Genomic DNA, 57671 nt, shown 5'->3' with positions numbered 1-57671 from the left:
AAATCTAAAGATTAAATTGAGACAAACAAATTATATATCATTTTTTATAAAAGATTTGATAATTTGGTAAAAAGAATGCAATAAAATTGAAAAGATTTACGGATTTCTTCAATTATTTGAGACTCAATAATAAATATCAGAAAAGAAAAAAATGAGACCTATATATAATGTCTACTAAAAAAGCTTCTTAAACAAGCTTAAGAACCATGAAGCGCTAGGAAATATCTCTATATTCAATATCTTTTTATCAAAAAAATAATAGTATATTTGCAGCTTCGATGAAATATTTTCATTGATATACATAATAATCATTTAAATAATATTGGCATGTACTTAACTAAAGAAGTAAAAGAAGGTCTTTTTGAAAAGCACGGTAAGGGTAAAAGCGATACTGGAACATCAGAAGGGCAAATTGCATTGTTCACATTTAGAATTAACCATTTAACTGAGCACTTAAAAAGAAATCGTAAAGATTTTAATACAGAGCGTTCATTAGTAATGATGGTAGGTAAACGTAGAAGTTTATTAGATTATCTAAAGAAAACTGAAATCAACAGATATCGTGCGATTATCAAGGAATTAGGAATTAGAAAATAATTCTTACTAAAAGAGGCTCTATAAACGTGCCTCTTTTTTTTATTTAAAAAACTATCGAAGCTTGCTTCAAAATAATAAATTGATTTGTGCGAAAGCAAGAATCTAAAGTTTAAAAGTCTGATTTTAACAGCATCAGCAAACAATATAAAAGGTCAGGGTTACCAACAATAATTCTGTATTTCCATTGTAACAACAGACAACAACACAACAACAACAAACAAATTAAAAATTTAGAATTAAAATTTATGATTCCAAAAGTATTTAGAGAGGTTATAGACCTTGGAGATGGAAGAACCATCTCACTTGAAACCGGTAAATTAGCGAAACAAGCGCACGGTTCAGTTGTTGTTCAAATGGGAAAAGCTATGTTATTATGTACTGTAGTATCTAGCTACAAGGCAGGAACAGTAGATTTTTTACCATTAACAGTAGATTATAGAGAAAAATTTGCTGCTGCAGGTAGATATCCTGGTGGTTTCTTTAAAAGAGAAGCAAGACCAAGTGATGGTGAAGTATTAACTATGCGTTTAGTGGATAGAGTTTTACGTCCATTATTTCCAAAAGATTACCATTCTGAAGTACAGGTAATGATTCAATTAATGTCTCATGATGAAGATGTTATGCCAGACGCATTAGCAGGTTTAGCAGCGTCAGCAGCAATTCAATTATCAGATTTCCCATTCGAATGTCCTATTTCTGAAGCACGTGTTGGAAGAATAAACGGAGAATTTGTAATAAACCCAAATAGAGCACAATTAGCAGAGTCTGACATCGATATGATGATTGGAGCTTCTGCAGATTCTGTAATGATGGTTGAAGGTGAAATGGATGAGATTTCTGAAGAAGAAATGGCAGATGCAATTAAGTTTGCTCATGAAGCTATTAAAATTCAGTGTGCTGCTCAAGTACGTTTAGCTGAAGCTTTTGGTAAGAAAGAAACAAGAGAATACCAAGGAGAAAGAGAAGATGAAGAATTAGCTGTAAAAATAAATGATTTTTGTTACGACAAATTTTATGCAATTGCTAAAAAAGGAACTTCTAAAGTAGAACGTACAAATGCATTTGCAGATGTAAAAGAAGAATTAAAAGCTACTTTTACAGAAGAAGAATTAGCAGACTACGATGAGTTAATTGGAAAATATTTTAATAAATCTCAAAAAGCTGCTGTTAGAGAATTAACATTAGCAGAAGGTTTACGTTTAGACGGTAGAAAGACAGACGAAATTAGACCAATCTGGTGTGAAGTAGATTATTTACCATCTGTACATGGTTCTTCTATTTTTACTCGTGGAGAAACACAAGCGTTAGCAACAGTAACTCTAGGAACATCTAGAGATGCAATGAAAATAGATATGCCATCTTACGAAGGTGAAGAAAATTTCTATTTACATTATAACTTCCCTCCTTTTTGTACAGGTGAAGCGAGACCATTAAGAGGAACTTCTAGAAGAGAAGTTGGTCATGGTAACTTAGCACAACGTGGTTTAAAAGGAATGATTCCTGCAGATTGCCCTTATACAGTAAGAGTAGTTTCTGAAGTTTTAGAATCTAACGGTTCTTCTTCTATGGCAACTGTTTGTGCTGGTACAATGGCATTAATGGATGCTGGTGTGCAAATGAAAAGACCAGTTTCTGGTATTGCAATGGGATTAATTTCTGACGGAGATCGTTACGCAGTTTTATCTGATATTTTAGGTGATGAAGATCACTTAGGAGATATGGATTTTAAAGTAACTGGTACTTCTGAAGGAATTACTGCTTGTCAAATGGATATTAAAGTAAAAGGATTAGGTTACGAAATTTTAGTGAATGCACTAAAACAGGCTCGCGATGGTCGTTTACATATTTTAGGTAAAATAACAGATACAATTGCTAGTGCAAACGTAGAAGTTAAAGAACATGCTCCTAAAATGATTAACAGACGTATTCCTAATGACATGATTGGTGCATTTATTGGACCAGGTGGAAAACATATTCAAGAATTACAGAAAGAAACAGGAACTACAATTGTAATTACTGAAGACGCTGTAACTGAAGAAGGAATTATAGAAATCTTAGGAACTGACCCAGAAGGAATTGAAAAAGTAATTACTCGTATCGAGTCTATGCTATTCAAACCAGTTGTAGGTAGCGCTTATGAAGTTAAAGTAATTAAAATGTTAGATTTTGGTGCTGTTGTAGAATATGCAGAGGCTCCAGGAAATGAAGTTTTATTACACGTATCTGAATTAGCATGGGAAAGAACAGAAAACGTTACCGATGTTGTTAACATGGGAGATGTTTTTGATGTAAAATACTTTGGTTTAGACCCAAGAACTCGTAAAGAAAAAGTTTCTAGAAAGGCATTGTTACCAAAACCAGAAGGTTATGTAGCAAGACCACCAAGAGATGATAAACGTTCTGGTGGACGTGATAACAGAAGCAGAGATAACCGCGGACGTGATGACAGAAAACCAAGAGAACCAAGAAAAGAAGAATAAGTTCTTTTCTTTTAGATATTTAAAAATCGCCAATTAATTTTGGCGATTTTTTTTTGTTTAAAACCCAATTATCTAAATGCTTTTATTTTCTTTGTAACTCTATATGAAAATACAACACACTACATATTTATCTTTAGGAACAAACCAAGGAAATAAACTTGAAAACCTACAAAATGCTTTAAATTTAATTGGAGAAAAAGTAGGTGCTATTAAAAAAATCTCTTCAATATATAAAACAGCGGCCTGGGGTTTTAATGGAAATGATTTTTACAATATCTGTATTCACGTTTCTACACACTTACCTTCAGATCTATTATTAAATACTGTTTTGTCAATTGAAAAAGAACTAGGAAGAAAAAGAACAGATCAAGAAGGATATCAAAATAGAAATATAGATATTGATGTTTTATTATTTAATAATGATATTATTTTATCTAAAACACTAATTGTTCCACATCCAAAAATGTTAGAACGAAAGTTTGTAATGATTCCTTTAGTTGAAATCGCTGCAAACATAATTCATCCAATAGAGAAAAAGGAATTAAATATTTGTCTACAAAATTGCAATGATAGTTCAGATGTAATTAAGATTGATGAGCAATTAACAAGACCACTAGAAATATCAGAGAAGTATAATTATATTGCTATTGAAGGAAATATTGGTGCTGGTAAAACATCTTTAGCAAATTTAATATCAGAACAATTTAATGCTAAATTAGTTTTAGAACGTTTTGCAGACAATCCTTTTTTACCTAAATTTTATGAGGATAAAGAACGATATGCATTTCCTTTAGAAATGAGTTTTTTAGCAGATCGTTACCAACAATTAAGTGATGATTTAGCTCAATTCGATTTATTTAAAAACTTCATTGTTTCAGATTATTATATTTTTAAATCTTTAATATTTGCTCAAGTAACACTTTCTAATGATGAATACTTGTTGTACCGAAAAATGTTCAACTTAATTTATAAAGAAATCACAAAGCCAGATTTGTATGTTTATTTATATCAAAATACAGATCGTTTATTAGAAAACATTAAAAAAAGAGGCAGAATTTACGAACAAAACATTGAATCTGAATACCTTAAAAAAATTCACGATGGTTACAAAAGCTTTATTGAGACCCAGAACGACTTAAATTTATTGGTTATAGATGTCTCTGAAATGGACTTTGTAAACAACAAAATAGACTATAATTTTATAATCAATAAAATAAAGTATAATTAAAAAAAAAATTATATTTTTGCAGAACCCAAGATTCCCCCCAAATTTTTTAAATAAACTATATATATAAACCTGATGAGGAGAATTTTTTTAATTGCAATTTTAAGTTGTTTTAGTACAACTGCAATATTTAGTCAATTTACTACAGACGAAATAACATACGGAAACAGAATCGATTTAGAGAATTCTAACAGTTGGGCTGTTGGAGCCGGTTTTAGTAACTTTATTATGCATGGAGATTTACGCTCTATTGGTACAGGTGATGATACTAATTACTTTAATTTTGGAGGATACATATATGTAGACAAAATGTTTAACCCATTATTAGGGTTAGAATTAAAAGCTACTTATAGTCAAATTTCTGGTGGAGCTCAATACTTTAACAACTCTAACCTTTACTACAACATACAGTATGCAGAGAGTGTAACCGATTTAAACAACACAAACTTTAAAGGTAGAGCTTACGGAGCAGAACTAAATTTAATTTTTAGTTTCTCTAACTTATACCAAACTAAAGCTTCTAAATGGCATGCAGCTGGTTACTTTGGTGTTGGTTATCACCAATACAATTCTGCTCTTTATGAGTATAAGAATGGAGACAACATAAAAATAGATGATGCTGATTTTGGTAGAAACCCAGATAGAAACAGTGTTAACGAGGCTAGTTCTATTTATTTATCTGCTCAATTAGGTATTAAAAGAAGACTTAATAAACGTGTAGACTTAGAGTTTAGAACAGGTATGTACTTTAATTATGAAGATCATTTAGATGCTGCAATTTCTAGAAAACAAGATTGGGAAACATTTTTTGTTACAAGTATAGGTGCAACTGTAAAACTTGGTAAAAAGAAAGTATTTACTATTTGGGGAGATGAAAACGGAGGAAACGATAAATTTAAAATTACAGATACCGATAATGACGGTGTAATGGATGAATTAGATACTGAACCAAATACTCCTGCAGGAGTTATGGTATACGGTAACGGTAAAGCGGTAGATTCAGATAAAGATGGTTTACCAGATTATAAAGATAAATGTCCTTTAGAATACGGTCCTATAACAAACGACGGTTGTCCGTTAAATATAGATTCTGATGGTGATGGTATAATGGATGGTAAAGATTTATGTCCTAACACAAAAGGTCCTGTTGAAAACAGAGGATGTCCTCAGCAAGAATTAGTAACAAATACAACTACAATTAATCAACAAATTGGGTTGTTAGCTGCTAGTATCTACTTTGACACAAATAGTGATAGAATTCAGTCTATATCTCTTATTACTATTGATAAAATTGTTACGCTAATGAAACAAGTACCAAAAGTTAAATTTGTTATTGAAGGTCATACAGATGATAGAAATAGCGATAAATATAACATGTACTTATCTCAGAGAAGAGCAAATGCTGTTAGAAAATACATGATTAATCAATCTGTAGACAATGCAAGACTTGAAGCAAAAGGTTTTGGAGAGTCTAGACCTAAGTTCTCTAACCTAAATGCTGGTGGAAGACAATTAAACAGAAGGGTAGAAATAAAACCTGCAGATTCTATTGACTAATAAGAATAATTATAAATAAATAAAAAGAGGATAACTGAAAAGTTATCCTCTTTTTATTTACCTCTATTTTCTATTTCTTTCTATAAAACTTAAATCTATTTTACTTCTATAAAAAAAGGCCGTTAACAAATTAATGCAAACGACCTTTAAATAACTTATTGTAAATAAATCTATTTCTTTAATTCTAATTTTTCTGCAAAATATTCACAAAAATCACGCATTGTTGCTCCCATTTTTTGATCATCTGTTGCACGTTCAAAAGTTTCTGCCATAGACACTAATGTTTGATGATAAAATTGCTTCATCTCATCTACAGGCATGTCTTTTGTCCACAAATCCATACGTAAAGTATCTTTCTTCTTATGATCCCAAACAGAAATCATAATTGCCTTAGATTCTTCATTATCTATACCACCATCTTTGGCCGTCCAAGAAATTTCTTCTGGCACTTTATTTTCGTCTAAACCTATTTTAAACTTAATTTCTGAGTTATGTTTTACTGACATTATTTTCTGGGTTTATATTTCGATTTTTTATATAAATCTAGTTCATTAATTTTTAATAATTCTTGCAAAGATACATCATTATGTTGCATATAAGAACGTACAATTTGCCAACCAACCCAAACACCAACTCTTCCTGGTGATAAGTTATCATGTTCCATATAAAACTTAGAAAAAGGCGCAGGTTCTAAAAAACGTTTATTCAAATTGGTATCTGTACTAAATAGTATTTTCTTCTCTATAAAATAACTCCAAATTTGCTCTTCATTAGAAATTATCCAGTTATACTTATCTAATTCATATCCAATTTTTTCTTTATCAGATACGGTTGGTAAATAACTATCTAATAAGTACATTTTTTTTCCTTCATGTATCATCTTCCCCACAAAACTTCTGTCTTTAGAGTTTTTAACTTGTTTGTTAATAATAGCTTCTGCAACTGCTACGGCAATATGATCTTTTGTATTATTTTCTTTAATATACTTAGGATAATCTGAATAAAATGGATGCTTTTTACCTAAAAAGACATCCAAAGAAATTATTAATAAACTGTCTGCATAAATTACTCTACTATCATAATCTATATTAGTTAACATGTTAACAACGTTGGGTGCCGTAAAATTTGGATTGTAATATTTAACATGTTTAAAAAGTGATGCCAATTCTTTTTTAACAGAATCAAAGCTTTTGTAAACCTTCTGAGTCTCTAAAAATAATTCCTGTTCGTCTTTATTGTTTATTTTCGACAATGAAATACTATCTGTTACTCCTATTGGAAAAAAGTAAGGATATTTTCTTTTTAAGTCTTGTAAATTATCTGTTTCTGATGTATAAAAATCTACATCGAACCTCTTCACTTTAAAATCTACATTAATATTAGAAACATCTACTTTGCCTATCTCATCTGTATTACATGCACAAAAACTGAATAAAACCGCTAAAATCACTAGAAAAAATCTCATAAACGTTGTATATTGCTATTAGAATTACAAACGATAAAAATACTAAAATAGTTTCTCTAATGAATACAGAAAAAGTAGCAACTCATATTATTTCTTGGTTAAAGGATTATGCAGAAAATGCAAAAGTAAAAGGTTTTGTTGTTGGTGTATCTGGCGGAATAGATTCTGCATTAACATCTACACTTTGTGCAAAAACTGGTTTCCCTACATTATGTGTAGAAATGCCAATTCACCAAGCAGAAAGTCAAGTTACTAGAGCAGAAGAACATATTAAGCAGTTGAAAGAAAATTTTAGTAATGTTTCTGAAGTTAGAGTGAATTTAACTTCAACTTTTGAAGATTTTAAAAACGTAGTTCCAAAAGCAGAATCTTCTGCAAAGGTAGATTTGTCTTTAGCAAACACAAGAGCTAGATTGCGCATGACAACATTATACTACTTTGCAGGTTTACACAGTTCTTTAGTTGCAGGAACAGGTAATAAAGTAGAAGATTTTGGTGTTGGTTTTTACACAAAATATGGTGATGGTGGTGTAGATTTAAGTCCGATTGCAGACTTAATGAAATCTGAAGTTTATGAATTAGCAGCGTATTTAAAAGTACCAAATTCAATACAAAAAGCGCAACCAACAGATGGCTTGTTTGGAGATAGTAGAACAGACGAAGATCAAATTGGTGCTTCTTATGACGAATTAGAATGGGCAATGAAGCAACAAAACGAAGGAAAAAACGAACATGATTTTTCTGGAAGAGAGCAAGAAGTTTTTAAAATATACGAAAGGCTAAATAGAATTAACCAGCATAAAATGGTTGCGATACCTGTCTGTGAAATTCCTGAAGAATTAAAATAGCATAAAAAATCCCGTAAATTAATTTACGGGATTTTTTTATATAATTATTGATACAAACCTTTACAATATATTGGCTGCAATCATCATTTTTTTAATTCTCATATAAGCTCTTCTCTTAGAACCGTTTGAAATTTCGAAAGGTAATAAAACAAATAACTGCACTATTTTTAGTAAACGTAAAATTCTTTTCATAATCTGAGGTTTTTTCTTTAGCACGTGCAATATACAAAAAAACGTCTCGTATAAACTTAAATTTATATAGGGAAAACACCTAATTTTACATTTTAATAACTTTAGACAACTCTATTTAACTTTTCGAAAAGCCTTATTTTAAGGCCTGTATAACCTTTTATAGTCTCTAAATCGATAACACCTTCATCTGTAACTTCTTTAACCAACTCTTCAATTTTCTTACCAATTAATACTCTTCTAAGATTAAAAACAGCATCACTTACTAGCTTTGGTAAAATTTCTAATGCAGTCTTTACTTCAATATTTTGTCCTTCCCAATCACTTAATTGATGCTTTTCTTCATCCATTAAAATAGAAGTAACGGTACTAGAAATATCTGTGTTTTTATGATTTACTAAAGTATCTATTTCTAATTTTTGCGATTGATTTAATTGATGAATAATTTCTGTATAAATTTCTTGAAAAATAATGTTTGTAAACTCTGTTTCATCATCTTGTAAGTGTACATAAATTTCTGAAGAAACTATATTGTTGTATTTTCTTGAAGTTACCTCTACTCGCCCATCTTCGTCTTCATTTTCTATTTCCTCTACAAATTCTGTTTCTTCGTTACCAAACAACAATAGAATTCTAATAATTTCTTTTTCTAAAATAGAAATTTGATCTATTTTTTCTACGGAAGGCCCACCTTTTACAACTCCCATTTTAGCTTGTTCCTGTTCCATAAAATATTCTGATGGAGGCTCATTAGGATCTTGCTGTTGTCTATTTTGTTGTTTACTTATTTTACTTTTTTCATGCTCTCCTTTCTTTATAATTTGAGCTAACTCACTAAACAAAACACGCTCAGAAACTTCCATAATTCTAGCACACTCTTGTACGTAAACTTCACGCTGAATACCATCTGGAATTTTAGAAATACTAACAACTATATCTCTAATTACACCTGCTTTTTTTATGGGATCGTTATTAGAATCTTTTAATAAAAGTGAAACTTTAAAACTTATAAAATCTTGTGCAGAATCTTCTAAATATTTTTTTAATTCTTCTCTAGAGTGTGATTTTGCAAAACTATCTGGATCTTCACCATCTGGAAACTGAACTACTTTTACGTTCATTCCTTGTTCTAGAATAATATCGATTCCTCTAATAGAAGCTCTCATACCAGCGGCATCACCATCAAAAAGTACTGTAATATTTTTAGTAAGTCTGTTTATTAACCTAATTTGATCTGATGACAATGCGGTACCAGAAGAAGCAACTACATTTTCTACACCAGATTGATAAAATGAAATTACATCTGTATAACCTTCTACTAAATAACAATTATCTTGTCTTGCTATTTCTTTTTTTGCCTGAAAAAGGCCATATAGAATTTTACTTTTATGATAGATATCGCTTTCAGGAGAATTTAAATACTTCGCTGCTTTTTTATCTGCAGTTAAAATTCTACCACCAAAACCTAAAATTCTACCAGACATAGAGTGTATTGGAAACATTACACGTCCTTTAAACCTATCGAATTGTCTATTATCTTTAACAATAGATACACCTGTTGAAGCTAAGTATTTTAAATCGTACCCTTTTGCCAAAGCTGCATTTGTAAAAGCGTCCCACTCATCTAAACAATACCCTAATTCGAATGTTTTTATAGTATCGTCTGTAAAACCACGCTCTTTAAAATAAGAAAGTCCTATTGCTTTTCCTTTATTAGTATTTAGCATTAAGTCATGAAAATAGTCTTTTGCAAATGTAGAAACCATAAACATGCTTTCTCTTTCGTTCATTTGCTCTTTTTCTTCACTAGACTGTTCTGTTTCTTCAATTTCTATATTGTACTTCTTAGCCAACCATTTTATGGCTTCTGGGTATGTATAGTGCTCGTGTTCCATTAAAAATGAAATAGCATTTCCTCCTTTTCCTGTAGAGAAATCTTTCCAAATTTGTTTTACAGGAGACACCACAAAAGAGGGTGATTTTTCATCTACAAACGGACTTAACCCTTTAAAGTTACTTCCTGCTTTTTTAAGTTGAACAAATTCACCAATAACCTCTTCTACTCTTGCAGTTTCAAAAACTCTGTCTATTGTACTTCTTGATATCATTTAGTGGCTTATTGGTAAAGGGATAACAAATATAAGAATTAGATATTTCTAATGATTTGCATTTTAATAAAATAAATAAAACCTCACTAATTAAATTAGTGAGGTTTTTATAGTCTTAAACTGTAATTTTATAAACTAACTAAGAAGCTGCACTTAATTTCTTTAATGCAGTGTTGGTTAATTTTGCTTCTGCGTATTCTTTAGTTACATTAAATGTTTTCTCATCCGAACTTGGTAGATCAAACATTGCACCTGTAAAAATAGCTTCACATAAAGAACGCAAACCTCTGGCTCCTAATTTATATTCAACTGCTTTTTCTACGATATAATTTAAAGCCTCTTCTTCGATGCTAAAATCTACATCATCCATTGTAAACAACTTAGAATACTGCTTAATAATAGCATTTTTTGGCTCTGTTAAAATTGCTCTTAACGTTTTTGCATCTAAAGGATTCATGTAGCTTAAAACTGGTAAACGTCCAATAATCTCTGGTATTAAACCAAATGCTTTTAAATCTGATGGGATAATGTATTGTAACAAGTTTTCTTCATCTACTTTATCATCATCTAATGAAGCGCCAAAACCTACAGCTTGCATATTTAAACGCTTACTTATAAACCTTTCTATACCAGAAAATGCACCACCAGCAATAAATAAAATCTCTTTTGTATCTACTTCTATAAATTTTTGCTCAGGATGTTTTCTTCCACCTTTAGGTGCAACATTTACAACTGTCCCTTCCAATAATTTTAATAAAGCTTGCTGTACTCCTTCACCAGAAACATCTCTTGTTATTGATGGGTTATCACCTTTTCTAGCGATTTTATCTATTTCATCAATAAAAATAATACCTCTTTGTGCTTTTTCTACATCATAATCTGCAGCTTGCAACAACTTACTTAAAATACTTTCTACATCTTCACCAACATACCCTGCTTGTGTTAAAACAGTTGCATCTACTATTGCAAAAGGTACATTTAGCATTTTTGCAATTGTTTTTGCAACTAAAGTTTTCCCTGTTCCTGTTTCTCCAACCAAAACAATGTTCGATTTTTCTATCTCTACCTCATCTTCATCATCTTTTGTTTGTAATAACCTTTTGTAGTGATTATAAACAGCAACAGACATGGCTCTTTTAGTTTCTACTTGACCAATAATATATTGATCTAAGAATTCTTTTATTTCTTTCGGCTTTTTAAGCGTTAAGTCTTTAGATAACCCATTTGTTTTTGTTTCAGAAACTTCTTCTTCGACAATACCGTGGGCTTGTTCTATACATTTATCGCAAATATGAGCATCCATCCCTGCGATTAGCAAGTCGGTTTCTGCTTTTTTTCGTCCGCAAAACGAACATTCTAAATTTTCTTCTTTCGACATTTTATTTCTCTTTTCGCTTTTAGCTATTTGCTTTTGGCACTTAGCTGTATGCTTTTAAAATATATCTTCTGCTAATGGGTAATGGTAAAGTACAAGAGCTTTAAAAAATTACTTTTTTCTTGCTAAAACTTCGTCAATCATTCCGTAAGCTTTTGCTTCGTCTGCTTTCATCCAATAATCTCTATCAGAATCTGCTTTTACTTTATCAAATGTTTGTCCAGAATGGTCTGAAATAATATCATATAGTTCCGTTTTTAACTTCCCTATTTCTTTAACCGTAATCTCCATATCAGACGCTTGTCCTTGTGCACCTCCCATTGGTTGGTGAATCATAATACGAGAATGTGGTAATGCAGAACGTTTTCCTTTTGCACCTGCACACATTAAAACAGCTCCCATAGAGGCTGCCATACCTGTACAAATTGTTGCTACATCTGGTTTTATAAACTGCATTGTATCGTAAATACCTAAACCTGCATATACTCCTCCTCCTGGTGAATTTATGTAAATTGAAATATCTTTATTAGCATCTACACTTTCTAAAAATAATAACTGCGCTTGAATTACATTGGCTACTTGGTCGTTAACTCCTGTACCTAAAAAGATAATTCTATCCATCATTAAACGAGAGAAAACATCCATTTGTGTAATGTTCATCTGACGTTCTTCCATGATATAAGGCGTTAAACTACTTGTAATTTTACCTAAATATGTACTATTTATTCCTTGGTGCTTTGTTGCGTATTTTTCGAACTCTTTTCCGTAATCCATTTTCGTGATTCTTTTAATATTTGTTTTGTAAATATAAGAACTATTTCTTACTCTTTTGTTTCAGTTTGTCGGTAAAAAAACCTGAATCTAACAATTCAGGTTTTTTATTTTTATACCTCTTTACATCATTTGAACAACAATGTGAGGTTCTAAAAATAGTCTAAAACTATTTGTAAACTTCTTTTGTAAACTCTTCGTAAGAAAGTTCTTTTGTTTTAAAGCTCATGTTCTCTTTATAAAAAGCTAGTAACTTCTGGCTAATTAATTGAGATTGTAATTTCTGAGCTTCTTCTTGATTTTGTAAGACTCTACCTGCAATTTCATCCAACTCTTTTTCTTCTGGATTCATGTTACCAAATTGAGCCATTTGCGTGCGGATAAATCCTTTTGCATACTCAACTAATTCTTTATAGTCTAATTTAATATCGTTTTCCTTCATAATCTTTCCTTCGATTAATTGGTAACGTAAACCTTTTTCAGATCTAGAAAATTCTGCTTCTGCTTCTTCTGCAGTTAATGGTTTTTCTCCTGCAGTACCTAACCATTTCTTTAAGAAACTAGTAGGTAAATCAAACTTAGTACTTTCTACTAAATGTTCTGTTACAGCATTTAATAACTGCTGGTCTCCTTGTTGTTTGAATTGTTTTTCTGCGTCTTCTTTAATTTTTGCTCTTAATTCTTCTGTAGTAGAAACGCTACCATCTGCAAATAATTTATCGAACAATTCTTTGTCTAAATCTGCTGGTTCTGTTTTTGTAATTTCTTCTATAGTAAAAGAAACAGTAATATCTAAGTCATGAATTTCATCATGAGAAACTCCTAAAAGATGCTCTAATCTATGGTCATCTTCAAATAATTTCTTAGTATCTAGCTCAATTACATCTCCTACTTTAGCTCCTATAACTTTCTTTTCGTTCTTCTTTCCTTTAAGATCGTTTACTAAAAAAGTTCCTTTTTTGTTAATTTCTTTTTCTTCGTTAACAAAAGTACCAGTTACATTAGAATGTTCTGTTGCTTCTTCTAAAGGAGAAACTTTACCAAAACGAAGTTGAATGTTTTTAACCTCTTCGTCTAATAAATCTTCTTTAGCAATAATATTATATTCTACTACTTTATTTTTAGATTTTAAATCTACATCAAATTGAGGTGCTAAACCTAATTCGAATTCGAAAGAAAGCGTTTCTGCATCCCAATTAAAATCTTCTTGAACTCTAGGTAAAGGATTTCCTAAAAGCTCTAATTTTTCTTTTTGTAAGAATGTATTTAAAGATTCTTGTAAAAGCTTATTCACTTCTTCCATTAAAATAGATCTACCGTGCTGCTTTTTAATCATACCCATTGGTACTTGTCCTTTTCTAAAACCAGGAACATCTGCTTTTTTACGGCGTTCTGTTAATAGTGCAGTTACTTTTGGTTGATAGTCTTCTGCTACAATATCTACTTTTACAACTGCGTTTAACGCATCTATGTTTTCTTTTGTAATATTCATTTCTTGTCTATTATGCTTTAAAAAAATCGAATGTAAAATTAATTAAAAATATGATACTTAACAAGCATTTAAAAGATTCTGTTTCTACAGAAAATCTTATAAAAATAAAGCTATATTCTTACTAATTAGACTGATTTTCATTATTATACTTATATTATTTTAATTTTCTTTATTGAATAAATGTAACTTTAAAAATAAATAAAATTACTTTTTAGTTAATTCTCTTATCTTCTTTTAGTAACGAAAATAATGCCGATCTAAAAATAGATAACAATATGCTAAAAAACAACGCTGCAAAGAAACCTGATACTGCAAAACCATCTATTAACTTATCTGCCAGAAGTATTATAATTGCATTTATTACAAAAATAAATAAGCCAAATGTAACTATAGTTGCTGGCAACGTAAAGAAGATTAATAAAGGTCTAACAATCATATTTAACAATGCAATTACTACTGCAACTACAATTGCAGATACATAACCATCTACCGAGATACCAGGTAAAACATTGGCTAATACAATTACCGCTACTGCAGTTAGTAAGATTTTTAAAAATGTTTTCATTTGTTTAATTTTAATACAGACAACTAAAAGCGAAAACTATACCAAATGAAAAAGACTGCAACTTTGTCATGTTATAATGAAAGTATTATCTGTTTCTAAATTTAGATATAACTATATATTTAATATTATTACTTTTACTGATAAGTTAGCTGTAATTCCTGCAAATCTCAAAATGAACGAATTGAAAATTGAACCATATTATAATCAACCTAAGGAAGATTCTTTTTTATACAGATATTTAACAATTGATAAACTTTTAGATTTGTTATTAAGTGAAAGGATTTCTCTTGTTAGACTTAATATGTTTAATGATAAACTAGAAGGTAGTTCATTAAAACATCTACTTTTAAATCATATTAGTGAACTCACTAAAAAAAACATGCAAAGTCTAGGAGGAACTTTTGGAAGTATTTCTCTAACAGTTAATCCTACAGAAAGGAATAAACATAGTCGTCAAAGGGAAGTTTTTCAGGCCACAAACTATGCAAGTTGTTGGTATATTAACAATTATGAATCAGTAGCAATGTGGCAATTATATTCAAAATCGGATAGTGTTGCTATAAAAATTCCTTACAAAGTTTTAAACAACGAATTATTAAATGGGAATTTTGAAATCAATAGTAAATATGATAAATTAAAATTTGGAGCAATTTCTTATCATAGATTTAAAAATATTGAAAATTTAGAGGAAGCAAAAATTAGAACTGACGCTCAAGGGTTTATTAAAGATTCTAGTTTTGAGCATGAACGAGAATTTCGAATAATGATTGAAAATAAAGATTCTGAAAAAAAATATTTAGAAAATCGAGGTATATTATTGGACGAAGATGTAGTTAAAATAAATACTTCTAATGAAATAAAAGTAAAACACTTAAGACTAAATAACTTTAAGGAATTACCTTTTGAAATTATTTTTCATCCTGAATGTCAAAAATGGCATAAAAAAAATATTGAAAAAATAATTAAACAGTTCAATATAAAATTCAATGTTATTGATTCTGAATTAACGAATACATTTAAATAAAACTACATATAATACCGTATAAACTTTATTGCTTCTTTTAGCTCACTTGAGAAATTCCTTTGAAATTTAACCGTTCGTGTTTTATTTACTAAAATCAATGCTTAAACAACGCAACAAAGCTGATACAACTAAGTTAGCAAACATAAAAATGGAATACAAATTTAGAACAATTTCAATTTTTTATTTTATAACCATACTTTTGACCTTAATTCTTGCTATTGGAATTACGGGAATGAAATTAGTTGGAATAATGGAATCTATTCCTGCTTTTTTATTTATAATTTTAACGTTTATAATATCTTATTTAGTTGCTTCTAGATTAACATTCGGAAAAGCACAAATTACATTATCAAATAAGAAAGTGGAATTCTTGTGGGTTGAGAAACCAATTTTGACAATGCAAAAAAATGAATCTGTTAACATAGAAGATATTGAAAGTTGGAAATATAGAACTGAATTTCAATATAGTTATTTTAAGATTTACAATCCTTCAGAAGTTATTACTGTGATGAGACTTCCAAATTGGAATCCTGAAAAAGATGAATTTGAAAATTTCCTATTTACATTTAAAAAAAGAATTGAAAATCTGAACAAAAAGAGAAAAAGAAGAACTAAAAATCTGAATGGAAATAAAATTAAAGACACAAAAAATGAATTAATAATAGACAGAGAACAAAAACATTATAAATCTAATATTGGAAAAATATTGTTTTTTATTTACATAATTTCTGGAGTTTTAGGAATTAAATATGTCTACGACAACTGGAATACAGGAAATGCAAATATTGGAATAATAATATTCGGAATTTTAGGCTGCCTTTTTTATATCAGTAAATATAGAAATTTAGGAAATAATAAATAACGTTTGCAAACACCGTGAATTAAAAATTGATAAATTAGTACTTAAATAAAAGTAGTTTCTTAATTCTTTTTGAAAAAGACTACTTTAGAAACCTAAACAGGCTAACAATCTTCTATTAATACTAATAAAAAGCAACGATCTTTTAAGAAATCAAATTAGAGAAAACAACCAAAAAAAAATATAATTCATAAGAGATTCCTAAAAATTCTTTTTAATAATATTGATTTTAACAAAAGGCAACACCTAATTAATTTCTTTTTAAGGTAAAAAAAAGTAATAAGAAAACCTAGCTTTTATAAATAAGCACGCGTTAGGGATTGCAGAGGAAAGCCCACAAGGAGGAACGACTGAGGACTTGAAACGAAAAGCCCGACCCTTTTTAGGGTAACGCCCAAAACACATTAAATCTCTTATTTATTCTTTTGTAATTCCGTAGCTTTTCTTTCTAATTCTGCCTGAAACTCTTCCATAACTGGTTTTACAGTACTATCTGGTATGTCTGCAACTTTAATATACATTAAACCATCTACGGCATTATTAAATTTAGGATCTACATTAAAGGCAACCAAACGTGCGTTTTGCTTAACGTACTTTTTAATTAAAACAGGTATTCTTAAGGCTCCTGGTTCTATTTCATCTATAATTTTATCGAACTTTTGCATGTCTGCTTTTGTTGCATCGAATACAAAATCTTTGTCACCATCTTTTAATTTTACCTTAAATTCTTTCTTAGGATGAATGTATTGTGCAATATATGGGTCGTAATAATGAGATTTCATAAACTCGATCATTAAAGATTTTGAGAAATCTGAAAATTGATTACTTATAGAAACACCGCCCATTAAATATTTATATTCTGGGTAACGTAAGGTAACGTGTACAATTCCTTTCCATAATAAAAACAAAGGCATTGGTTTCTGTTGATATTCTCCAATAATAAAAGCTCTACCCATTTCTATGGTATTGCTCATCATTTGGTGTAATTCTGGTTCAACTCTAAACAAGGTTTGAACATAAAAACCGTTGATACCGTATTTTTTATAGATCTCTTTTCCAAGTCCCATTCGATACGCTCCTGCTAAGCAACCTGCTTCTCTATCCCACAATAATAAATGATGATAGTATTTATCGAACTTATCTAAATCGATCTCTTTATTGGTTCCTTCACCAACATCTCTAAAAGTAATTTCTCTTAATCGACCAATTTCATGTAATAAATTAGGAATCTCTTTTGCACTTGCAAAAAACACTTCGTAATTTTTACTTTCTAATAATCTACCTTCTTTTTCTCTTAAAGAATTTATTTCTTTTACAAATAAATCTGGACTTCTTTGAAGTGTTATTTTTTTAACCTTTTTTTTAATTTTAATATTTTCTCTAGAAATTAACTTATGTGCTTTCTCAAAAGGATTTGCCAACATATAGGTTTTCTTTCTAATAAACTCATAAAAAGCAGGTATGTCTTTATACTCGTCTTGGTCTTTTACAGAAATAGGCTTCCCTATTCTAACTTTAATAACTCTACCGCCTTGAGACATTACCTCAGATGGTAATTTTGCGGTTCTTAAAGTATCAGATATTTTAGACAGAAAATAGAATAATCTACTGTTTTTAGCATGAAAATAGATAGGAATTACAGGTACATTTGCTTTTTTAATTAATCTTACAGCACCTTCTTCCCAAGGTTTATCTACATTTAATTTACCGTCTTTATAAGTAGAAACTTCACCTGCAGGAAAAATACCCAAAGGCTTGCCTTCTCTTAAGTGTAATAGTGCACTTTTAATTCCTGCAACACTCGATTTTGCGTCCTTTCTTGTTTCAAAAGGATTTACCGGCATTACATAAGGCTTTAAAGGAGCTACTCTGTGTAATAAAAAGTTGGCAATTATTTTATAATCTGCTCTTTTCTCAATTAGTAATTTTAACAACAAAACACCATCTATTCCTCCTAAAGGATGATTAGATACAGTAATAAACGGGCCTTCTTTAGGAATTCTTTTTAGATCTTCTTTAGGAATTTCGAATTTGATTTTACAATCATCCAAAATTCCGTTTAAAAAGTCTAAATCCGATTTATTTTTATTTTTTTCGTAAATTTTATTGATAGATGATATACGAAGTGCTCTTAAAAGAACCCAACCAACAAAAGTTCCTAAAAACCCAAACTTCTGTAAACCAATTACTTGTGCTATTTCTTTAGATGTTACTAATGCCATAAATTACGATTAGACGTAAATGCAAATGTACAAAAAAAACAAATATCGGAATGCTAATTTGCTGCTAAAACTATTTGAATCGTTTCCTTATTCACTTGCGTTAATAGTGAGGCTCCTTTTTCTTCAATACTAGCAACAGCTTTATCATCGAAATGACGCACCGTAAATAAATCTACTTCTTTTTGAACATCTATTTTAAACTCCTTTTTTAATTCATTGTAAAAGGCTTCAAAATTACCAAACTTATCATCGATACAAACAGAAAAGCTTAAAGCAGAATTCTGAATAAGATTTACCTTTAATTGATAATCATGTAATTTTTGAAAAATATAACTGATGTTGTTTTCTACCATAAAAGAGAAATCTAGTGCAGAAATAGAAACTAAAATCTGATTTTTCTTAACTATAAAACAAGGAATATAAGGTACCAATCTTGTGCCTTGTGTTACTCTTGTACCAGTCTCTTTAGGATTAATAAAAGAACGAACCAATAACGGAATTCCTTTTCTTTCTAAAGGTTGTAATGTTTTTGGGTGAATTACAGAAGCACCATAAAAAGCCATTTCAATTGCTTCTTCGTAAGAAATTTGCTCTAACAAAGTAGTTTCTTCAAAAACACGAGGATCTGCATTTAAAACTCCGGGTACATCTTTCCAAATAGTTACATTTTCTGCATCTAAACAATATGCAAAAATACCAGCCGTATAGTCTGAACCTTCTCTACCTAAAGTAGTTGTGTTTTCTGTATCATTTGCCGCAATAAAACCTTGTGTAATATTTAATTTTGAAGCATCTATTTTATTGGTAATAATATCTTGAGTCAAATCCCAGTCTACCTTTGCATCTCTATAATTACTATCTGTTTTAATATAATTTCTAACATCAAACCAATTATTTTCTACACCAATCTTAGTTAAATAAGCGCTTACTATTTTTGTTGATAAAAGCTCTCCAAAACATATAATTTGATCGTAAACATAATTATATCTCTGCGATGTATTTCTAGCTAAAAACCAACTTAATTCTCCTAAAAGGATATCAATTTCTTTATAAATTGCATCTTCTTTATCAAACAAACCAGACATAAGGCTTTTATGAAAATCTTCTATAACACCTAGTTTTTCAGATAATTTATCTGTTTTATTATAATAAGCATCTATTACCTCTTCGAAAGCATTAGTTATTTTACCCATTGCAGATATTACAACTACCGTGTTTTCTGTGCCTTCACTTTGTAAAATGTTTGTAACATTTTTTACACTTGCTGCATCTTTTACAGATGCTCCACCAAACTTAAAAATCTTCATTTTTAATTATTTTGAATAAATTTCGCTAAATTTTCTTTGTTCATTTGCACTACAGACCAATCATTTAAATACGTTGCTCCCGTACTTTTATAAAAATCAATTGCATTAGAATTCCAATCAATTACTTCCCAAGCAACTCTATTAAAATTATTATCATGTGCGTATTTTAATACTGCAGAATACAAGGCTTTACCCGCACCTATTTTCTGTTTACTCTTCGTTACAATTAAATCTTCTAAATGAATCGCACGTCCTTTCCAAGTAGAAAAACGCTCGTAAAACAATGCAATACCTATAATATTATTTTCTTGCTCTGCTACAAAAACTTTAAACTTAGGTTTATCAGAAAAACCATCTCTTATCAAATCTTCTACCGTAATTTCAACAGCTTCTGGTTCTTTCTCAAAAATAGCCAATTCTGTAATTAAATTAAAAACAGATTGCATGTCTTTCTCCTCTCCTAATCTTACTTTAAAATCCATATTGATTTAATTTTAGCCAAAGATAGTTTTTTTGATTTCGCTTAAAAATAATTGAATATTTTACACAGTTATTTTTGATTTGTTTAAATTTAAAGACAAGTAAATTATCTTATTGACAATAATTTAGAGTTATTTTTATGAAAAAAACGATTACGAAATCGGTGTAGTACAAGAAATTTTAGCATCTTTGTAAGACAAACTATACACAACATTATGTTATCTAAGAAACAAACTTTAGGCGAATTTATTATTGAAAACCAACATTCTTTTAAATACAGTTCTGGTGAATTATCTAGTTTACTAAACTCTATAAGATTAGCAGCAAAAGTAGTAAATCATGAAGTAAACAAAGCTGGTTTAGTAGATATTATAGGTGCTTATGGCGATACAAATATTCAAGGTGAAGATCAACAAAAATTAGATGTTTACGCAAATGACAAATTTATTCAAACACTAACAAAAAGAAATATTGTTTGTGGTATTGCAAGTGAAGAAGAAGATAGTTTTATCTCGATTAACAGTCAAGATGAAAATCATCAAAACAAATACGTTGTTCTTATAGACCCTTTAGATGGTTCTTCTAATATTGATGTAAATGTTTCTGTTGGAACAATTTTTTCTATTTACAGAAGAATTACACCCGTTGGAACTCCTGTACAATTAGAAGATTTTTTACAAAAAGGAAGTGAACAAGTTGCTGCCGGTTATGTTGTTTATGGTACATCTACAATGTTAGTTTACACCACCGGAGACGGTGTTAACGGTTTTACTTTAAACCCTGCAATTGGTACATTTTACTTGTCGCACCCAAACATGACTTTCCCTGAAGATGGTAGCATTTACTCTGTAAATGAAGGAAATTACTTCGATTTTCCTGAAGGAATAAAAAAATACATAAAATACTGTCAAGAGGAAGAAGGAGACAGACCTTATACAAGTAGGTATATTGGTTCTTTAGTTTCAGATTTTCATAGAAATATGATTAAAGGTGGAATCTACTTATACCCAAAAGGCTCTAGAAACCCCGACGGAAAATTACGTTTATTATACGAATGTAATCCTATAGCTTACATTGCAGAACAAGCAAATGGTAAATCTTCTGATGGTTATACAAGAACTATGGATGTTCAACCAACAGAATTACACCAAAGAGTTCCTTTTGTTTGTGGAAGCAAAAACATGGTAAATAAGGTAGAAGAGTTTATGCAAAAGTTTGGTGAATAAATCTTTTTTATACTATTATAAGTTAACTAGACCTTAATATTTTGTAAAACTGCATCATATTGAGTAAATTTACATCATCAATAATTATACGAACTTTAAAAACATAAAAAAATGGCTTTTAAATTACCAGAATTAGGTTATGCATATGATGCATTAGAACCAAATATAGATGCTAGAACTATGGAAATTCACCATAGTAAACATCACAACGGATATACAACAAAATTAAACGGAGCAATTGAAGGGACTGAATTAGAAGGAAAATCTATTGAAGATATTTTAGCTAATTTAGACATGAGCAATGGTGCTGTAAGAAATAATGGTGGTGGTTTTTACAATCATTCATTATTCTGGACAGTATTAAACCCAAATGGTAGAGGAAATTTATCTGGTGAATTAAAAGACGCTATTGAAGCTGCCTTTGGTTCTAAAGAGGCTTTTATAGAAGCTTTTTCTAAAGCTGCTGCAACTCAGTTTGGTTCTGGTTGGGCTTGGTTATGTGTTTTACCTGGTGGTAAAGTAGAGGTTTGTTCTACTCCAAACCAAGATAACCCATTAATGCCTGGTGTAACTTGTGGCGGAACTCCAATCTTAGGATTAGATGTTTGGGAACATGCTTATTACTTAAACTACCAAAACAGAAGACCAGATTATATTGATGCTTTCTTTAAAGTAATTAACTGGAACGAAGTTGAGAAAAGATATGCTGACGCCAAATAAGTATTAAACTACTTAATTTATAAAACAAAAAGCATCCAATTAATTGGATGCTTTTTTTATTCTATAATAATCTTTTTATTAATAATTCCTTTTTCTGTTTTTACAGAGACTAAATAAACTGCTTTAGCCAACTTACCTATATTAAAACTTAATTCTTCTTTACTATCTTCAACTTCGAAGTTAAATATCTCTGCACCTAAAAGGTTATAAACTCTTATAGCTTCTATTTTTAAATTAGTCTTGTTTTCTATGGTTAATAAACCATTATCTTTCCCATAAACAGAAATTAAATATTCACTTTCATTTACATCTTCATTACTTAATGTTTGAGAAGTAAAAGTTATAAAAAATCGGTCTGTATACTCACCTATGGATAAGTTTATAGCCTTAGGACCATCCCCTAAATCGTAATACTTATTCAATAGTTTATCGTACAAATACACAGGAGAATCAATTTTAATTTTTTCACTAACAGAAAAATTAACTTCTCGATCTTCATCTAACTGAACAACTAAAGGCAATTGTAAAGTATTGTCAAAATCAAATGTTCCAGTAATTATATACGGACTGTCAGAACCTTTAACCTTTAGATACAAATCTGTTGGTTGTAAACCCCACATAACTGCATCAAATCCCATATCATATTCATCTGTTAAACCTCTAAATACTGTTGCCACTGTTCTTGTGCGTTCTTTAGTTTCAGATAAATTAAACTTAAAATCAATTTTTAAAGTTGGTAGTTCTTTTTCATTTTGAACAACACCGTTTTTAACATCTTTACTTTTTGCTAATATAGCACCCGTATTTGATAAAGTGGTTAATGTTCTTTGAGAGTTTCTAAAGGTTAAAGTACCAGTTCCTGCGGCTTCTCTTGTTACAAAAAAGGCTTGTCCTATTGGTAAATATCTTCCACCACCAACAGTAACTCCACTAACAATTGTATTATAGGTACCAGAATAATCTCCTCTAACATGCGTGTCATCAGAAAGACCATTGTAAACATAAATAACTCCATTAAAACTAGAAGAATTGTCTGTTATAAAAGCTTCTGCATCTAGTGCTGAAGGATAAGGATTTCCAATTAAATTGAATTTATTTTGATCTAAAGGAAATGAATAATCACCGTCATTAGGTGTTCCTAAAAAGGTAAATGTAGCTCCTACACTCTTCATATTCCAACCTTCACCAGGTGTAAAAATAGCGCTTGTTGGGTTTAAAAATCTAGTAAAATCACTTGCGTTTATAAACTTAGCAAGCCATCTAGAACTTATCTCTATAGGACTTGTTGCTGCATTGCTATCAAAATTTGAAGTAAAATTAATATCGGCTGCTTCACCCAATGTTGGTGTTGCAGATGTAGATACATTTGTCCCATCTTTTAAAACATCACTTATAGAAAAAGGGGTTCCTGCAACTGTACCAGATTTTCTTACAGGAGAAGACCAATAACCAGATTGAAAAACGGTAGATGTTGCTCCTGTTTGGTCTACATATAAATTACCCGTTCCAGAGTTTAAATTTGCTCCTGTTGTATGGGTTTGTACTAGCTGAGAATTCCCAACCAATCTTAGTTCTCCGTTATTTACAATGCCGTTAATTACTTTTAGTAAAACCCCTGAGTTAACTGATAAAATACCGCCTGTTTCTATTTCTATCTCTCTAACAATTGCATCTTCTGTTATTGCTAAAGAACCATTAGAAGTACTTTTTACCAATAATTTGAAACAGCCATTACTTAAATCTGGCACATTTACTGCTCCAGATCCATTATAATATTGAGTATCATCTACAACTATTAAATTTTGGTATTCTATCGAAAAATAATCGTTATCTGCAAACACCACATTATTTGCCTTATACAAACCTCCTCCAATATCTACTAAATTGTAAGTAGATGTTGGTGATAATAAATCGCTATCATTATCTATGATTAACCTTAAAGTTGAACAAGATTCTTTTGAAGACAAATCTATAGATGATAAATCTAAAATAAAACTTACATCTCCAACGTCATTTCTTTTACTTACACGCCATTTAGTAGAGGTTCTTTGTTGATAATTATCTTCATTTGTTTCAAAAACTACATCGTCTTTATTATCTCTTCCCCAGAACAAGTACTCATCATTAGCTAAGTTACTTGGATTATAAATTCTTACAATTCCTGTTCCTTGTGAATCTGTATGGTTAGAACCATCTGTTGCCTGACCAATACCTGCAACATCATGATCAAAATTACCAGAAACTACCTCATCTTGAGCATAGAAATTGGTTGCTGCATTAATTCCAATATTGTATTTAGCAGATAAATAATTACCTATAATAACTCTTTCTGCTTCATTAATATATTTATTAAACATAATTACCTCAGAAAAATCTCCTTGATGCGCTTGTGACTCTGCATAATTACCATCATTCCCTCCAGCACCATCATCTACACTATCTTGCTCTCCGGCTAAAGCTAAAGATCCTCCTGGACTTATTACTCTACCACTCGTAAAAGTAAGATTACTATCTGTACCATTTAAAGAAGTATTTGCAACTCCAGAACTTTGCCATCTGTAACCAATAACATTCCAATTTGCAGTACTAACATTTAAACCCGAACCTCTTGCCTGATTACCAATATACATAGACAAATTATTACTATTAAACAGAAGAAAATCATTATTAAGACTAGATGAAGATGCATAAGAAAGCGTTCCATCTCCTCCTTCATTAGCGTCTTCAGATCTATTAACGTAAAAACCAGAAATGGCTGTTGTAGGAAAATTTGTAAAGTTTGTTTTTCTTAATCGTTTATTTACTGCTTCAAACCTAACAGCATCATAGCCATTAACAATATTCTTTTTTATTATTGGCTGAAAAGCAACGTCTTCTTGAGTTAATGTTGAATTAAATCCTGATAAATCTGACCAAGAAACAAAAGGGTCATTATCAGCCTCAGAAATATTATCTGGATTTGTCCATAACATAAGACCTGAACTTCCATCGATGCCTCCTACTCCTCCAGGTCCTAAATAATCTGTATTTGTTGGTGTAAATAATTCTCCTAAAACCTTAACATTGTCAATAGCCCACCAATAATCCCAAACACCAATGTAAGTAAATTTTACTTGTGCATTGGTTGCGCTTCCTGCAGCACTTTTAATATTTATAGATTCTAATGTAGCTCCTGTTGTAAGATTTACATAATTTTCTTCTCCAAATTCTTTTCTAAATACCTCAATCCAATCTGTACCATTAAAAACCTCTATTACGCAAGACTCTCCACCATTATAATCTCTATATTGATAATCGAATTCTAAGGTTATAGCTTCATATAAATCTGCTGAAAAAGTTGATGTTAAAAGCGAAGCATTCTGGTTATTTCCTGAACCATAAGCATCACTATCTAAAATTGCATAATTACCATTTATACCACCAGCTGTTATACCTCTTGCTGCATTAAATTGCCATATTTGAGTATCTGTACCTCCATTATTTTCACTAGACCAACCTGTTGGTAAGCTACCAGCTGTAAAGTCTTCATCTATAATTGTTATTGTTTGTGCAGAAATTATTGATCCCCAGAAAAGGAATGCAATATAAATTATATACTGTGTTTGTCTTAACATATTTTTAAATTTTGTTAATACTACACTTAAGATAATTCTTGGGGGAATGTTTCTTATATCAACGTTAATTGACGTGTAAGTTTACACTAAAGTAGGGTTTTTATTTTATTAATCAATAATTATTTTTTGATTAACTACTCCTTTTTCTGTTTTTATACTCAGAATATAAACAGATTTAGCAATATTTCTTACATCTATATTTTTCTCTAGAATATTTGCATTAATAGTATAATTTAAAATTTCAGCTCCTAATAAATTGTAAACTTTAATAGATTTTATATATAAGTTAGCTGAATTATCTACAACAAGCTCACCTTCTTTTCTTTTAAACACACGAATACTCTTTTCATCTTCGTTAATAGTTGGTACTTCTAAAGTTTTATTTGAAAAAGTAATAAAAAATCGATCTGTATATTTACCTGAAAGTAACTTTAGAGTTTTAGACTCAACATCTAAGTTATGATATGTACCTAAAGAAGCATCAAACAAATAAACAGGTGTATTTATATTAATCTTTTCTTCAATTAAAAAAACAACTTCTTTTTCTTGATCTACCTGAACAACTAAAGGAACTTTTATAGAATTATTAAATGATTCTATACCTGTTATAATAAAAGGAAAATCTAAATCTTCTACCTTAAGATATAAATCTGTTGGCTGTAATCCCCACATTTGTGCATCATAACCTTTATCGAATTTATCTGACAAACCTCTAAATGTAATAGCAACTTCTCTATTTCTCTTAACTGTTTCAGATAGATTAAACTGAAAACCTAACTTTAGTACAGACAAACTTTCATCTTGCTTTTTTTCCTCTGTATTCTTAGCTACTAAACTACCAGTTTCAGATAAATTAACCATAATTCTTTGCGAATTACTAAAAGTAATTGTTCCGGAACCAGCAGCTTCTCTTGTTACAAAAAAGGCTTGTCCTATTGGTAAATATCTTGTACCACCAACACTAACTCCGCTAACAATTGTATTGTAGGTACCAGAGTAATCTCCTCTAACATGTGTATCATCAGACATACCATTGTATATGTAAATTACGCCATTAAAACTAGAAGAATTGTCTAATATAAAAGCCTCTGCATCTAAAGCAGAAGGATAAGGATTACCAATTAAACTATAATTGTTTTGATCAATTGTAAAACTATAATTACCATCATTAGGTATTCCTAAAAATGTAAACCTAGCTCCCACACTTTTCATATTCCAACCTTCTCCAGGAGTAAATATTGATGCTGTTGGACTTACAAAACGAGTCCAATCTAAAGCATTATTAAATTTAGCCAACCACCTTGTACTAATTTCTATAGGAGTTGTTACTTTACTACCATCATGTCCAGTAATAAAACTAACATCTTTAGCTTCTCCTAAAGTTGGTGTAGCAGCAGTTGCAACAGTACCGTCTTTTAATATATTATCTATACTAAAAGGCGCTCCTGCACCTGTACCAGAACTTCTTACAGGTGAAGACCAGTAACCAGATTGGTAAAACGTTGATGTTGATGCTATTTGATCTACATATAAACGACCAGAACCTGAATTTAAATTTACAGACGAGCTATGCGTTTGAATCAATTGAGAGCCTTCAACCAACCTTAGCTCTCCGTTATTTTTAATACCATTAGCTACTTGTAATTTAATATTAGAACTTGTTGATAAAACACCTCCTGCTTCAATTTCAATTTCTCTTACAAAAGCATCTTGCGTTAACGTTAGCGTTCCATTTGCTGTATTTTTAACTAATAACTTATAACATCCATTAGTAATATCTGGTACACTAACTGATCCAGAGCCATTATAAAACTGTGCATTGTCTACTACAATTGTATCTACATATTCTAAAGTAAAATAATCGTTATCTGAAAAATTAACACCTGTTGCCGTATATACTCCTCCAGACAAAACAAAGTCGTAAGAAGTTTTTGTAGCAAAATTTGAAGAATTACTTACAATTAACTTTAATGCATTACAGCCTTCTGATGAATTAAAATTAATATCTGTTTCTTTTACCTCAACATTTACTGTACCTAAGTTATTACGCTTACTAACTCTCCATTTAGTATCTAACCGCTCTAAATAGCCTGAAGCAGAAGATGATGAGAAAGTATAGCTAGCATTTTTCACATCTTCTCCCCAAAACAAATAATCATCATTAGATAATGCTGATGGTGTATTTATTCTAACAATACCTGTTCCTTGAGAATCTAAATGACTAGAACCATCTGTAGCTTGCCCAATTCCTGCAACGTTAAAATCGAAGTTTCCCACAGAAGTATCTTCGTCATAAAAATTTTTACTTGAAAGTGGAATATTATATTTTGCTGATAAATAATTGTTTATTATTATTCTTTCGACCTCTGTAACAGTATAATTAAAATGTATAATTTCTGCATAATCTGCACCTAGATAAGTTCCATAATCAACATTTAAAGCACCTATAGCTAAAGGCCTATTACTATTTCCTATAGAAGTACTACTTTCTGAAGCAACTTTAATTAAACTCATTTCATTATAAATTTTACTTCGTTGGCTTGTAACCAAACTACCATCAAAAGTAAAAGAGAGAATATAATTAGTAGCATTGGTAAAAGTTGTAGCAGTATTAAATCGATTATTTTGAGTCTCTAAATCTAAATACATTGCTCTACTACCTTGCCAAAAAAACCAAGTGTAAGAATAGTTTGATGTAGTACCAGAACTTATTCTTTTTCCTAAAATACCTCTAGGGCTTGCGTTTATATTATTGGGTCTTATAACTGTAAAGTAGGTAATACCTGAAGTACCATCCAAAATATCTGCATCTGCTACAGCCATTTGGTCGTTACTTCCATCAAAACGCACAATTGGCATTCCATTTAAAGCACTTGTAGACATGGAAATAGGTTGTTGAGTTGATTCTAATTGCGCTGCATTATTACCATTACCCGAAACATCTGTCCAAGTACTAACATTACCAAAATTAGAAAAAGTATTGGCTTTTAACCAAAGCCCATTATTAGAAGTATTTCCAACACCTCCAGGACCAGTTTGTGAAAACGAAAAGTTTATATTTAAAAACAGTAATGAGAAAAAATACATTTTTATATAAATTGTATTTTGTTTTTGTCTTAGCATAAAATAATTAGAAATAATAAACAAAATTAGAAAAAATAAAATAAAAAATGAGTTCATTTTTGTTAAAATGAACTCATTTTTAGTTTATTAGAAAGAAACAATAAGTAACTTTTTAAAGGAAAATAAAGTTCTTTTAATAAGCACGCTTATCATTTCCTTCATAATAATTAATAAATGCTTCGTTTACAACTCTATGACCACCTGGTGTAGGATAATCTCCTGTAAAGTACCAATCTCCTAAATTATCTGGACAAGCAATATGTAAATTATCTACTGTTTGATAAATAACCTCTACATCTGCCTTAATGTCTTTTGTCTTTAACATTTGAGCAATTTTAGCTGAAACTTCTTCTGTAGTAAAAGGAGCATATATTCCTTTAACATAGTTTACTATTTCCTCATCTTTTTTAGATTGCTGTGCTTTAGATTTTTTATAAACCTCCTCTATTACACTTTCTTGCTTTGTGTCTTTTAATAACTCTACTGCTGCTTTAAAAGCAATAAAATCATTAATTCTAGCCATATCTATACCATAACAATCTGGGTATCTAATTTGTGGCGCAGAAGAAACTACTACTATTTTTTTAGGACTAAGTCTGTCTAAAATTTTAATAATACTTTTCTTTAAAGTTGTTCCTCTAACAATACTGTCATCTATAATAACAAGATTATCTGTTGGTTTTACAACTCCGTAAGTTATATCATAAACATGCTCTACTAAATCATCTCTACTACTATCATCAGCAATAAAAGTTCTTAACTTTGCATCTTTAATTGCTATTTTCTCAAAACGAGGTCTTTCAGACAAAATCTCTGTAACTTGTTGTGCAGATAGTTTTGTTCCTCCAGCTAAAATTTTTGCAGTTTTTTGTTGATTTAATAAATCTTCTGCAGCTTCTGTCATTCCATAAAAAGAAGTTTCTGCTGTATTTGGTATGTAAGAAAAAACCGTGTTAGATATATCGCTATCTATAGATTTTAAAATCTTTGGAAAAACTAATTTCCCTAAATTCTTTCTTTCTTCATAAATAGAAGCATCACTTCCTCTAGAAAAATAAATACGCTCAAAAGAACACGCTTTGTTTTCTCTTGGCTCTAAAACTTGTTTTATTGAAGTTTTACCGTTTTTCTTTATAATTAATGCATGCCCTCTTTCTAATTCTTTAACATCATCAATTTTAACATTAAAAACCGTTTGTATAACTGGTCTTTCTGAAGCCACAACTACAACCTCTTCATCTTCATAAAAATAGGTTGGTCTAATTCCGTTAGGATCACGTAAAACAAAAGCATCTCCATGACCAACTAAACCAGCCATAGCATAACCACCATCCCAGTTTTTTGCAGATCTTTTTAATACTTTTTTAATACTTAAATTTTCTTCTATATAAGGTGAAGCGTCTTTTTTATTAAAACCTGCTTTTTTTGCTTTTTGATACAACTTAGCAACTTCATCTTCTAAGAAATGACCAATCTTCTCCATTACAGTTACAGTGTCTGTAAACTCTTTTGGATGCTGACCCAACTCTACCAATTCTTCTAACAATTGTTTAGAATTAGTCATGTTAAAGTTACCTGCTACAATTAAATTTTGGTGTTTCCAGTTACTTTGGCGCAAAAACGGATGTACACTTTCTATACTATTCTTACCAAAAGTACCATAACGAACATGTCCTAAAAACAAATTACCAACATATGGCATATTTTCCTCTTGCCAAGCAACATCATCTTTTTTATCTGGGTTTTGTTCTAAAACACCATTTAAACGAGCGTTAATTTGAGCAAAAACATCTTGTATTGGTTGCGATTTATTAGAACGTACTCTACTAATATATCTTGTACCTGGTTCTACATTAAACTTTACACTAGCAAAACCAGCACCATCTTGACCACGATTATGTTGTTTCTCCATTAATAAATACATCTTGTTTATTCCGTAGAAAGCTGTACCGTATTTATCTTTATAAAACTGTAAAGGTTTCTTTAATCGAACAAGTGCAATTCCACATTCATGTTTAATAGCGTCACTCATTTTGTGTTATTTTTTGTTGTGTTGTGTGTTGTTAAACTCGTATTGTTTCAAAAAAAAATCCGCGGTCGAAACCGCGGATTAAAATTAAGATAATTTTATATCAAATTGTGTTAAATCTTTAAAAGCTTGCAAGCGCGTTTTAACATCGTCTGCTGTAAGATTTTGCATGCGTTCTGTACCAAATTTCTCTACACAGAAGGATGCTAAATTAGAACCATATATAATGGCGTTTTTCATATTCTCAAAAGAGATGTCTTCTGTTTTTGCTAAATACCCACAAAAACCTCCTGCAAAAGTATCTCCTGCTCCTGTTGGATCGAAAACCTCTGCTAATGGTAAAGCTGGTGCAAAAAACATTTTTCCTTCGTTAAACAACAAAGCACCATGTTCTCCTTTTTTAATAACTACGTATTTAGGTCCCATTTCATGAATCTTCTTAGCGGCATTTACTAAAGAGTATTCACCAGACAACTGTCTTGCTTCCTCATCATTAATAGTAATTACATCTACTCTTTTTAAAACAGTATGTAAATCTGCTAAAGCAATGTCCATCCAAAAGTTCATAGTATCTAAAACTATTAATTTTGGTTTCTCTGTCATTTGATCTAAAACAGAGGCTTGTGTTAATGGGTGTAAATTACCCAACATTACAATACCTGCATCTTTAAAATTTTCTGGTACAACTGGTGTAAATGTCTCTAAAACATTTAACTCTGTTACCAAAGTATCTCTAGAATTCATGTCATTGTGGTATTTACCACTCCAAAAAAACGTTTTACCGTTTTTATCAACTTCAATTCCATCAGTATTTATACCTTTAGAATTCATCATTTCTAAATATGAAGCAGGAAAATCTCCTCCAACAACAGAAACAACTCCTGTTTCTACACCAAATTGAGAAGCAGCCAAACCTACAAAAGTTCCTGAACCTCCTAAAATTTTATCTGTTTTACCAAAAGGGGTTTCAATAGCATCAAAAGCTACCGTACCAACTGCTAATAATTTACTCATTTCTTAGATTTTATGCGTAATTTTGTATTTTATAAAAAACGCTTTTTAAAAGCGCAAAAATAAGTTTTAAAAATGACTATCAAAGAAATACAAGAAGAAATTATTGATGAGTTTTCTATGTTTGATGATTGGATGGAGCGCTATGAATATATTATAGAACTTGGTAAATCTTTACCTATTATATCTGAACAACATAAATTAGATGAAAATTTAATAAAAGGTTGCCAATCTAAAGTATGGTTATACTCAGAATTAGATGCAGATAAAATAAAATTTACAGCAGATAGTGATGCCATTTTAACCAAAGGAATTGTGGCATTATTATTGCGCGTGTATTCAGAACAAAAACCATCAGATATTTTAAATACTGAAACCACTTTTATAGATGAAATTGGTTTAAAAGAACATTTAAGTCCTACCAGAGCAAATGGTTTGGTTTCTATGGTAAAACAAATAAAAATGTACGCGATAGCGCAACAAACAAAATTATAAAATTTAAGACCTTATATAATGACGGATAAAGAATTAGAAGAGATTGGAGACAAAATTGTAGGAGTTTTAAAAACTATTTACGATCCGGAAATACCTGTAGATATTTACGAATTAGGCTTAATATATGATGTTTTTGTTTCTGAAGAAAACAATGCAAAAATATTAATGACTTTAACGTCGCCAAATTGCCCAGTTGCAGAAAGCTTACCTGTAGATATTGAAGAAAAAGTAAAATCTTTAAAAGAGATAAATAGTTGTGAAGTAGAAATTACATTCGACCCAACTTGGACTTCTGAAATGATGAGTGAAGAAGCAAAACTAGAATTAGGAATGCTATAATTTAGTTAAGCGGTATTAAAACTAAAAAAATCTCAACTTTTAAATTTAAAAAATGGCAGAAATTATAAATAGAGTTGCAAATAGCAAACTAAAAACATTTGATCTAGAGGAAATTTATCCCGAAGGAAAAAGAGTTGTGTTTGATATTAAAGACTGGTTATTTCAAGAAATTATTTTAAAAGAAAAAGATTTTAGAGAATCTGTTAAAAACCACAATTGGTCTCAATATAAAAACTGCTTTGTTGCCATAACTTGTTCTGTAGATGCAATTGTACCTTCTTGGGCTTTTATGCTTATTGCTGCAGAAATTACACCTTATGCAAACAAAGTAGTTATTGGAGACTTAGAATTATTAGAAACAGTCTTATACCAAGAATTATTAAATTTTGTAGATTTAAAAGATTTTACAGATTGCCCAGTAATTATTAAAGGTTGTGCAGATAAGCCAATTCCAAACTCTGCTTTTGCCTTTTTAATAGCAAAATTACAACCTATTGCAAAATCTATAATGTTTGGTGAAGCGTGTTCCACAGTACCATTATACAAATCAAAATAAAATTATTATTTTTACGTTTTAACTTAAAACCTTACAGTGAGAAGATTACCCCTTCTTTTATTAATGCTCTTAGCATCTACTTCTTATTCACAAAATAAGAAGAGGCAAGACACCTTACCCAAACCAAAATGGAAGATTAACGGAAGATTAGCTTTTGTATTTAATCAATCTTCTTTCTCTAATTGGGCATCTGGTGGCCAAAATACTATTGCAGGAAACATTGATGTAAATTATGATTTTAATTATAAAAAAAATAACGTAAACTGGGATACAAGGTTAATAACTGGTTACGGTTTAAGCCACATTAGTGAAAAAGGTTATAGAAAAACAAATGACCGTTTCGAACTAAACACGCTTTTGGGTATTAAAACTACAACTTATTGGTTTTTATCTTTTATAGGAAATTTTAAAACGCAATATACAAAAGGGCACAATTACAAGACTGAGCCTAAAACATTAGTTTCTGAATTTTTATCTCCTGCATACTTAACTTTTGGACCAGGAATGCTCTGGAAAAAATCTGATGACCTTCATTTAAATATTGCCCCTGCAACAGCTAGATACACCTTTGTTAATGAATTTTTCGCAGGAAAATTTGGTACAGAAGAAGGTGAAACAACTGCTTTTAGTTTAGGTTTTAACTTTTCTGGTTATTATAAATTTGGTCTAATGGAGAATATAGAAATGGAAAACATTCTTACAGCTTACTCAGATTATTTGGCAAACATAGGTAACGTAGATCTAGATTACCAAACAAACATTCGTTTTAAGGTGAATAAACACATTAAAATGCACATGACTTTTCATACAATTATTGATGATAATTCTTCGAGTAAAATACAATTTAGGCAATTATTTGGCTTAGGTGTTAACTATAGCTTTCACGAAAAAGTGACTTATTAATATTTTCTTGTCTAAAAATAATAAAAGTGTACTTTTGCACGCTTAAATAAAAAATTAAAAAAAATGAAAAAATTATCAATCTTAATCTTATTGGTATTTATTAGCTTTTCTGCGCAAGCTCAAACTGCTGAAGAATTAAAAAAAGAACAAGCTCCTAAAAAAGCTCAAATTGCAAAATTAAATGGAGAAGTAAATGCTATTCAAGCAAAAATTGATGCACTTCCAGGATGGAAATATGGTGCTTTTGGTACAATTGGAGGAAGTATCTCTGGTTTTAACAACTGGTACTCTAGAACTGCTCCTACTGCATCTGCTGGTAATATTGGTGTTACAGTAAATGGTTTTGCAAATTTAATTGAAGATGACTTTTTCTGGAGAAACTCTGGTGCTATTAATTTAGGTTGGGTAAAGTTAGATGAAAAAGGTGTTGCAGGAGACGAAGGTTTCGATACTGCTACAGATGTTTTTACAATTTCTTCTTTATATGGTAAGAGATTAAACAAAAAATGGGCTGTTTCTGCTTTAGGTGAATACAGAACAACTATAATAGACAACTTTAACGACCCTGGTTACTTAGACTTAGGTGTTGGTATGACTTGGACACCAACAAACAACTTAGTAGTAGTTATACACCCAGGAAACTACAATTTTGTTTTTAGTAAAGGTGAAACTGTTTTTGATTCTTCTTTAGGTGCAAAAATAGTTGCAGACTACACAAAAAAATATGGTAAATTAAGTGTAAAATCTAATTTATCTGTTTTTCAAAGCTATAAAACGTCTGACTTATCTAACTGGACATGGACAAACTCTTTTGGATATACTATCTGGAAAGGAATTGGTGTTGGTTTCGAATTAGGTTTACGTAAAAATAAACAAGAAGCTTTAAATAATGCTTTAATTGACTTCCCTACAGAAACTTTTGATACTGTAGATAATAAATTACAATCATACTATTTATTAGGTATGAGTTATGCATTCTAAATAGTACAACAATACAAACGAAACCTCAAGAAGAAATTCTTGAGGTTTTTTTATTTTATGTAACTTCGCACTTCAAACTAAATTGTTTATGACTTTATTAATAATTTTCGCCACTATTTCTATTTTTTTCTCATTTCTCTGTTCTATTTTAGAAGCAGTATTACTAAGTATTACTCCAACTTTTATTAATCTTAAGAAAAGTGAAGGTGCAGAATATGCTAACCAATTAGAAATATTTAAAAAGGATGTAGACAAACCTTTAATTGCTATTTTAACAATTAACACTGTTGCACACACTGTTGGTGCTATTTTAGTTGGTGTACAAGCAAAAGTTGCCTATGCCGAAATTTATGGAACAGAAATAAAAACAATTTTTGGAATTAAAGTTACAGAAGATGTTATGGTAGGAATTGTTTCTACAGTAATGACCATTTTAATTTTAGTAGCTTCAGAAATTATCCCAAAAACAATTGGTGCAACATACTGGAAACAATTAGCTAATTTTACATCTAAAGCTTTAAACGTAATGATTTTCCCTTTAAAATACACAGGTATTCTTTGGGTTTTACAATTAACTACAAAGCTAATTGGAGGTAAAGGTCATGGAAGTATTTTAAGCAGAGAAAGCTTTTTAGTAATGGCAGATATGGCTGAGAAAGAAGGTGTTTTTCAGAAAAATGAAGGTAAAGTAATTAGAAATTTATTAGGTTTTAAAAACATAAAAGTAAATGATGTTATGACACCTAGGTCTGTTTTAGAAATTGCAGATGAAACTCAAACGATTACTTCTTTCTATAACGAACATAAAAAATTACGCTTTTCTAGAATACCAGTATTTTCTGAAAATCCAGATGCGATTACAGGTTATTTTTTAAAGGATAATTTATTAGAAGCAATGATAAATGGAGAAGGAGAACAAACGTTAGCTTCTATTAAAAGAGATATTATTGTAACAGAAAGAGAACTGTCTATTGCAGATTTGTTTGACAAGCTAATAAAAGAAAAAGAACACATTGCATTAGTTGTTGATGAATATGGCTCTGTAAGCGGTATTGTATCTCAAGAAGATGTAATAGAAACGTTATTAGGTTTAGAAATTATGGACGAAAGTGATTCTGTTGCAGACTTACAAGCTTTGGCAAGAAAATCTTGGAAAAACAGAGCTAAAAGAATGGGAATTATTGAAGACGAAAAAGAAGTATAAACTCTAATTTAAATACTTAAAAAGAGCCTAAAAAGTTGCAAAATATTGCAACTTTTTAGGCTCTTTTAATTTTATAACTAAATAGTCTTTTTAACTTTACTACTCTTCTTGATTATACTCATCATACAAGAAATTATTATAAGGAAAACGCTCGATATGAATCTTCTTTACTTCTTCATAGGTAGTTTCTTTAAAGTCTTCTAAATTCTCTTTGTTTAGTGCAGAAATAAAAATAGAGCTTTCTTCTTTATCATTCATCCACGTTTTTTTCCAATCTTCTAGAGTATAATGTACTTTAGTTCTTTCTGTAACAATATCATCTTCATCTATTGTTTCATGAGAATATGCATCAATCTTATTAAAAACCATTAAAGTTGGTTTGTCTGCACACTTAATATCATCTAAAACACCATTTACAGAAGCAATATGATCTTCAAAATTAGGATGTGAAATATCTACAACATGTAATAGTAAATCTGCTTCCCTAACCTCATCTAACGTAGACTTAAAAGATTCTATTAATTGAGTTGGCAGTTTTCTAATAAACCCAACAGTATCTGTCATTAAAAAAGGAATGTTCTTAATAACCACTTTTCTAACTGTTGTATCTAAAGTTGCAAATAACTTATTTTCTGCAAAAACGTCACTCTTACTAATTACGTTCATTAAAGTAGATTTACCTACATTAGTGTAACCAACCAAAGCAACACGTACCATTTTACCACGATTCTTTCGTTGAACAGCCATTTGTTTATCAATGGTTTTCAATTTCTTTTTAAGAATATCTATTTTATCGCGAATAATACGTCTATCAGTTTCAATTTCTGTTTCCCCAGGACCACGCATTCCAATACCACCTTTTTGCTTATCAAGGTGTGTCCAAAGTCTTGTTAACCTTGGTAATAAATATTGACATTGAGCTAATTCTACCTGTGTTTTAGCAGAACTTGTTTGTGCTCTTTGTGCAAAAATATCTAAGATTAAATTTGTTCTATCTAAGATTTTACAATCTAAAACCTTTTCTATATTTCTTATTTGTGCTGGCGATAACTCGTCATCAAAGATTGCGGTACCAATATGGTTAGATTCTATGTAAGCTCTTACCTCATCTAACTTACCAACTCCTAAAAAGGTTTTAGGGTTTGGTTTTTCCATTTTTTGAACAAAGCGTTTTACAGCAACTCCACCCGCTGTAGAAGTTAAAAACTCTAACTCATCTAAATATTCATCAGACTGTGTTTCGTTCTGTAACTGTGTAATTACACCAATTAAAACTGCTTTTTCTGAAATTGCTTCTCTTGCGTCTATCATAGACTACAAAAGTACGAACTATTCTTCTCTTTTAGGCATAAAAAAACCTTAACAAAAGCCAAGGTTATATTCATTAATTCAAATACAAATACAAAAAGTTTACAACGTTTTCTGCAAGACAAAATTAGATTATAATTCGAATTCTAATGTTTAAACTATATTAAGAAAACTTTTTCTTTAGGTTAATAAATAGGTTTTTCTAAAAAAAAGAATTCATTTTTTTAGAAATCTATATTTAAAGGATAAAAAATTAAATTGTTTACATTTACTGAAATTCTAACTTTATGTTCCCATCTATTTCTTCATACAAACAAAGTAAAAACATAACCACAATTGGTTTTTATAATGTTGAAAATCTTTTTGATACTATTGACGATCCTAAGACTTTTGATGATGATTATACTACAGATGGAAAGAGAAAATGGACGTACAAACGGTATAACGTTAAAGTTAAAAAACTAGGCTCTGTTATTGCTCAATTAGGTATGAACAGATCTAAATATGCGCCAGCAATTGTTGGTTTGGTAGAAGTTGAAAATGCAAAAGTTGTAGAAGACTTGGTAAACTCTACCAATTTAAAAAAACTACATTACGGCTTTGTACATCACGATTCGCCAGATGAACGTGGTATTGATGTTGCACTTTTGTATAACAAACAAGCTTTCGAATTATTAACATCTAAAACATTTCCTATCTTTTTAAAAAATGATGAAGGTGAAAGAGATTACACTAGAGATATTTTAAAGGTAAGTGGAAATTTACATGGCGAATTGGTATACATTTTAGTAAACCATTGGTCTTCTAGAAGAGAAGGTACAGCAGCCTCTGAACATAAAAGAGTTATTGCTGCAGAAACGGCAAGAGCAATTATAACAGAAATAAAAGAACAAGATGCAGATGCAAAAATTATTGTTATGGGAGATTTTAACGACGACCCAACAAGTATTAGTGTAAAAAAATTGGTATCAGATGATTTTATAAACCCAATGGAAAGTATTTTAGACCCAGAGAAAACGGGTTCCTTAACATATAATGGTAAATGGAATTTATTTGATCAGATTTTATTTTCTAAAAACTTTACAGAAAAAAAAACAGGCAAACTCTACTTTAAACACGCAGAAGTTTTTAATAAAGAATGGTTAAAGATTTTTAAAGGAAAATTAAAAGGCAGCCCATTTAGAACTTATATTGGACCTTGGTATCAAGGTGGTTTTTCAGACCATTTTCCTGTATATGGTTTTTTAAAGAAAGATGAATAATTACTTTTTTCCTTGCTGACTAAAAGCTTCTTTTAACTTCTGATCATTTAATATGTACTTTTTATATTTACCATCTTTATATCTAAAGTAAATAAACAAAGGCATAAATATAAAAGACAAATACATAACACCTAAGCCCATAACTACTTGTGCTTTCTCATGTTCTGTATTTATTAAGTATGCTCCAACTGCCATCCAAACTAAAAAGATAATAAATATTATTTTTAACGCTAATTTCATATTGCAAAACTACAAAAGTTATATCTTTAAATTCTAATTTTCATTCAAATGAAATCGATTTTAGTATTTTTACTTGGTTTATTACTCTTTTCTTGTAAACAACCACTAAATAAATTAAAAATGAATACAACGATTGTTATTGCCCACAGAGGAGCTTCTGGTTATTTGCCAGAACATACAATGGAAGCTAAAGCAATGGCTTTTGAAATGAATGCAGATTATATTGAGCAAGATTTGGTGTTGAGTAAAGATGATGTACCTATTGTAATTCATGATATTTATTTAGATGATGTTACGGATGTTGCCATTAAATTTCCTGAAAGGAAAAGAAAAGACAATCGTTTTTATGTAATAGATTTTGCGTTTAATGAGTTACAAACTCTAAAAGTAACAGAGCGATTTAATCCTAAAACTGGAGAGCAAGTATACCCTAATCGTTTTCCGAAAGGAAAAGGGAATTTTAAATTACATTCTTTAAGTGAAGAAATAGAGTTTATACAAGGTTTAAACACCTCTACAGGAAAAAATATTGGAATTTATCCTGAAATTAAAGATCCAGAGTTTCATAAAAAAGAAGGTAAAAACTTAACAGAAATTGTTTTAAAAATTCTTGATAAATATGGATATAAAACAAAAAAAGACAACTGTATTTTACAATGTTTTGATGCATACGAACTCGAAAGAATTAGAAAAGAATTAAAATCTGAATTATTTTTAGTGCAATTAATAGAGTTCCCTGAAGAAGTAAAACAATTAACACATTTTGCAACCTATGCAAACGGAATTGGACCTTGGTACAAGCAAATTTTAGATAAAAAGGTAAATGGTAAATTCACTTTTAGTACTTTGGTTACAGATGCTCATAAATTAGGTTTAAAAGTACATCCTTATACTTTTAGAGCAGATGCTTTAGATGAGTTTTCTTCTTTTGAAGAAATGATGCAAACACTATTTATTGATGCTAATATAGATGGAGCTTTTACAGATTTTCCGGATTTGGTTGTGAATTATTTAAATTCTAGAAATTAAAATGACAAAAGAGGTTTATAAAATAGATCATTCTACCAATAATTTTAAAGCGTATAATGCTAAAAATATTTTGAAGTTTACTTCTAGTTGGTTTTTAGAATTTGGCAAAACAACGTCTGAAGTTTATAATTTAGAGAATGAAGTAATCTATGAAATTACTAAAAAATTTAAGTTTTGGAAATGGAGAATGTCTTACGATATTATAACGAACAAGAAAGAAACGTTGTTTTTAAATTCTGATAATAAAGAGAATTCTATTTTTAAGTTACAATTAGATAAAAACCTTTATGAAATAAAGATTCATTATTCTCAAAAGAAATCTGTTTTTAAAGACGGAGTTAAAATTGCAGAAATAAATGATGCGTTTTTTGAATCTATTGAAGAAAACACAAGTAATGTTTTACTTTTAAATGTTGAAGATTTAGAAATTGTTTTTTTACTTTTTACTTGCTTAAAAACTGGTGAAGTAAATCTAAAACCACTAATGAAATCTCAAAAAGAATTAATATCTATTGAAGATAAATGGGGCGCTTAATTTTACAAAATAAATAAATTATCAAAAAATATTAGCCCTGATTGTAGCATTTGTTTGAGCTCTTTTTTATTCTTTTTCTGAATAAAAAAAGCGAGTGCGAAAAGCAGGAAATAGCTTCAAAAAAAAAATTAACTTGTTACTTCTATTAATTTATTTCTATAAGCAGTCAATAATTTAGATTTAGAGATGAAACCAATGTATTTATTGTTTTCGACAACCGGTAAATTCCAAGCGCCACTTTTCTGAAATTTTTTCATAATATCTGTCATTCTATCTTTACCTACTTCGATAATTTCTGGTGGTTTTTGCATTACTTCTTTAGCAAAAATGGTCTTGTATAATGTTTGATCGAACATTATAGGTCTTATGTCATCTAACAAAATAATACCTAGTAATTTATTGCTTTCTTTTTCTACTACAGGAAAAATATTTCGGTTCGATTTTACTACTGCTTCTTTAATCATTTCACCTAAATTCATGTTCGAGTAAATGGAAACAAAATTGTTTTCTATTACTTTATCGATGTCCATTAAAGTTAAAACGGCATGATCTTTATCGTGTGTAATTAGTTCGCCTTTTCTACCTAACTCCATTGCATACACAGAATATGGGTGTACAAATTTTGCTATAGAATAAGAAATTGTAGCGGTAATCATTAAAGGAATAAAGAGTTGATAACCTCCTGTTACTTCTGCTATTAAAAAAATTGCGGTTAAAGGTGCGTGTAAAACGCCTGCCATTAAACCTGCCATACCAACTAGGGTAAAGTTACTTTCTGATACGTTAGAAAAACCTGAAACGTTAATAATTTTTGCAACACAATTACCTAAAATACTTCCCATAAATAAGGTTGGTGCAAAAATACCTCCTACTCCACCAGCGCCAAATGTTAATGCGCTTGCTATAATTTTAAAAAAAACCAAACCAGCTAGCAGTAAAATAACAACCCAAACGTTTGTTAAATCTAATTGCATAAAGTTGTTTTTTAATGCTTCTTCTGGGTTACCAGCAATTAAATTATTAATAACCTCGAAACCTTCACCATACAAAGGCGGAATGAAATAAACCAAGACTCCTAAACCAATTCCTCCAATTAATAGGCGTTTTACAGGGGAATCTATTTTATCGAATAATTTTTGAATTCTGTCATAAACTTCTGTAAAATAAATAGAAGTTAAACCGGTTACTGTTCCTAAAATAATATAAAAAGGGACATCTTTTATAGAGAAAACATCTTCTGTTTTAAAAGGAAGTAAAACATCTGAACCAAAGAAAAAGTAGGACGTTATAATTGCAGATAATGACGCCAAGAGTAACGGCAACATAGAAGCAATTGTTAAATCTAAACTAAATACTTCTATAGCAAAAATAATAGCTGCAATTGGGGCTTTAAATATTGATGATAATGCACCTGCTGCTGCACACCCAATTAATAAACTTCTAGTGGTTTGGTTTAAGTGAAATAAACGCGCAATGTTAGAACTTATTGCTGCTCCTGTTGCTACAGTTGGGCCTTCTAAACCTACAGAACCACCAAAACCTACTGTTAATGGTGCCGTTAACATAGATGCAAACATGCTCTTTTTTTTTATAATTCCTTTTCTTTTAGAAATTGCAAAAAGTGTTGATGGAATGCCATGATCTACTTTCTTTTTTAAAATATATTTTATAATAAAATACACAATTGTAAGCCCAATAATAGGAAACACAAAGTAAAAAGCATGATGGTAATAACGCACTAAATTCCCTTCTAAAAGGTGTTGAAAAAAGTGTGTTAAGTTCTTTAAAATAAGAGCAGCAACACCAGACAAAAAGCCAACTAGAATACTTAATATATAAATAAACTGACGTTGAGAGATATATTTATATCTCCAAATTAATATTTTTTTGTATATTTTTTTTGCTGTTGGCATTTATTTTATTGGTACTAAAAAGAATTATTTATGTGTTTATTTTTTTTCTTGATGTTTTACATCTTTCAATAAATCTAAAGCAAAATAGACAATTAATATACTTACAAAGATAATGCAAGCCCACATAAAAATGCTGGTTTGCCAAAATGCTTTTTCTTTAATAATTGTTGTCTTACTTTTAATTTTAACGAAATTTTTAAAAGTTAATTCTTCTATTGCCGCTGTGTTTTCTGAAATAAAGTTTCCTAAATCGTAAATAGGTTTAGAATATGTAGTGTCTATTATTACAGTATAGTTTTCTCCTTTTTTTAAATTTGAAATAAGATAAACAGGTTTTTGAAACAAGGCTACCTTTGTTATTTCTAAAGCAGGATTGTCTTGGTTTTCTATTTCTATAACAAATTCCTTTTCATTTAAATTATTTAAAATAAAAGTATTCTCTTTTTTAGAACTTAACTGAAAATGAGAAATTACTTGTTCATATGTAGATACTCTCTTCTTAACCTTACGCTCTTTTTGTACTATTAATTTAGCTTTTCGTAGAAAAAATGCCGTTTTAATACTAAAAGATATACTATTAATTTTGTGAGAGTTTTTCGATGTAAATTTAATCTGAGTTACTTTTCTTTCTTTTAGCTGCGTAACTTTTTGACTATAATATGTAAGTTCTATTGGTTCTTCAGAAAAAAACTTATTTGTATAAACACCAATACCTAAAACATTTATTGGCAAAGAATTAGTGTCATTAAAAGCTATTTTTAAAAACTGATAAGTTGTTGTTGGAAAATTTATTCTTCTTTCTAAAGAAGAACTATTTGCAGAATTACTAAGATTTAAAACGGTGTTAGAAGTTATTCCAAACCAAGTTTTAGCATCATTGCTTCCAAAAAGATGATATCTTTTAGAAATATTTGTATTTGCTATTTGTAAAACAAGGTTTGTTAATTTTTTACGTTTTTTATTTTCTAGAACAATAGCAGTAACAGAGTCTTTAATTCTTTTGCTTGATAAAATATCTATAGGCGTAAAAACAGAAAATAATCTATCTGAATAATCTTTTAAGACATAAGGTACTTCTGTATTTGCACTGTCTTTAATCCTTAATAAATTAAAATTATTTTTACTTGCAGCTCTTACTTCTGGTGTTAGCATTATTTTATGCAAACCTTCTTTTGTAACTGTATGTAAAGCGCCTTTGTAGTTCTGACTAAAACAAGTTAAACCTATAAAAAAAACGATTAAAAAGTTATATTTCTTCATCTTCTGGAGTTTCATCATTTACTAATTTTTTAATTTTTTGATATACAAATGAGATAATCAATATTAAAACACCTAATAATATAAAGGCTATTATTTTTCCTGTTTCAGAAGCATTTTTAATATCGTAGGCAAATAGTTTTATAATGGTAATACCTAATAAAGAAAGTGCTATAATTCTTAAGTTTTTCCATTGTTTCTTAATTCCGATAATTAAAAATATAAAAGAGAAAATTCCCCATAAAATAGGATACCCAATTTTAATTATTTGAGACTCAATAGCATCTATTTTATCTTCTATAATAGTATACTTTAAATATTCATTGCCTTGTGTATCTAAATCTGTTGTAGTAGCAATAGTATCTGTAAAATGCAATCCATGTACCATAACTTCATTACTTAACGTATACACAATTGCGAAAACAAAAACCCACGGCAACCATTTACTTTGCGTTGGTTTTATATTAAATAAAGTACTTGTTTTTCTAAATAATTGAACTCCGAAATAGATAAGACAGCCTAAAATTATATAATGTAAATAAAAGGCGTAATTACTATTTATAGAAAGTGCTAGATTTTGTACAATTTCATCTGTTGGTAATTTATAGAAGTTACCTATGTAAGCAAAAATTGAAATACAGCTTATTAATAAGACTACTTTTTCTATATTTTTCTGCTTAAGCTTTTCTGTGAAAAATAATAAGATTGCAATAAATACAAAATGATATGTAAGAGGAAATGATACTGCAGATGCTGTATTTTCTAAAAATTGACGAGCCTGATAATCAATTTCTAAAGCACCCGTGCAATAAGCAACTAAAACTAATGCAATTAAAACAATTGTCTTGTAAACCTTTATACTTAATGTAAAATATTTAGTTACAATATTTGCTTCCTTTTTTAATAACCAATAGGTTAAGAATAAAGAAATACTAACTACAAAACCAGCTATAAATAACGGATTAAATATTACAGATAATTCTTCTGAATACGCGTACAGTCTCCAATCTAACAGCAAGCTAATAATAGATAAAACTTGTACAACAATTGCACCTAGTTTAAACGATGATATTTTAGATTTTTTAGATAACCAAAAGAGTAAAACTACTTCTGCTGCCCAGAAAAGTGTAATCTGGTTTCCGTTAAATTGAATAGGAATCGTTAACGTAACAAATGTTAATGCCAAACCTATTAAAATATAAATTGCATTTTTGTCTAAACCGAATTTCTTATATAAGATAGTTGCGTATGCTACATTATAAACTGCCAATAATAACGTGAATAATCCTGTAAAATTAGATTCTAAATCTTTAAGAATTAACATTCCAATTCCGAAGAAAATAAACGTATTTGCAATTAAAATAAAATATTCTATTTTAGAGAATACACCTTTATTTTTTAAGTTATTTAAAACAATTATGAGGCTAAAAATAAAGTAAAAAATGGTTGCAAAAGTTAAGGCTCCCATATGCTCGAAACTATCTTTATGAATGTTTAATAAGCACCAACCACCAAATAAAATAATGGTAAAAGCAAAATCTACAATCGTTGCTATTTTCCATTTTTTAAAGTAAGAGATTGCAAGAATACCCAAGTTTAAAATAGCGATATAACTAAATAACACAACATAATTTCCTTCGCCAGTACTTAACATAAAAGGTGCTGCAAAACCACCAATTAAAGATAAAACAGCCAGTTCTTGTCTGTTATAAGAAACGGAAACTAATGCACTAAAAGCAGTAATTACAGCCATAATACAAAATGCAACTGTCTGACTAAATAATTGGTATTCATGAAAGGCAATATAAATAGTAAGGTAAAAAACACTAATTGCTCCCGCCACTAAAACAGAACTAAAAGAAGCATAATTTTTCTTTAATTTATGTGCAATCATCATTATTAAAGAGCCACATAAAACACCAATACCAACTCTTGCAGGTTCGTTAATCCAATCTTTATCTATGGCAAACTTTACAAAGAAACTAATACCTAAAACAAGTATTAAAACTCCTATTTTGTTAATTAAATTCTCTCCAATAAATTTCTCTAAATCTGGATTTTTCTCTTTAAAAGATGCTATCCAAGATTTTTTAGGAATTGCTTTTTCTTTCTTTTTTTCTTCTTTAATAACTGCTTTTTTATCTGCAATTATTGGTGTTACCTTAGCAACATCTGTATTAAAAATAGGTTTAATAGCTTCCGGTTCTTTAGAAACAACAATTATAGGTTTGTTTTCTTCTACAACAATTGGTTTTGCTTTTTCTAAAGGTGCTGTTTCTTTTTTAGAAACAGTTTCACTTCTATTTTTTAACAACTCTTCTTGTGATAGTATTTTTCTTTGTAAGTAGCGTAGTTTATCATCTAACTGAAAAACAGAATTCTGCAATTCTTTTAGTTTAGAACTTACACTCTTGTTTGTAATTAATAAGTAAATAATGATAAAAATAAGTAATACGATTTCCATATATAGCAATGTTTTTTTTTGTGGAATTCTAATAAAGTAAAGCGTTATGCTGTCTTTATTTTTTTGATGATAAAATATCGGTTCCTAAATAACCATTATCTTTATTGTAGTACCAAGCTCTATTTTTTGGCATTTTAATGGCATTAATAGTTTCTAAGCCAGAAAGTAAAATATATTCTCCACTGTCTTTTGCTTCTTTAAAAAACTGATACACTTCCATGGCATACGTGTTCTTATTAAAGTAAAAGTACCAAGTATCTTTACCCACTTCTTCTGAATATGTAACTTTTAAGACCAAATATTCTTTTCCTTTAAATGTTTTCTTTTCTACTTTTTGATGAATAATTGTTCCCTCGTCTTTTAGTTTCATTGGCAGACCAAACAAAAATGTGTAATAATTTTTATACATTTTTGCACGTTCACAGTTTAAACTGTATTTCTTCTTCAATTCATTAGACGGATTTATATTGCCATTAAGTGCAACACTACAATCTGTCTTATGAACTACATGTTCTGTAATAATTGTATCTCTTACAGCTTTTACTAAAAAATATTGCTCTGGTAAATTAATTCTAATTCTACTTTTTCTTGGAGAACGCTTTGGCGTTTCCATAGTTACAAAAAGCTCTCCTTTAAAGGTTGGCCAATTCCCGTTAGGATCATGAAAATTTATGGCTTTTTCTAACAACTCATCTCCAGTAATTTCTTGTGAAAAAGAAATAATAGAAACAAATAATGCTAAAAGTGTAAGTATTTTTTTCATAGTTTAAAAGTAATTAATTTCTATAATTCTGTTTTTTTAATTCCGGTAACTATAATACCGTGTTTAGTTAACGTATCTACTTTAGCAACATTATTGGTTAACATTTTTACAGATTTTACTTTTAAAGCAGTTAAAATTTCTGCGGCAACTGTAAAATCTCTTCCGTCTTTTTTAAAACCAACTTTTTCATAAGCTTCCGCTTGCGGAACACCTTTTTTCTTGTGTTCTATACTTTTAATAAGTGCAAAATGTCCGTTTCCTTTCCCTTCTTGTTCTAACCAAATAACAATTCCTTTTCCTGCTTTCTCAATTAATTGTTGAGAAATTTCCATTTGTTCTCTACAATCACATTCTATACTATTAAAATGATGTGCAAAAATACAAGAAGAATGTACTCTACATAAAACAGCTTCTTCACCTTCTACATTTCCCATTACCAAAGCATGAGATTCTTTTTGGCCGTTATAAAACAAGGTTTCTTTAAACTCGCCAAACTTTGTTTTAATGTTTGTTTCCGCTAATTTTACAATCATTTTTATGCTATTAAAAAATCCCGCAAAAGCGGGATTTTAAATTGTTATTCTTTAATATCTAATTTTAAACTTAATTCTTTTAATTGATCATCATCAATAAATGCAGGTGCATCAATCATAACATCACGTCCAGAATTGTTTTTTGGAAAAGCAATAAAATCTCTAATTGTTTCTTGTCCGCCTAAAATAGCAACCAATCTATCCAATCCAAAAGCCAAACCACCATGAGGAGGCGCACCGTATTCAAAAGCATCCATTAAGAAACCAAACTGCGCTTTTGCATCTTCATCAGAAAAACCTAAATGACGCAACATAGTTGCTTGCATTTGTTTATCATGAATTCTAATAGAACCACCACCAATTTCATTTCCGTTTAAAACCAAATCATACGCATTAGCTTTAACAGCTCCAGGATCTGTATCTAACAATTCCATTTGCCCAGGTTTTGGCGAAGTAAACGGGTGATGCATTGCGTGGTAATGACCCGTTTCTTCATCTAATTCTAATAATGGGAAATCAATAACCCAAAGCGGTGCAAATACTTTAGGATCTCTCAAGCCTAAACGTTCTGCTAATTCCATACGTAAAGCAGATAATTGTGCTCTTACTTTATTTGTTTCACCAGATAACACACACACTAAATCTCCAGGTTTTGCACCCGTAATTTCAGCCCATTTTGCTAAATCTTCTTGATCGTAGAATTTATCTACAGAAGATTTAAACGTTCCGTCTTCGTTAACTCTAGAATAAATCATTCCTAAAGCACCAACTTGCGGACGCTTTACCCACTTAATAATATTGTCTATTTCTTTTCTTGTATATGCATTTCCACCAGGAACTGCAATACCAACCACCAATTCTGCGCTATTAAAAACACCAAAATCTTTATGTTGTGTAACTGCATTTAACTCGCCAAACTCCATTCCAAAACGGATATCTGGTTTGTCGTTTCCATACAATTTCATTGCATCGTCATATAGCATTCTAGGGAATTTCTCCACTTCAACATTATTTACTTCTTTTAGTAAGTGACGCGTTAATCCTTCAAAAATATTTAAAATATCTTCTTGCTCTACAAACGCCATTTCACAATCTATCTGTGTAAATTCTGGCTGTCTGTCTGCACGTAAATCTTCATCTCTAAAGCATTTTACAATCTGAAAATATTTATCCATTCCACCAACCATCAACAATTGTTTAAATGTTTGTGGAGATTGTGGTAAAGCATAAAACTGACCTTCATTCATACGAGAAGGCACCACAAAATCTCTAGCACCTTCTGGTGTAGATTTTATTAAATAAGGCGTCTCAACTTCTATAAATTCTTGGTCAGACAAGTATTTTCTAACTTCCATCGATACTTTATGACGAAAAATTAAACTGTCTTTAACAGGATTTCTTCTAATATCTAAATATCTATATTTCATTCGAATGTCTTCTCCACCATCCGTTTTATCTTCAATTGTAAAAGGTGGCGTAACAGATGCATTTAAAATTTCTAACTTAGAAACCAACACTTCTACATCTCCTGTAGCCATTTTAGAATTCTTAGATTCTCTATCTATTACAGTACCTGTAACCTGTATTACAAACTCTCTACCTAAAGACTTTGCTTTCTCCATCATTTCTTTTGGCGTACGCTCCTCATCAAAAATTAGCTGCGTAATTCCGTATCTATCACGTAAATCTACCCAAACCATAAACCCTTTATCACGGCTTTTTTGTACCCAACCTGCTAAGGTTACTTCTGTATTTGTATGCGATGCTCTTAACTCGCCACAAGAATGACTTCTATACATTTCTTTATTTTTATATTCTTATCTACCATTTCTACGAAGGCAGAAGTCTCATTAATTCAAGCTGCAAAATTAATCATTTTCTATTGAATATGAGTTTTTTGGGCGTTCATTTCTAAACAGAAATGCCCCGCTTTCCGCACTCGCTTTTTTTAAACAAAAAAGAGCTTAAACAAATGCTGCAATCGGTAACGCAGAATCCGTCCAATTCTTTGTAAATTTGCTTTATGAATGTAATTAATATTCAAGAAAAATTTAAACTATTTTCAGATTTGTGGACACCAAAAAAAGTTGGTGAATTAAACGGACAACAGATTTTATTAGCAAAACTAAAAGGAGAATTTGTTTTTCATAAACACGATAATGAAGACGAACTTTTTATGGTTGTAAAAGGTTCTTTAGACATTAAGTTACGTAACAAAACAGTAACTTTAAAAGAAGGTGAATTTTACATTGTACCAAAAGGTGTAGAACACAAACCAATAGCAAAAGAAGAGGTTCATATTTTATTATTAGAACCTTTAAGCATAAAACATACAGGCGATGTTATTGCAAATATTACTGTAGAAACGTACGAAAGCATTTAAAAAATTATGAGTAAACTATATTTAGTACCAACACCAATAGGTAATTTAGAAGACATGACTTTTAGAGCCATTAGAATTCTAAAAGAAGTAGATTTTATTTTAGCTGAAGATACACGTACAAGTGGTAAGCTTTTAAAACATTTTGAAATTGCTACCCAAATGCACAGTCATCATATGCATAATGAACATAGATCTGTACAAGGTGTAGTAAATAGAATTAAAAACGGAGAAACCTGTGCTTTAATTTCAGATGCAGGAACGCCTGCAATTTCAGATCCTGGTTTTTTATTAACTAGAGCTTGTGTAGAAAATAATATTGAAGTTGATTGTTTACCTGGCGCAACTGCTTTTGTACCAGCTTTGGTAAATTCTGGTCTTCCAAACGACAAGTTTGTTTTTGAAGGTTTTTTACCAGTAAAAAAAGGAAGACAAACACGTTTATTGTTATTAGCAGAAGAAACAAGAACAATTATATTTTACGAATCGCCACACAAATTAGTAAAAACACTTGGGCATTTTGTAGAATATTTTGGTGCAGACAGACAAGTTTCTGTTTCTAGAGAATTAACAAAAATGTTTGAAGAAACTATTAGAGGAACAGCTACAGAAGTGCTAGCACATTATACAGCAAAGCCACCAAAAGGAGAAATTGTTGTTATTGTTGAAGGGAAGAAATAGCAGAAAATAAAAAACTAACTGAATGAAAGTTTTACGCTTTTTCAGTTAGTTTTTATTTTAATAATTAGAAAAGAAGGCTTTAATTATCTAAATAATTAATTATTATTTCTTCTTAAGTGTTAATATTATTACACCATTGGGTGAGTTGTATTTTTTAATAGCTTGCTCTCCTTTTAAAACCTCCATTTTTTCAATTTGATTAGGTTTTAATTCGTCAAGAGTTTTTTTATCTGAAACAACGCCATTTATAATAATCATTGGTTTTTTCTTATTAGAAACAACAGCATTATCTAAACTCTTTGTTTTTTTTGTTTTAATTAATATTACGCCATTAAGTGCATTGTATTCTTTTTTTGCTTGTTCTCCTTTAACTACAAATACAGCTTCAATTTTACTCTGATCAATTAATTCAATTGGAAAATCGAATCTCTTACCATCTACATAAACATCTGGTTTTGCTCCGTCTTTTAACTTTACATATAACTTTTCTTTTATTTGCTTGTCTTTCTTTTTAGAATCAGTCTTCTGAGCCTGAATTATAGAAATTGAAAATAATAGTACAATAGTTGTAAATAATAATTTTTTCATGGTTTTAAATATTTAATTTTTAATTGATTTTTCTATTCTGTTTTTGTGTAAACAACAACCAAGTCGCTTTCAATAATTATATTCTCAATAGGTAAAGTTTCTTCAGAAATTAAGAACATGTTTTGGGCTTCCTTCAATAATGCAACTTTATCTGTATAATTAAGTTTACTTTCTCTTAGATTACTAATATAAAGGGTAACAATTAACAATATTGATGCTGCCACAGCTAAAAAATGATATCTAAAATGGCTATTTTTTATTGTTTTTTCTTCAAAAGAATCCCATAATTTATCATTAAAACTATCTGGAATTTCTTTTTTATTCATCTTAACAAAAACAGAAGATGCTTCTATTCCAATATCTGTTTTATCTACATTATCAAATAAGAACTGTTCTTCTTTTAAAGAACTTGTACCTAATTTATACTTATCTATAAGGTTCTTAATATTTTCCTCTCTCATAACTGTATGTTTTTTCTAATGCTATACCAATCGTTTTTCTTGCTCGAGATAACAAAACTCTAACGTGTTCTACTTTAATTTCTAATGCTGCAGCTATTTCTGTAAATTCATAACCATCTATATCTCGCATCATAAAAACGTCTTTTTGTTGTTCTGGTATTTTTTTAAGAATTTCTTTAATAATAGTATTTAACTCTATCCATTCGAGCTGTTTGTATTCACTTTTAGATTCTAAAATCTTAAAATAATCTGTTGCGTCTTCTAAAATAAACGGTTTTTTCCTTAGCACATCTATACAATAATTACGTGCTGTTAAAAACACTAAACCATTAATATTAGGATGTTTTGCTATTTGCTTACGTTTCTCCCAGAGTTTTAGCATTATTTCTTGAATGGCATCTTCTGCATTTGCTGTACTACCAAGCAAACGCGCAACCATAGGAAATATACGTGCTGATAATGAAAATACCTTAAGCTTAAAATCTGTTTTATTCATTCTTTTTATATAACGTTAAAACCTATGTTTTTATAACAAGAAACCGTGTTTTTATTTTAAATTTGATAAAATTTGATAAAATTTGATAAAATTTGATAAAAACAAAGAACGTAAAATATAATATCTATAAAATAATATAATGATAATTCAACAATTTAAAACGAAATTAAAAGCAAATCCTACAGCAATTAATTTTGCAGAAACCATGGAAGTTATAGAGGATAATTACAACTTTAGTCCTACTGGCTTTACAAACGGAGAAATTATAAACAAAGCAAAAGAAAACGCTGGCTCTTGTAAATTATTTGCTTTTGCTAAACTTCAGAAATTAACAAAAGAAGAAACATTATTTTGTTTTGGCGAACATTATAAAAATGTTTTAGAGGATGAAAAAGGAGATTCTCATCAAAATATTAGAAACTTTATGAAGTATGGTTTTAATGGTTTGTCTTTTGAAAATAATGCTTTAGTATTGAAGTAAATATTTGTGAAGAAACTTTTATCAGAAATAAAACAGTGTACCATTTGTGTTCCTCATTTAGATTTAGGAGCTAACCCTGTTGTTACTGCACATAAAAATTCTAAGATTGTAATTATTGGTCAAGCTCCAGGAACTAAAGTTCATAAATCTAGTATTCCTTGGGATGATGCTAGTGGTAAACAATTAAGAAAATGGCTCAATGTTTCTGATGAAGTTTTTTACGATATAGAAAAATTTGCAATTGTACCGATGGGATTCTGCTATCCAGGAAAAGGAAAAAGTGGAGACAAACCGCCACGTAAAGAATGTGCTCCACAGTGGCATCAACAATTATTTAATTTAATGCCAAATTTGCAAATGATTATTTTAATAGGAATGTATGCACAAAATTATTATTTAAAAAGTGCCGCTAAAAAAACACTTACAGAGACAGTAGATAATTATCCAGAATATCTTCCTAAATATTTTGTAATACCACATCCATCTCCAAGAAATCGTTTTTGGTTAACTAAAAACCCTTGGTTTGAGAAAAACGTAATTACTGAACTGCAAAAAAGAGTTGCCAAAATTATCAATTAAAAAAATTACTTTTATAACTTCTAAAATAGCAATTATGTACAAAAAAATAATTCCTTTCTTATTTGTTTCTTTCTTATTAATCAATTGTAAAAAAGAAAACTCTTTAAAACTTACTACATCTAATTATTCTAAGGTAATTAATAAAGAGTTTACAGGAGATTTGGCTTTTGAAACTACTTCTTTTGTAGAAAAATACTGGCGTGTTGTTGGTAATACAGGCTTTAATAAGAGTGTTTATAAAATTGCAGAAGAATTAGAAAAAGCTGGCTATGTTTTAGAAGAAAACGCAACAACAGAAAATATTTTAACTTATAGAATAGAGAAGCGTCCGCTTAAAAAACCAACTTGGGAATCTGTTGATGCAAGTGTAAGAATAGAAGGTGAAACACTATCTTTATTAGAACACACAACCAATAGAAATATGATTGCTTTAAATTCTTACAGCACACCAAAAGAAGGAATTTCAGCTGAGGTAATTTATATAAAAGATGTTACAGAATTATCTAAAATAGATGTAACAGGAAAAATTGTTTTCGCAGAAACAAGTCCGTATAGAATTTTTAAAACAGCTATTATAGATGGAAAAGCAGCTGGAATTATTACTTATAATAATCCTGATTATTTGCAACCAGAAAAGAATACTACTTCTATACAGTTTCGCTCGATTCCGTTAGACACAATAAATAAACCTTGGGCAATTGCAATGTCTTACGCTGCAAAGCAACGTTTAAAAAATTCTTTAGAAAAAGGTAAAGTAACTCTTAATGTAAAAGTTAAAACAAATATTTATCCTTCAGAAGAACTAACAATTGTTGCCGATATTAAAGGAAGTAAAAGCCCAAAAGAACGTTTGGTTTTTAGTGCTCATATACAAGAACCTGGTGCAAATGACAATGCTACTGGTGTTGGTGTTGCTTTAGAAATGGCTACTTTAACGGCTAAATTTATCAACAAAAAAGAGTTTCAACCTAAAAGAACTTTAACCTTTTTATGGGGAGATGAAATTGTCTCTACAAGAAGATATGTGCAAGAAGATTCGATTAGAGCAAAAGATATAAAATGGGGAATTTCTCTAGATATGGTTGGTGAAAATACAGAGAAAACTGGTGGAGTTTTTCTAATAGAAAAAATGCCAGATCCAAGTGCAATTTGGACTCGTGGAAACGATAAACATACAGAATGGGGTGGTTCTAAAATGAATTTAGATCAAATGAAACCGCATTATTTAAATGACTTTTTAATAGACAAATTTAAAGAACAAGGTAAAAAAGCTAATTGGCTAGTTAGTACAAATCCGTTTGAAGGTGGAAGTGATCATGTTCCTTTTTTAAGAGAAAATATACCAAGTGTTTTATTTTGGCATTTTACAGATCAGTTTTATCACACAGATAATGATAGAATAGATAAAGTTTCTAAAACTACTTTAAAAAATGTTGGTACAACTGCTCTTATTTCTGCTTATACATTATTAAATGCAGATGAAAATACTGCTAAATCTATTTTATTAAATTTAGAAACAAAAGCTAAAAACAGATTAATTGAAGAATTAAAACAAAGTAAAATTGCTATTAACAATGGAGACTCCTTAAAGACTCAAATAGAAATTATTAAAGCATGGACAGACTGGTATAAAAAATCGTTTACAACAACGTTAGATTTAGTTTCTAATAATAAACTCATCAATAAGAATATTCAAGAATCACAAAAATTAATAGATTCTATTTCTAAGACAATAATAGATAAACTAGAAAAATAATAATTTTAAATTGATTTTTTTCTTTTTTCTATTTTCTTGTATAAAAAATTAAAGAATTTTTTTCTTTCAACAGCAGCATCTCCAGAAAGATTATTAGAATATTCTAATTGTGTTTTTAAGTTTTGCTCTAATTGGTTTGTAGTATTCTCATCACTAACTTTAAAGTAACTTAAATTCGTATATGGTACAAATACTTTTTTATTAGTATCAGATTTCATAAGAACAGTATTTAGCAAAGAAACCAAGTTATTATGATACAGGTGATAACTGTTATCACTACTATTTCTTTTTCCATTTTGAGCTTGAATTTCAATTAAACCTAATGATTCAATTAAACTATCTGCAATATCTAATGATTCTACTTTTGTAGTTAACCCTATTTCCAAAAAATACTGAATTTGATTTAAAATATTGTCAATTGTAGAATCACTCCAAATTTCCACTAAAGAGATTTTACTATATTCATTTATAAAAGTGTTAAACTTTTTAAGAATGTTTTGAGGTGGGTGAAACTCCGAAAATGGTAATTTCTTAATATCTGAATTAGTAGTAGACATATTAATTAAAGTATAGATTCTAAATCTAGAAAAATAACCATTTCCAGCATGATATAGTGGGTAATCTTTAAGAGAATTAATTATTTTTCCTTTTTTAGATACTAGAATATTTTGAATTTCATTAATCGATTTATCAAAAAATGTTTCTAAAAAGCTATCAGAGATTGTATTATGTGTCTTCTCTACAATAATTTTCTGCACATCATCTTTAGTATCAACTAATAGTGCATTTAAATCAATGTTATAATAATTAGATAGTATTAGTGTTTCACTTAAATTTAAAGGTGTTTTTCCATTAATTCTCCTATATGCAGCGTCATAACTTAAATCTAAAACCTCAGATATTTCATCTGTAAAAGAAATGTTTTTAGGTAATTTATATTGAATATAATTGAATAATTTTTGTTCTACTTTCATCTTTAAGATCATTTTTTTCTCTAATACTCAAATTTCACAAAAGGATAAAAATTATTTTGTAAAATTTACAATAGTAAAAATATTCATTTCACTATCTTTGAGTTTAAATTTGAAGAGGTTGGGGGACCTTAATAATTTAAAATAAGCCTTTTCAACTATTACTGAAAAGGCTTTGTTGTATCTAATGTGTAAATATAATATATAATTATTTAAACGTGTTTACCTACTTCAAAACCATTTTTTCCAAGATATTTATTTCCGCTGCCAATAGCATCTTCTTCTAAAGTTGTTCCCATAGAATCATTCCAACGATTTAAATATCCAAATAAAGAAATTACACCTAGCATTTCAACTATTTCACCTTCATCCCAATATTTATAAAGCGCTTCTTTAATTTTTTCATCTACAGCATTAGGAACCATAGAAGCGGCCAAAGAAAAATCTAATGCTACCCTTTCTGCTTCTGAAAAAGCAGCATGTGTTTTGTATTCCCAAATATTGTCTAATTGCTCATGCTCTGCACCATAACGTTCTGCAGCTCTAATTGCATGTGCTTGGCAGTATCTACAACCAGTGGCATTACTAGATACCCAAGCAATCATTCTTTTTAAAGCAGATGTAACATTCCCTTCATTTGCCATTACTGCTTTATTTAAATTAATAAAAGCCTTAGATATTGCAGGTCTACGTTGCATTGTTAAAACAGAATTAGGACAAAATCCTAAAGTCTCATTAAAAAATTCTGCTAATTCTTTTGTTTCTAAATCGTGCTCTGCACTTAATGGTGATACTAATGCCATATTTTATATATTTATTAATAAATCAAAATGTAATAACTGTCCGATAAATATAACTTTATATATTGGAAAACTAAACTACTTTTTCTTAATGTTGGATTAAATATCTTATTAAAATTATCTAAAAGAATATTGTAATAAACTATAAATATTTGTTCAGTAGCACTGATTTTTTTTTGTTTCAAAAAATCTTAAAACTCATTTGGGCGTGCCCATTTCTAAAGAACTACGTTTGCAAAATAAACAAATAGATAAATGGTCAGGCTATGCATTACAAGTCCTCGTTAGTACCTCACTGCGGGCTTTTCATTTCTATCCTTCACGCAAATAATAAAATAATATTATAAATAGTTAAACCCAATAGATAGTTAATTTATCAATAACTAAATAAGGCTCATAGAATCAATTC

General features: G+C 29.7%; 51 protein-coding genes. 23 read left to right on the top strand and 28 right to left on the bottom strand.

What is annotated here, in order from left to right; all coding sequences use genetic code 11:
- Positions 1–327 precede the first annotated feature (327 nt).
- The 4 genes from rpsO (at position 328) to SHK09_RS11495 (ending at position 5859) form a co-directional block, all read left to right on the top strand.
- Entirely contained in the window at positions 328–597 is a 270-nt protein-coding gene (rpsO, locus tag SHK09_RS11510) for a 30S ribosomal protein S15 (protein ID WP_319810931.1), read from the top strand.
- Positions 598–842: 245 nt separating this feature from the next.
- Positions 843–3077: a polyribonucleotide nucleotidyltransferase gene (locus SHK09_RS11505; protein ID WP_319810930.1), complete on the top strand. Its 2235-nt coding sequence runs from the start codon at positions 843–845 to the stop codon at positions 3075–3077.
- A 103-nt stretch (positions 3078–3180) separates the two neighbouring features.
- Positions 3181–4305, top strand: a complete 1125-nt coding sequence (gene folK, locus SHK09_RS11500) for a 2-amino-4-hydroxy-6-hydroxymethyldihydropteridine diphosphokinase (RefSeq protein WP_319810929.1) — start codon at positions 3181–3183, stop codon at positions 4303–4305.
- Between the two features lie 72 nt (positions 4306–4377).
- Entirely contained in the window at positions 4378–5859 is a 1482-nt protein-coding gene (locus SHK09_RS11495; RefSeq protein ID WP_319810928.1) for an OmpA family protein, read from the top strand.
- Positions 5860–6029: 170 nt separating this feature from the next.
- Here the strand turns inward: SHK09_RS11495 and gldC are convergent, their stop codons facing one another.
- Positions 6030–6365, bottom strand: a complete 336-nt coding sequence (gene gldC / locus SHK09_RS11490) for a gliding motility protein GldC (RefSeq protein ID WP_319810927.1) — start codon at positions 6363–6365, stop codon at positions 6030–6032.
- A complete protein-coding gene (gene gldB, locus SHK09_RS11485) occupies positions 6365–7324 on the bottom strand; it encodes a gliding motility lipoprotein GldB (RefSeq protein WP_319810926.1) in 960 nt (319 codons plus the stop codon). The genes gldC and gldB overlap by 1 nt, the downstream gene beginning before the upstream one ends.
- Before the next feature lie 59 nt (positions 7325–7383).
- Between gldB and nadE the strand changes: the two genes are divergently transcribed.
- Positions 7384–8172: an NAD(+) synthase gene (gene nadE / locus SHK09_RS11480; protein ID WP_319810925.1), complete on the top strand. Its 789-nt coding sequence runs from the start codon at positions 7384–7386 to the stop codon at positions 8170–8172.
- A gap of 60 nt (positions 8173–8232) precedes the next feature.
- Here the strand turns inward: nadE and SHK09_RS11475 are convergent, their stop codons facing one another.
- The 6 genes from SHK09_RS11475 to SHK09_RS11450 form a co-directional block, all read right to left on the bottom strand.
- On the bottom strand, positions 8233–8364 hold the full coding sequence (locus SHK09_RS11475; protein WP_319810924.1) for a hypothetical protein: 132 nt from the start codon (positions 8362–8364) through the stop codon (positions 8233–8235).
- Positions 8365–8465: 101 nt separating this feature from the next.
- Positions 8466–10469 (bottom strand): DNA primase, encoded by a 2004-nt coding sequence (gene dnaG / locus SHK09_RS11470; protein WP_319810923.1) that lies wholly within the window; start codon positions 10467–10469, stop codon positions 8466–8468.
- A gap of 139 nt (positions 10470–10608) precedes the next feature.
- On the bottom strand, positions 10609–11847 hold the full coding sequence (clpX, locus tag SHK09_RS11465; protein ID WP_319810922.1) for an ATP-dependent Clp protease ATP-binding subunit ClpX: 1239 nt from the start codon (positions 11845–11847) through the stop codon (positions 10609–10611).
- Between the two features lie 108 nt (positions 11848–11955).
- Positions 11956–12618: an ATP-dependent Clp endopeptidase proteolytic subunit ClpP gene (clpP, locus tag SHK09_RS11460; protein WP_319810921.1), complete on the bottom strand. Its 663-nt coding sequence runs from the start codon at positions 12616–12618 to the stop codon at positions 11956–11958.
- A 166-nt stretch (positions 12619–12784) separates the two neighbouring features.
- Complete coding sequence (gene tig, locus SHK09_RS11455; protein ID WP_319810920.1) at positions 12785–14107, bottom strand: trigger factor; 1323 nt, start codon at positions 14105–14107, stop codon at positions 12785–12787.
- Positions 14108–14318: 211 nt separating this feature from the next.
- Positions 14319–14672, bottom strand: coding sequence for a phage holin family protein (locus SHK09_RS11450; protein WP_319810919.1), 354 nt, complete (start codon positions 14670–14672; stop codon positions 14319–14321).
- 76 nt (positions 14673–14748) lie between these two features.
- Here SHK09_RS11450 and SHK09_RS11445 point away from each other — a divergent pair, with 76 nt between their 5' ends.
- Together SHK09_RS11445 and SHK09_RS11440 are read left to right on the top strand one after the other, a co-directional pair.
- Complete coding sequence (locus tag SHK09_RS11445) at positions 14749–15696, top strand: DUF2971 domain-containing protein (RefSeq protein ID WP_319810918.1); 948 nt, start codon at positions 14749–14751, stop codon at positions 15694–15696.
- 199 nt (positions 15697–15895) lie between these two features.
- The gene (locus tag SHK09_RS11440; RefSeq protein ID WP_319810917.1) at positions 15896–16558 is read left to right on the top strand and encodes a hypothetical protein; all 663 of its coding nucleotides are present in this window, start codon (positions 15896–15898) and stop codon (positions 16556–16558) included.
- A 410-nt stretch (positions 16559–16968) separates the two neighbouring features.
- On the opposite strand, the gene SHK09_RS11435 is transcribed toward SHK09_RS11440, so the two are convergent.
- Genes SHK09_RS11435 through SHK09_RS11425 form a run of 3 tightly spaced genes read right to left on the bottom strand, consistent with a single transcriptional unit; the run spans position 16969 to position 20566 of the window.
- On the bottom strand, positions 16969–18777 hold the full coding sequence (locus tag SHK09_RS11435) for a lysophospholipid acyltransferase family protein (RefSeq protein WP_319810916.1): 1809 nt from the start codon (positions 18775–18777) through the stop codon (positions 16969–16971).
- Between the two features lie 53 nt (positions 18778–18830).
- Positions 18831–20084, bottom strand: coding sequence for an aspartate kinase (locus tag SHK09_RS11430; protein WP_319810915.1), 1254 nt, complete (start codon positions 20082–20084; stop codon positions 18831–18833).
- A 2-nt stretch (positions 20085–20086) separates the two neighbouring features.
- The gene (locus tag SHK09_RS11425) at positions 20087–20566 is read right to left on the bottom strand and encodes a GNAT family N-acetyltransferase (RefSeq protein ID WP_319810914.1); all 480 of its coding nucleotides are present in this window, start codon (positions 20564–20566) and stop codon (positions 20087–20089) included.
- Positions 20567–20779: 213 nt separating this feature from the next.
- Here SHK09_RS11425 and fbp point away from each other — a divergent pair, with 213 nt between their 5' ends.
- Positions 20780–21790, top strand: coding sequence for a class 1 fructose-bisphosphatase (gene fbp, locus SHK09_RS11420; RefSeq protein ID WP_319810913.1), 1011 nt, complete (start codon positions 20780–20782; stop codon positions 21788–21790).
- 111 nt (positions 21791–21901) lie between these two features.
- Positions 21902–22510, top strand: a complete 609-nt coding sequence (locus tag SHK09_RS11415; protein ID WP_319810912.1) for a superoxide dismutase — start codon at positions 21902–21904, stop codon at positions 22508–22510.
- Positions 22511–22566: 56 nt separating this feature from the next.
- On the opposite strand, the gene SHK09_RS11410 is transcribed toward SHK09_RS11415, so the two are convergent.
- The 4 genes from SHK09_RS11410 to SHK09_RS11395 form a co-directional block, all read right to left on the bottom strand.
- On the bottom strand, positions 22567–26124 hold the full coding sequence (locus tag SHK09_RS11410) for a T9SS type A sorting domain-containing protein (protein ID WP_319810911.1): 3558 nt from the start codon (positions 26122–26124) through the stop codon (positions 22567–22569).
- 108 nt (positions 26125–26232) lie between these two features.
- Complete coding sequence (locus SHK09_RS11405) at positions 26233–29211, bottom strand: T9SS type A sorting domain-containing protein (RefSeq protein WP_319810910.1); 2979 nt, start codon at positions 29209–29211, stop codon at positions 26233–26235.
- Positions 29212–29380: 169 nt separating this feature from the next.
- Positions 29381–31279 carry an amidophosphoribosyltransferase gene (locus SHK09_RS11400; RefSeq protein WP_319810909.1) on the bottom strand — a complete coding sequence of 633 codons (1899 nt, stop codon included), beginning with the start codon at positions 31277–31279 and terminating at the stop codon, positions 29381–29383.
- Between the two features lie 84 nt (positions 31280–31363).
- Positions 31364–32290 (bottom strand): PfkB family carbohydrate kinase, encoded by a 927-nt coding sequence (locus SHK09_RS11395; RefSeq protein ID WP_319810908.1) that lies wholly within the window; start codon positions 32288–32290, stop codon positions 31364–31366.
- Positions 32291–32362: 72 nt separating this feature from the next.
- On the opposite strand from SHK09_RS11395, the gene SHK09_RS11390 reads away from it, so the two are divergent.
- From SHK09_RS11390 to SHK09_RS11365, 6 genes are all read left to right on the top strand, one after another.
- A complete protein-coding gene (locus tag SHK09_RS11390) occupies positions 32363–32782 on the top strand; it encodes a SufE family protein (protein WP_319810907.1) in 420 nt (139 codons plus the stop codon).
- Between the two features lie 18 nt (positions 32783–32800).
- Positions 32801–33121, top strand: coding sequence for an iron-sulfur cluster assembly protein (locus SHK09_RS11385; protein WP_319810906.1), 321 nt, complete (start codon positions 32801–32803; stop codon positions 33119–33121).
- Between the two features lie 52 nt (positions 33122–33173).
- Entirely contained in the window at positions 33174–33677 is a 504-nt protein-coding gene (locus SHK09_RS11380; protein ID WP_319810905.1) for a DUF2480 family protein, read from the top strand.
- 36 nt (positions 33678–33713) lie between these two features.
- Entirely contained in the window at positions 33714–34580 is an 867-nt protein-coding gene (locus tag SHK09_RS11375) for a DUF3078 domain-containing protein (RefSeq protein WP_319810904.1), read from the top strand.
- Between the two features lie 63 nt (positions 34581–34643).
- The gene (locus SHK09_RS11370; protein ID WP_319810903.1) at positions 34644–35561 is read left to right on the top strand and encodes a DUF3078 domain-containing protein; all 918 of its coding nucleotides are present in this window, start codon (positions 34644–34646) and stop codon (positions 35559–35561) included.
- A gap of 88 nt (positions 35562–35649) precedes the next feature.
- A complete protein-coding gene (locus tag SHK09_RS11365) occupies positions 35650–36765 on the top strand; it encodes a CNNM domain-containing protein (RefSeq protein WP_319810902.1) in 1116 nt (371 codons plus the stop codon).
- A gap of 99 nt (positions 36766–36864) precedes the next feature.
- On the opposite strand, the gene hflX is transcribed toward SHK09_RS11365, so the two are convergent.
- Positions 36865–38076: a GTPase HflX gene (hflX, locus tag SHK09_RS11360; RefSeq protein WP_319810901.1), complete on the bottom strand. Its 1212-nt coding sequence runs from the start codon at positions 38074–38076 to the stop codon at positions 36865–36867.
- A gap of 284 nt (positions 38077–38360) precedes the next feature.
- Here hflX and SHK09_RS11355 point away from each other — a divergent pair, with 284 nt between their 5' ends.
- Positions 38361–39335: an endonuclease/exonuclease/phosphatase family protein gene (locus tag SHK09_RS11355; RefSeq protein ID WP_319810900.1), complete on the top strand. Its 975-nt coding sequence runs from the start codon at positions 38361–38363 to the stop codon at positions 39333–39335.
- Here SHK09_RS11355 and SHK09_RS11350 read toward each other — a convergent pair whose 3' ends face one another.
- The gene (locus SHK09_RS11350) at positions 39336–39575 is read right to left on the bottom strand and encodes a hypothetical protein (RefSeq protein WP_319810899.1); all 240 of its coding nucleotides are present in this window, start codon (positions 39573–39575) and stop codon (positions 39336–39338) included.
- A 48-nt stretch (positions 39576–39623) separates the two neighbouring features.
- On the opposite strand from SHK09_RS11350, the gene glpQ reads away from it, so the two are divergent.
- Positions 39624–40604 carry a glycerophosphodiester phosphodiesterase gene (gene glpQ, locus SHK09_RS11345; protein WP_319810898.1) on the top strand — a complete coding sequence of 327 codons (981 nt, stop codon included), beginning with the start codon at positions 39624–39626 and terminating at the stop codon, positions 40602–40604.
- 1 nt (position 40605) lies between these two features.
- Positions 40606–41139: a hypothetical protein gene (locus tag SHK09_RS11340; protein WP_319810897.1), complete on the top strand. Its 534-nt coding sequence runs from the start codon at positions 40606–40608 to the stop codon at positions 41137–41139.
- Between the two features lie 128 nt (positions 41140–41267).
- On the opposite strand, the gene SHK09_RS11335 is transcribed toward SHK09_RS11340, so the two are convergent.
- Genes SHK09_RS11335 through aspS form a run of 6 tightly spaced genes read right to left on the bottom strand, consistent with a single transcriptional unit; the run spans position 41268 to position 49868 of the window.
- Positions 41268–43052 carry a chloride channel protein gene (locus tag SHK09_RS11335; protein ID WP_319810896.1) on the bottom strand — a complete coding sequence of 595 codons (1785 nt, stop codon included), beginning with the start codon at positions 43050–43052 and terminating at the stop codon, positions 41268–41270.
- Between the two features lie 36 nt (positions 43053–43088).
- A complete protein-coding gene (locus SHK09_RS11330; RefSeq protein ID WP_319810895.1) occupies positions 43089–44330 on the bottom strand; it encodes a hypothetical protein in 1242 nt (413 codons plus the stop codon).
- A complete protein-coding gene (locus SHK09_RS11325) occupies positions 44299–46773 on the bottom strand; it encodes a DUF2339 domain-containing protein (RefSeq protein ID WP_319810894.1) in 2475 nt (824 codons plus the stop codon). The genes SHK09_RS11330 and SHK09_RS11325 overlap by 32 nt, the downstream gene beginning before the upstream one ends.
- Positions 46774–46828: 55 nt before the next feature.
- The gene (locus SHK09_RS11320) at positions 46829–47536 is read right to left on the bottom strand and encodes a DUF6503 family protein (protein ID WP_319810893.1); all 708 of its coding nucleotides are present in this window, start codon (positions 47534–47536) and stop codon (positions 46829–46831) included.
- 20 nt (positions 47537–47556) lie between these two features.
- Positions 47557–48069: a GTP cyclohydrolase gene (locus tag SHK09_RS11315; RefSeq protein ID WP_319810892.1), complete on the bottom strand. Its 513-nt coding sequence runs from the start codon at positions 48067–48069 to the stop codon at positions 47557–47559.
- Positions 48070–48113: 44 nt separating this feature from the next.
- A complete protein-coding gene (gene aspS, locus SHK09_RS11310) occupies positions 48114–49868 on the bottom strand; it encodes an aspartate--tRNA ligase (protein ID WP_319810891.1) in 1755 nt (584 codons plus the stop codon).
- Positions 49869–50092: 224 nt separating this feature from the next.
- On the opposite strand from aspS, the gene SHK09_RS11305 reads away from it, so the two are divergent.
- Entirely contained in the window at positions 50093–50452 is a 360-nt protein-coding gene (locus tag SHK09_RS11305; RefSeq protein ID WP_319810890.1) for a cupin domain-containing protein, read from the top strand.
- Between the two features lie 6 nt (positions 50453–50458).
- On the top strand, positions 50459–51130 hold the full coding sequence (gene rsmI / locus SHK09_RS11300) for a 16S rRNA (cytidine(1402)-2'-O)-methyltransferase (protein ID WP_319810889.1): 672 nt from the start codon (positions 50459–50461) through the stop codon (positions 51128–51130).
- A gap of 102 nt (positions 51131–51232) precedes the next feature.
- Here rsmI and SHK09_RS11295 read toward each other — a convergent pair whose 3' ends face one another.
- Genes SHK09_RS11295 through SHK09_RS11285 form a run of 3 tightly spaced genes read right to left on the bottom strand, consistent with a single transcriptional unit; the run spans position 51233 to position 52675 of the window.
- Positions 51233–51718, bottom strand: a complete 486-nt coding sequence (locus tag SHK09_RS11295; protein ID WP_319810888.1) for a hypothetical protein — start codon at positions 51716–51718, stop codon at positions 51233–51235.
- Positions 51719–51750: 32 nt separating this feature from the next.
- Positions 51751–52179, bottom strand: a complete 429-nt coding sequence (locus tag SHK09_RS11290; protein WP_319810887.1) for a hypothetical protein — start codon at positions 52177–52179, stop codon at positions 51751–51753.
- On the bottom strand, positions 52160–52675 hold the full coding sequence (locus SHK09_RS11285; RefSeq protein ID WP_319810886.1) for an RNA polymerase sigma factor: 516 nt from the start codon (positions 52673–52675) through the stop codon (positions 52160–52162). The genes SHK09_RS11290 and SHK09_RS11285 overlap by 20 nt, the downstream gene beginning before the upstream one ends.
- A gap of 139 nt (positions 52676–52814) precedes the next feature.
- Here SHK09_RS11285 and SHK09_RS11280 point away from each other — a divergent pair, with 139 nt between their 5' ends.
- From SHK09_RS11280 to SHK09_RS11270, 3 genes are read left to right on the top strand one after another with little or no spacing between them, the layout of a single operon-like run.
- Complete coding sequence (locus tag SHK09_RS11280; RefSeq protein ID WP_319810885.1) at positions 52815–53156, top strand: HopJ type III effector protein; 342 nt, start codon at positions 52815–52817, stop codon at positions 53154–53156.
- 6 nt (positions 53157–53162) lie between these two features.
- A complete protein-coding gene (locus SHK09_RS11275; RefSeq protein WP_319810884.1) occupies positions 53163–53735 on the top strand; it encodes a uracil-DNA glycosylase family protein in 573 nt (190 codons plus the stop codon).
- Positions 53736–53769: 34 nt separating this feature from the next.
- Positions 53770–55491, top strand: a complete 1722-nt coding sequence (locus tag SHK09_RS11270) for a M28 family peptidase (protein WP_319810883.1) — start codon at positions 53770–53772, stop codon at positions 55489–55491.
- A 5-nt stretch (positions 55492–55496) separates the two neighbouring features.
- Here SHK09_RS11270 and SHK09_RS11265 read toward each other — a convergent pair whose 3' ends face one another.
- Positions 55497–56465, bottom strand: coding sequence for a helix-turn-helix domain-containing protein (locus SHK09_RS11265; protein ID WP_319810882.1), 969 nt, complete (start codon positions 56463–56465; stop codon positions 55497–55499).
- 209 nt (positions 56466–56674) lie between these two features.
- Positions 56675–57265, bottom strand: coding sequence for a carboxymuconolactone decarboxylase family protein (locus SHK09_RS11260; protein ID WP_319810881.1), 591 nt, complete (start codon positions 57263–57265; stop codon positions 56675–56677).
- Positions 57266–57671 lie beyond the last annotated feature (406 nt).

Origin of the sequence: Polaribacter sp. PL03, assembly GCF_033875165.1 — a bacterium.
Classification (GTDB): domain Bacteria; phylum Bacteroidota; class Bacteroidia; order Flavobacteriales; family Flavobacteriaceae; genus Polaribacter.
This window is presented reverse-complemented; position numbering and strand designations above follow the sequence as displayed.

Coding starts and splice junctions, on each gene's coding strand:
- rpsO (WP_319810931.1), top strand. CDS start 328: ATGTACTTAACTAAAGAAGTAAAAGAAGGTCTTTTTGAAAAGCACGGT.
- fbp (WP_319810913.1), top strand. CDS start 20,780: ATGTTATCTAAGAAACAAACTTTAGGCGAATTTATTATTGAAAACCAA.
- SHK09_RS11400 (WP_319810909.1), bottom strand. CDS start 31,279: ATGAGTGACGCTATTAAACATGAATGTGGAATTGCACTTGTTCGATTA.
- tig (WP_319810920.1), bottom strand. CDS start 14,107: ATGAATATTACAAAAGAAAACATAGATGCGTTAAACGCAGTTGTAAAA.
- SHK09_RS11395 (WP_319810908.1), bottom strand. CDS start 32,290: ATGAGTAAATTATTAGCAGTTGGTACGGTAGCTTTTGATGCTATTGAA.
- SHK09_RS11280 (WP_319810885.1), top strand. CDS start 52,815: ATGATAATTCAACAATTTAAAACGAAATTAAAAGCAAATCCTACAGCA.
- SHK09_RS11430 (WP_319810915.1), bottom strand. CDS start 20,084: ATGAAGATTTTTAAGTTTGGTGGAGCATCTGTAAAAGATGCAGCAAGT.
- SHK09_RS11325 (WP_319810894.1), bottom strand. CDS start 46,773: ATGGAAATCGTATTACTTATTTTTATCATTATTTACTTATTAATTACA.
- rsmI (WP_319810889.1), top strand. CDS start 50,459: ATGAGTAAACTATATTTAGTACCAACACCAATAGGTAATTTAGAAGAC.
- glpQ (WP_319810898.1), top strand. CDS start 39,624: ATGAAATCGATTTTAGTATTTTTACTTGGTTTATTACTCTTTTCTTGT.
- SHK09_RS11355 (WP_319810900.1), top strand. CDS start 38,361: ATGTTCCCATCTATTTCTTCATACAAACAAAGTAAAAACATAACCACA.
- SHK09_RS11410 (WP_319810911.1), bottom strand. CDS start 26,124: ATGTTAAGACAAACACAGTATATAATTTATATTGCATTCCTTTTCTGG.
- SHK09_RS11305 (WP_319810890.1), top strand. CDS start 50,093: ATGAATGTAATTAATATTCAAGAAAAATTTAAACTATTTTCAGATTTG.
- SHK09_RS11435 (WP_319810916.1), bottom strand. CDS start 18,777: ATGGCATTAGTAACATCTAAAGAAATAGCACAAGTAATTGGTTTACAG.
- hflX (WP_319810901.1), bottom strand. CDS start 38,076: ATGATAGACGCAAGAGAAGCAATTTCAGAAAAAGCAGTTTTAATTGGT.
- SHK09_RS11330 (WP_319810895.1), bottom strand. CDS start 44,330: ATGATGAAACTCCAGAAGATGAAGAAATATAACTTTTTAATCGTTTTT.
- SHK09_RS11265 (WP_319810882.1), bottom strand. CDS start 56,465: ATGAAAGTAGAACAAAAATTATTCAATTATATTCAATATAAATTACCT.
- SHK09_RS11270 (WP_319810883.1), top strand. CDS start 53,770: ATGTACAAAAAAATAATTCCTTTCTTATTTGTTTCTTTCTTATTAATC.
- SHK09_RS11340 (WP_319810897.1), top strand. CDS start 40,606: ATGACAAAAGAGGTTTATAAAATAGATCATTCTACCAATAATTTTAAA.
- SHK09_RS11445 (WP_319810918.1), top strand. CDS start 14,749: ATGAAAGTATTATCTGTTTCTAAATTTAGATATAACTATATATTTAAT.
- SHK09_RS11295 (WP_319810888.1), bottom strand. CDS start 51,718: ATGAAAAAATTATTATTTACAACTATTGTACTATTATTTTCAATTTCT.
- SHK09_RS11320 (WP_319810893.1), bottom strand. CDS start 47,536: ATGAAAAAAATACTTACACTTTTAGCATTATTTGTTTCTATTATTTCT.
- SHK09_RS11405 (WP_319810910.1), bottom strand. CDS start 29,211: ATGTATTTTTTCTCATTACTGTTTTTAAATATAAACTTTTCGTTTTCA.
- clpX (WP_319810922.1), bottom strand. CDS start 11,847: ATGTCGAAAGAAGAAAATTTAGAATGTTCGTTTTGCGGACGAAAAAAA.
- nadE (WP_319810925.1), top strand. CDS start 7,384: ATGAATACAGAAAAAGTAGCAACTCATATTATTTCTTGGTTAAAGGAT.
- SHK09_RS11370 (WP_319810903.1), top strand. CDS start 34,644: ATGAAAAAATTATCAATCTTAATCTTATTGGTATTTATTAGCTTTTCT.
- SHK09_RS11365 (WP_319810902.1), top strand. CDS start 35,650: ATGACTTTATTAATAATTTTCGCCACTATTTCTATTTTTTTCTCATTT.
- SHK09_RS11505 (WP_319810930.1), top strand. CDS start 843: ATGATTCCAAAAGTATTTAGAGAGGTTATAGACCTTGGAGATGGAAGA.
- clpP (WP_319810921.1), bottom strand. CDS start 12,618: ATGGATTACGGAAAAGAGTTCGAAAAATACGCAACAAAGCACCAAGGA.
- SHK09_RS11260 (WP_319810881.1), bottom strand. CDS start 57,265: ATGGCATTAGTATCACCATTAAGTGCAGAGCACGATTTAGAAACAAAA.
- gldC (WP_319810927.1), bottom strand. CDS start 6,365: ATGTCAGTAAAACATAACTCAGAAATTAAGTTTAAAATAGGTTTAGAC.
- dnaG (WP_319810923.1), bottom strand. CDS start 10,469: ATGATATCAAGAAGTACAATAGACAGAGTTTTTGAAACTGCAAGAGTA.
- SHK09_RS11385 (WP_319810906.1), top strand. CDS start 32,801: ATGACGGATAAAGAATTAGAAGAGATTGGAGACAAAATTGTAGGAGTT.
- SHK09_RS11475 (WP_319810924.1), bottom strand. CDS start 8,364: ATGAAAAGAATTTTACGTTTACTAAAAATAGTGCAGTTATTTGTTTTA.
- SHK09_RS11290 (WP_319810887.1), bottom strand. CDS start 52,179: ATGAGAGAGGAAAATATTAAGAACCTTATAGATAAGTATAAATTAGGT.
- SHK09_RS11390 (WP_319810907.1), top strand. CDS start 32,363: ATGACTATCAAAGAAATACAAGAAGAAATTATTGATGAGTTTTCTATG.
- SHK09_RS11415 (WP_319810912.1), top strand. CDS start 21,902: ATGGCTTTTAAATTACCAGAATTAGGTTATGCATATGATGCATTAGAA.
- folK (WP_319810929.1), top strand. CDS start 3,181: ATGAAAATACAACACACTACATATTTATCTTTAGGAACAAACCAAGGA.
- SHK09_RS11285 (WP_319810886.1), bottom strand. CDS start 52,675: ATGAATAAAACAGATTTTAAGCTTAAGGTATTTTCATTATCAGCACGT.
- SHK09_RS11350 (WP_319810899.1), bottom strand. CDS start 39,575: ATGAAATTAGCGTTAAAAATAATATTTATTATCTTTTTAGTTTGGATG.
- SHK09_RS11425 (WP_319810914.1), bottom strand. CDS start 20,566: ATGGATTTTAAAGTAAGATTAGGAGAGGAGAAAGACATGCAATCTGTT.
- gldB (WP_319810926.1), bottom strand. CDS start 7,324: ATGAGATTTTTTCTAGTGATTTTAGCGGTTTTATTCAGTTTTTGTGCA.
- SHK09_RS11335 (WP_319810896.1), bottom strand. CDS start 43,052: ATGCCAACAGCAAAAAAAATATACAAAAAAATATTAATTTGGAGATAT.
- aspS (WP_319810891.1), bottom strand. CDS start 49,868: ATGTATAGAAGTCATTCTTGTGGCGAGTTAAGAGCATCGCATACAAAT.
- SHK09_RS11450 (WP_319810919.1), bottom strand. CDS start 14,672: ATGAAAACATTTTTAAAAATCTTACTAACTGCAGTAGCGGTAATTGTA.
- SHK09_RS11315 (WP_319810892.1), bottom strand. CDS start 48,069: ATGATTGTAAAATTAGCGGAAACAAACATTAAAACAAAGTTTGGCGAG.
- SHK09_RS11495 (WP_319810928.1), top strand. CDS start 4,378: ATGAGGAGAATTTTTTTAATTGCAATTTTAAGTTGTTTTAGTACAACT.
- SHK09_RS11380 (WP_319810905.1), top strand. CDS start 33,174: ATGGCAGAAATTATAAATAGAGTTGCAAATAGCAAACTAAAAACATTT.